This window comes from Streptomyces griseiscabiei, assembly GCF_020010925.1.
Classification (GTDB): domain Bacteria; phylum Actinomycetota; class Actinomycetes; order Streptomycetales; family Streptomycetaceae; genus Streptomyces; species Streptomyces griseiscabiei.
Window position 1 is genome coordinate 1 of record NZ_JAGJBZ010000007.1, and the last position, 47,953, is coordinate 47,953.

The following is a 47,953-nucleotide window of genomic DNA, read 5'->3' on the forward strand; positions in this document are numbered from 1 at the left end:
ACGGCCGAGAGGCGCGCCCGCGGGCCCGGGGGCCAGGACGCCGGCCAACCACCCCGCCCCGGCCCGAACCCCCGACAGCTTGCAAATCAGACCAACCCTGCTCACGCCCCACACCCCCACCACACGGCATCATGACCGCCATGACCGAGGCAGGCACCGTCACCGTCACCGCCCGCGTGGCGTTCGGCACCAAGGAAGTTCTCAAGGGGCTCAAGCCCTTGTTCAAGGCCGAGCGGGACCGAGCTCGGAAGCTGCGCAGCTCGCCGGAGTGGAGCGCCGTTGGCCTCCCCGGCCGGGAAGCCGCGGCAAAGCGGGCCCAGTGGGCGATGTACAAGGCGCACCTGCGCGAGCGCGGCGAGCTGGTGGACACCTTGGACGTCCTGGTGACGAACGGCGTGCGTGCCGAGCTGGCCGATCGAGGCTGGGATCACGAGTGGCCACCGGTGCCGCAGCAGGCGCTGAACATGGGCCGTTGGCCCGGTTCGCGGGATGGCGCGTGGCCGGAGGGGGTGACGGTACGTCTGCCCTCGGGGCTGTACACCACGACGTTGTCGGCGTGCTGGCACACCAGCACTGAGGCGATCGAGAAGCTGCGGGACTGGCGCGACAAGTACCCCGACGCGATGCCCACGCGGCAGTTCCGGTCCCAGGCTGAGGATGAGGCCCTGGATGAGTACAACCGGCTCGCAGATCAGGTGACAACGACCGGCGCGATCTGGCGGGCAGCCGTCACGCGCGGGATCGAGTCGGAGCCCACCATCCAAGAACGGATTGCAAACTAAAAACGTGCTGCTCAGAGCCTATTTCGGTGGTTGCGTAGCGGGGGTTTTGGTGGCTACCGTCGTCGGTCATCAGCGGCGGCGGGGCGTCGTCGCGCGGCGACGAAGGGCGTGGTGCACGGTGGGTCAGGCGGGCGAACTCGGGGACGGCCAGGAGCAGCAGCACGACGCAGCCGCGGGGGTGCCGGCCGTGTCCGAGGGACAGCAGCGGGGACCGGATCCGGGGAACTCGCCGGTGTCGTACCAGTGGTGGGGCGAAGTGCCGTGGATGCTGGCGTCGAAGTCGCAGCTGGCGCGGGCGGATCTGCCGCGTGAGCCTGGCGGGCCGGTGCGTGGCTGGGTGACGGGGCGGGACTTCCGCGGCCGCGAGATGGACATCGAGCTGTACTCGGTCGGGGAGTCGGTGCCGACGAAGGCGACGGGCGGGCAGCTGGCCGCCGCCGACCGGCGCCGTACGTCCACGGTGCGGGTGTGCTCGGACTGCGGCGCGAACTGCCAGCAGCCGCTGGCCGAGCGGCGGGGCCGGTACCTTTGCGCGATGTGCGCGAAGCTGGCGCGCATCGTCGACTTCCAGATCGAGCTGCGCGAGCGCCGGGAGGAACTGACCGAGTGGGCACGTCGGTTGCTGGCTGATCCGGCGTTGGCGGTGGTGTGGGTCGACGTCCTGGCGGCCGAGCCCACGCCGTCCGGTCGGCGCCGGCCTCCGCTGGCGGCCCGTGTCCACGCCGTCGACGGAGACGGCCGCCTCCTGGTCGACGTCCTCGTACGGCTCGCCGGGCCCCGCACCAAGGGCGCACCGGCCGAGGCGGTCCCGCCGGAGGAGGGCGCCAAGGCCCTCCAGGCGGCCCTGGAGGGCCGCAGGCGCATCACCTGGACGTGGGGAGAGCTGGACGTGGTGACGGAGCGTCTGGCGGCTCTGGGACACCCTGTGCGGCTCGGTTCGGCCGTCCCGACCGGCCCGGTCGTAGAACTCAACGTCCATCGGTGGAACACCTACCGCCGGAACTGGTCTGGCCAGGTGCGCGATCGCGTCGCGCAGTGGCGCGGCGAGCTGAACCCGGCCACCGGGGATCTCCGGATGCCGTGGGCACCCGGCACGGCTGATCGGCTGTTGCTCTGCCTGCAGCGCATGAGCGCCGACGCCGATGCGGGGCGGCCCGGACGCAGCCGTCGGGCCCGGCGGGAGGACGACGGCGCGGCGCCCAACGGCGCGTACGAGGTGCGGATCGCGGTGACCGGACCGGCCGAGGCTGCCGAGCGCCTTGCCGACTCCCTGACCGCCGTCGGCGTGGCCGCGCCCGGATCGGTGACCGGGCCGGTGCCCTCCCGCGAAGTCCCCGGCACGGTGGTGACGTACCTGGCGGGGAACCCGGCCGCATCGCTCCCCGAGGCGCGCGGGTGACACGCCCTGATGGACCCAGGACCCAGCTCCTCCATCAAGAGCCGCGGCCTGGGAAAACGGCGGACCCAGGACCCAGGTTGGCGGGAGGATGCTGGGTCCTGGGTCCGCGCCCGGCGGTGACACAGATCAGCTGATCAGTGACACAGATCGGTTCCCCGCCTGGGAAAACCCGGTGTCGATGACACAGATGACACAGTTGGCGGGACCGGCTCCGAGTCGGGGTCGCCATCACACGCCCGCGCGCGGGGCCGGCCGCCGCGTCCGTCTCCCGCAGGCCTCGCAAACCGTGGCTGTCACGCTGTCGCGCGCCATCGGAGAAGGGGCCGTTTTCGGGGTTCCAGACGGCGTTTGCGCAGTTCAGGGCTGTCACGCCGGGGAGCGTGACAGGGGGCGTGACACCCCAGCGTGACAAGGGGCGTGACAGGCCGCTGGCGGCCGCCGCTTCCTGGGTGCAGTGTCCACGGCAGCGTGGGCCCTTCTCCGCTCCCGCCGTGGCGACTTGACCAGCGTAGCGGCACTAAATTGAGCGGCTGGATCGACACGACCATCTGGTCAGGGGGCAAGGCCATGGATGCCGAGGGCAGGTACGACGCGCAGCACCCGCACGACCGGGTGCCGGAGCCGCCTGCACAGCCGCCGGCCGTGCCGACGTCCCGAATACCGGAGCCGCCGACGTACGCGCCGGGCTCGGTGCCGGGCTCCGAGGGAGCGGCGTTCCTCGCGTGGCTGCGGGCGCCGCGGCCCGAAGCCGGGCCGGGGATCTGGCGGTTGGGGCACAAGCCCCGCCCGAAGGAGGAGCCGGAGCGGGTGCCCGGGCGCCAGCTGGTGATCGGTGCGCTGCTGGCCCTGCTGGTGGCGTGGATGGTCTGGTCGCTTCTGTACAACGGCTATCTGGGCTGGTGGTGGTTCCTCCCGCTGGAGTTGGTGACACCCGACTCATGGCGGCACGGGCAGGCCGGGCCGGTGGCCACGGTGGTGACGTACTACGGCTACTACGCCCTGGTCGGCGGTGGGCTGTTGTTCGCCGCAGGAAAGATCGGGCGGTGGGGCGAGGTGTGGCGGCGGTACATCGGCCCGCGCTTCAAGCCGGCCGAGGCCGAGCTCCCGCCGCCGCCTCCGGGTGAGGATCCTGCCGAGTGGCCGCAGCTGCGGGCCGCCGGGGCGGGGGCGGCCGCCGACCGGCTCGCGGCCGATGCTCGTGCCGGGCTGATGCGCGACGTCGACCACGCCCGGATCATGCGGGCCTGGCAGTCCGTACGCTCCGGCCGTCATCCGCTCCCGTCGTTCAGCGCTGCCGTCCTCGAGGCAGGGGCGGCGGCGTGTGCGCACCCGTCCGGGGTGCGGGATCTGCCCGCCCGGTCCGCGCGGCACGATCTGCTGGCTCACCAGGTGCGGCTGGGCACGGCGGTCGACGATCCGAAGAACCCGTACGCGTACCGGTCGGCCGGGCTGGCGGTCGGCCCGGAGGTGCTGGGCACCTCGCTGCTGGCCGTCGGCCCGTCCGGGTCGGGCAAGACTCAGCTGGTGGTCCGCCCGATCACGGAGGCGCTGTGTCTGCAGGCCCTCGCGGGGCGGGCCGCGGTGGTGGTCGTCGGCGCGGCCGGGGCGATGCTGGGAGGCGGCGAGCAGTACGACGTCGTGATCCGGATCGGCGACCCCTCCTCCGCGTACGACCTGGATCTGTACGGCGGCACAACCGATCCGGATGAGGCGGCCGCCGTGCTCGCTGAGGCCCTGGTCGGCGATCTCGTCAGCGAGCAGGCAGGCGGGGACAGCCGGAGGGCGGCGACGGCGCTTGCCCAGTTGCTCGGTCCGTTCCGTGCGGTCCACGACCGGTTCCCCTCGGTTGCGGAGCTGCGGCAGCTCCTGGACGGCGCGCCCGCGCAGATCGAGAAGCTGCGCCGGTCGCTGGAGGAGTCGGGCCAGGAGGCGATGCTGCGCGAACTCGATGCCCGCGAACGGCAGTCCGCCGCGTCGGGTGATGCCGGGTCGGTGCTCGCCGACCGGATCGCGCTGCTGGACCGGCCTGCCTTCGCTTCCTTCTTCGACACCACGGGCGAGGGCCGGCCGTTCTCGCTGCGGGCCCTCGATCACCCGGTGCGGGTGCGGATCGATCTGCCCGACCGGGGGCATGCCGACGCGTCCCGGGTCCTGGCCCGGCTGCTGCTGGCGCAGTTCACGGCGAGTGTGGTGCACCGCGAGGACCGCTCGCTGTTCGCCTGCCTGGTCCTCGATGACGCCGCCCGTGCCATCACCACGGAGGCGGTGCGGGGCGTGCAGCGCCTGCGGTCGGCGAACGCGGGTGTGGTGCTCGTGCTGCGCGCCCTCGATGAGGTGCCGGCGGCGCTGCGGGGGTCGCTGCTGGGGGCGGTCGGCTGCCGGGTGGCGCTGTCGGGTCTCACCGCATGGGACGGGCAGCAGTTCGCCGAAGTGTGGGGCAAGGAGTGGATCGAGGCGCGCGACGTCACCGACCGGCAGATCATTGCCGAGACGGCCGGGGGCAAGGCGTGGCATCTGCTGCGGCAGGCGATCAGCGGGAAGGCGCCGACGCAGCGCGCGGTGACGGTACGGCAGGTCGAACGGGAGCGGTGGTCGCCCTCCGAGCTCGCGCACGCGGTGCCGCCCGGGCACGCGGTGATCTCGCTGTCGTCCGTCGACGGCGGGCACACCTCGCCCCTTCTGGTGAATCTGCGCGGCTGACCGCGCGGCGGCTGGACGACGCGATCGGGCCCCGGAAGCCTGTGCCTTCCGGGGCCCGTCGTGTGGGTGCTGCCTGGGTTACTTGTCGTCCTTGGGCTTCGGCTTCGGGGTGCGGTTGCCGTGGGCGCCGATGCCTCCGGTGGCCGGGTTCGACGGCCGAGGGGTGCCGTTGCGCGAGGTGCCGTTGACGCTGCCGCCGCGGTCGCCGTGAGTGGAGATGCCGCGCTGGACGCCGACCGCCGCGTTGGGCGCGCCGCCGGTAACCGCTCGGGTCGCGCCGCCGGCGGTACGGGCCACCTTCCGGGCGACTTGGATGCTGTCGCCGAACCCGGGGAACTTGAAGATCAGATATGCGGCGGCACCGAGCGCGGCAGCGGAGATGCCCAGGCCGGTGACGACGGGGCCCTGCTCACCGGTGTTCTCCAGGGCGGCCGCCAGGCCCAGGATGATCACCACGATCGGTTCGATCAGGATCAGGCCGACCATGAGCGCGGCCCAGCGGCGTATGTGACCCCACAGGTCCTTGTCGACCAGGCCGGAGTAGACGACGACTCCCAGCAGGGCGCCGGCGTACAGGCTCATGGCCCGCAGGACCAGCAGCAGCCATATCGCGCCGCACAGCGCGATCGTCAGCAGCGAGGCGGCGATCTGGATGATAGGGCCGCCGCCGATCTTGCCGTCCTTGAGGGCGGTGCCGAGGGAGGCGAACACGCCGCCGGGCTCGCCTCCGAGGGCGGAGACCAAGACGTCGGTGACTCCGCTGACCGCGTTGACGAGGGTGTAGAGGATGAGCGGGGTGAAGGCGGCGGCGCCGACCGCGATCCACAGCAGGCCGATCGCCTCCGAGAAGGCGGTGGTCATCGGCACCCCGCGTACGGCGCGCTTGGCGACGGCCAGCAGCCACAGGATCAGGACCAGGATCGTGGAGGCGGCGAAGACGACCGCGTACTGCTGCAGGAAGCCCTGGTTGGTGAAGTCCACGGCGTTGCGGTCGGTGATGGCCGTGCCGAGGTGCCGGGCCGTCCAGTCCGCGGCTTCCGCGACCTTCTGCGCGAGCTGGTGCAGCGGGTCGAGGCTGTTGAGCGCGTCGCTGCCGCCGCCGCTGTTCTTGCTGCCGTCCTTGCAGTATTCGCCGGCGGCTCCGGCGACCGTGTCGCACGGCCCATCAGCGAACAGCATCGGCCCCTCGCTCCTGATCGTGAAGTGGGTGGTGCGGCACGGGAGTTCCCCCCTTGGTGGTGACGGTCAGTGCAGCGTACGGCGGGCTTGGCGCAGCTGGGTAACGGCGGTGGTCGTGTACTGGCCAGCCTGGTTCAGCGCGGTCACGGTCTGGTCGGTGGGCGGTCCGGACCGGTTCAGATGTCCGTACGCGGCGGCGAGTTGCTGCAGGACGGTGGCGGCCGCGGTGTGGAGCCGGGTGAGGTCGTCGACGCCCTGGCGGACGAACTGGGGGTGGCTCCACTCGGCCCGGCCGGCCTGCACGTCGCGGACAAGCCGCTCGAGGGCGTCGGCGGCGACGCGGGCGTGCATAGATGGGTTTTGAGCGGTCATCGGCCCTCTCCCCGGGGGTGGCAAATCGACGTGTCCGACGTGTCATTGCAGGTCACGGCCTGCCGGTGGCCTGGCGGCGGCGGACAGGCCGCCAGGTCGTACGGCAGGCTGGCCGTGGTGCGGGACGCGCTGCGGACAGGCCATGGCAGGACACTGACACGCCGGGGCCAGGTCACGACAGGGCGCCTTTGATGTCGGCCAGCCGGTAGGCAGTCGGCCGGCCGGGGCCATCGAGCCGCACGGTGGGGATGTCCAGCTTCTCCTTCTTCAGCCGGGACTTGAGGGTGCGGCCGATCATGGCGAGCCGGTCATCGCGGCCTTCCCAGCGTCCCCAGACGGCCGGGTCGGCGGCGACCAGGCCGTCGGCAAGCTGCGCGACGGTCAAGGCCTCGGGATCACTGTGCGTGGCGAAGATGTCGAACAGCAGGCGGACGGTCTCCGGCAGCGCGGCCGTCGCCGTGGCCGTGCCCGCGGCCGTCTCCAGGCGGGGCAGGCCGGCGGCGATCCGGTCGCGGGTGCGGCGATCGGCCTCGGCCGAGGGCAGCGGTGTGACGTACCGAAGGATGGGTTCGCGGTGCCGGGGGGTCATGGCGTAGAAGCGTCCGGCGTCGGCGGGGAAGCCGGGCTCGGGGGAGGGCACCAGCAGGTGCGGCAGCCAGCCGCGGGAAACGGCGTCCGCGCGGCCGACCACGATCGGGACGTCGGCGGCCCGGCAGGGCAGCATGATCCGGATGTTGAAGGCGTCGGCGATCGCGTCGGACAGCACGTCGCTGGTGGCGTCCTGAGTGACCAGCACGATGGAGATCAGGGCCTCGCGCCCGGTACGCAGCAGGTCGACCGCGAGTGCCTTGCCGCGCTTGGACAGCTTCGGGAACTCATCGAGTACGGCGATGATGGCCGGCCCGTCCGGTGTGGGCTGCCAGCTGTCCTGGGTGGGCGGCATGGAGGCGATGCGGGTCTTGGCCCGTTCCAGCAAGGCCTCCAGGACGTCCTCGGCCTCCTGCGGCGTGCGGGCGGTCATGACGGCGGCCGGGGCGATGGCCTTGAGCCCGCGCTTGACGGGGTCGACGTCGACGATGACCGCGTCGTGGCAGGCAGTGACGTACTCAGCGATCGCCTGCACCATCGCGGTCTTGCCGCCGCCGGTGTCCGCCACGATGATCACGTGCTGCCCCGCCAGGACGACCGGGGTCGTCTCGCCCTCGAGGGAGATGCCGAGGCTGACCTGGTTGCGGATGCTGCACGACAGCGGCGCCCGCTCCGGGTACGGCGGCGGGTCGGCGAACGGATCGCGGGTGAGGATCTGCAAGGTGACCAGTGCGGCGTCGTTCGGGTCGGCGGGCTGCGCCATCACCCGCGACTCGCCCACCCGCAGCGTCTTGGCCAGCTGCTTGAGGACGCTCACCACTTCGCCGGATTCGATGACCAGCGGCACCTTCCAGCCGTAGACGGTCTCCTCCGGGATCAGCACCTCGGAGACCTTGACCTTCGCCGCCTCCTTCTTCAGCGCGAGCCGTACCGCTTCCCGCGCCTGGCGCGGGTTGTTGCCGGCCTCGCGGATCGGGAACGGCTCCGGGTCGTCGTCCTCGAGCTCGGTGTGGGCGGGTGCCGTCGACGGGACGAACAGCAGCTTGGGCACCGGCGGGCGGCGCCGGGTGGGGTTACGGCCCTGCGCGAAGGCCACGATCAGGAAGACGGCGATGGTGGCCGCGGTGACCGCGAGGCCGACGGTTATGGAGATCCACCACAGCAGCGCCCACAGGAGCGGCAGGGCGAGGAACCAGGCGAAGGCGGCTCGGTGGCGGGTGCGGGCGACCTGGCCGTAGCCGATCTGCAGCATCGAGTCGGTGACTTCGAGGTGCTTGAACTCCTCCTGGCCGATGCGCATCTGCAGCTGCGCCCACTGCATCATCCGGTAGCTGATGATCGGGGAGGCCCCGTATCCGCCGCCGTAGTAGCCGCCGCCACCGCGGCCGCCGCCGCGCCGCATCATCTGCATGCGCTGCATCTGCATGTAGGTCTGCTGCCGCTGCTGGTCCTTCAGCAGCTTGATGTTGGACTGGACTTCAGCGTTGGCCCGCTGTCGCATCGCCCGCCACATGCGGTACTGATCGTTGAGGATCTTGTGCGCGACATGCGTGTCCGTCAGATCCTCGGCACGCCACCAGCGGCCCCACTCGGCACGCAGGTGGCGCACCCCATCGCTGAAGGTGCCGGCCATGGTTCCCCGTCTCCCCGTGCTCAGATCGTGTTGATCAGGATGTCGCCGATGGTGTTGCCGGAGGTGCGGATCAGACCGAGCGCCATCCCGATCAGCCCGGCGCTCGCCCCGAGGAACACGCCGACCGCCGCGCCGCGCAGCAGCGGCTCCTTGAGGTCGTACCTGCCGGACTTGATCAGACCGAGGTACAGGGCGAGCAGGCACAGGCCGGCGATCGCACCGCCGACGGCGACCTTCTCCCCGCCAGTCACAGGGCCGTGTGCTCCGGCCTTGGCGACCGCCCCGGTGGCACCCTCCAGGGCGTAGGTGCCGATCCCGTCGCCGAACGCGGCGGCCGCGCCGCCCATCACGCCGAACAGGCCGCCTCCGAGGAACAGCAGAGCCGCCAGGGCCACCCCCGCGAAGAAGTGCATCTTCGGTGTCGGGTCACCGCCGCGCCAGCGGCCGATTTGGTAGAAGAGCAGGACCAGGCCCAGCGCGACCGCGCCGATGCCGCCGGCGGCGGCTCCCGTGGTGTTCATGACTCACGCTCCTGTGAGGAAGTGCAGTGCCGCGCGCCCGATGACGCGGACGACGGCGATGACGAAACTCCAGATGGCCACGGCGACGATCAGGCGCAGCACGTAGCCGATGTAGGGGGTGGTCCACGCCTTGCCGGTCAGGCGGATCAGCCCCGTGACCAGCCAGCTGACTAGGTCGCTGAAGGCCGAGGCGAGCCAGCTGCCGATCGGCAGCACCATGAGCAGGCCCAGGAGCAGGACGAACAGGAGGACGGCTCCGAGCGGGGCGAAGATGCCGTCCTCGGCCACGAAGTTGGTCATCCGGTCCACAGCGGTCTGGCTGCGCCAGGTCACCAGCAGCGCGATGAACAGGGCCGGGATGTTGTACTTCAGGCGCAGCCAGCGCAGATCCAGCCCGCGTTTGGCGGCCGCGGCGTGCGGGTCGGGCAGGCGCGAGGCGATCGCGTCGCCGATGTAGCTGCCGATCTCGGTCGCGGCGGCGATGCCGTCCTGGCCATGGGTGGCCCAGGTGTCGCGCCACTCCTCCCGCACGTCCGAGCTGCGCCACCACTCCTGCCCGGCCGCGCCGTCCCCGGCGTCCTGGCCGTGATCGCCGCTCGGCTGGACTGGCGCGTCCGGCCCCGGCCCGGCAGCGGGCTCGGAGCGCGGCGCGGGAACCTCCGTGGGCGGTGCAGGCCTGCGCCACCACTCGCCTTCCGGGCCGTCGGTGAAGGGGCCGTCGGACAGCTCGGGTTGGGCTGGCGGGCGCTGCATGGGCACCTCGGGGGGCAGCGGCTGGCTCACCGCTGCCGGGTCGGGTGCGCCAGCTATCTCCCCGTCGTCGCTCATGCCGCGCCCCCGGGTGCGGGCAACACGGTGCGGGTCTGGCTGTGCGTATGACGGCGCGCGCCGTCGACGACGATGTCCGTCATCCAGCCGGATCCTTCCTGCAGGTGGGGGTCTGCGGCGGGGCCTCGCTCGAGCGATCCGGCCACCGCGGCTCGATCACGTGTAGCAATCTACGCTCCACGCCCCGTGAGAACACAGGGGCTTCTTCTGCAACTCGCCGCCCCCACCAGCACATTCACCACAGATCAGCATCAAAGGCACGGTCAGCGGCGCCAGCCGAACAGGCCGTCGCGGCGACGTTCACGTTCACCTTCGGCCTGGGCTTCGGCACGTTCCCGTTCCTCCTGTTCGAGGCGGGCGCGGTGGGTGCGGCAGGGGAAGCACTCGCCGACGCCGGGCACCAGGCCGGCCTCCGGGTCCGGGTAGACGTCGTTGCCGCAGGACGGGCACGCCCACTTCGAGGCCTCCTTTACACGGCGTTCCTCCTCCCACTCCTGGCGGCGGGCGTCTTCCTCGGCCTGGCGGGCCGCGCGGCGCTGTTCGTCCCGCAGGTGGTAGGCGCGGTAGTCGTCGGGGTTGTCCAGCGCCTGGTCCAGCGTTTCGAGCGCGTCGTGGCCGTAGCGCCACCACACGGGCCCTCGGGGGCCTTTGTCGGCCAGGAGCGCCAGGGTGGTGGCGAGCACCGGCACGGTGCCGGCGTAGTCGCGGTAGCCGTCCCGCGCGCCATCGGGGCCGGTGTAGTCGGTGTGCCACTGGCCCCGCCAGTGTTCCTGGGACAGGCGGCCGACTTCCCGGATGCGCTCCTGCATGATGCGCGGCCCGACCGGCTTGGTGAACACGATCGCGACGGGCGGGAAGCCGCCGCGGCCGGAGTCCTCCCACAGCGTCGACCACAGCGGCACGTCGCGGCCGCGGTGGTCCTTCGTCGCGCGCTGGAAGAACCGCCGGTAGCGGGCGATCTTGTCGGCGACTTGGGCGGGCGGCTCGGTGTGGTTGTCGACTTCGACGAACAGCACCGGCACGCCGTCCTCGGGTGCGGTCAGGACTGCGTCCGCGCGCAGGCTGCCCCGGCCGGGCGCGGTGAACGTCCCCACGACGGGCAGCGCGACCTCGGTGGTCCAGCCGCGCAGCTTGCCCAGGCCCGGCGGGCGGGCGACGGCCTGCCGCACCGACTGCGCGGGGACGGTCGGCTGCGCGCGGCCGACCGGCTTGGTGGGCAGTGGCTCGGACTGGCGGAACGCGTCGATCGTGTCGGTCACCTTCAGCGCGTGCGCGGCGCCGGCCTTCGCCGCGTCCCTCGCGGTGCCGCCCATGTCGCGCAGCGGGCGGTCCAGTTCGGTCGCGGCCGCGGCGAGGCCGGCCGTGGTGAGGTTCCACAGCTGTTCCGTCACCGGCTGCCCCGACTTGCCCGGGCGGCTGGTCGACCCGACCGACTCCACCAGGCCCGCGCCCCTGAGGTCCTTGCACGCGTTGCGGACCGTCTGCACATCCGCCGTCCCGGGCACCACCAGCTGGCGCAGCTGCGAGACCGTGGCCACCTTCACCACGCCCAACGCCAGCAGCACCAGGCTGCGCACCCGCGCCGTCGACCCGTACGGCCACCGCCGCGTCCCGCCCACGTCCGATCCCCTCCCGCTCCTTCGTCCCGCCGCACGACGCGCGGCGCGCCCGCCCGGCGCGCGCAGCGCCGGCAGCCACCCCGGGGCCGGGGCGGGCACCTGGGCCCCCAGCGACCCCGAGACGACCAACTCCACCACCCCTCACTGACATCAAGGTGGGAGTAGAAGGGGTGTCGAAGTGCTGGTCAGGCCCGAATTCACGCGCTGAGCTGCACGAACGCAGCTGTACGAACCCATGATCACTGTAGGGGGGAGTGTAGGGGGCCCTGTAGGGCGATCTGTAGGGGAAATCACTCCCGCCCGCCCGGCTGCGCAGCATCTCGCTGCACAACTGCTGCCCGATGCGCACCGGATGCAGCATCTTCCCCGTCAGCTGCTGCCTGCCAGCAGCGCCTGCAGCACAGCGGCTGACTGGCGATCGGCCCTGCTGCCCCGGGGGCGGGGGTTCGGCTTGCCCAGCATGTCATCGCAGGTCCCGGCCTGCCCAGGGCCTGGCGGCGGCGGACAGGCCGTCACGTCGTACAACAGGCTGCGGCAGGCCGAGGTCACGCTGATGACAGGTCGGCCAGCGGGCTTGCCCAGGCAAAAGCCCACGTGAGCAAGCCCGGACAAGGGTTTTGGACAAGGGGGTCGGACAAGCCTCTGGCCTGCATGGTCGGGGCCGTGGTCGGGACTGTGGTCGGGCCGGGAAGGCGCGCGGGGCGCCCGCCGCCCGAACGGGCAGTCGCGCGTAATCGAACGATCCGACTCGAATCCGAGTGGTCCCGGAGCCGAACGCGCGCGGTGAGCGCACCCGCTGGGGGTGCGCTCACCGTGTGGTCTGGTCTGTGGTTGGGGTCTTCAGGCTGCGGACAGGTGGCAGCCGGCTGCCGCGACGAGTTCGTCGGTCTTGGCGATGGCGTGCTCCCGGCGGGCTGCGAGTCCGGTCTCCCCCGACTCCCAACCCCCGCGCAGGGCGTAGGTCGCGCGGGCGGCAGCCTGTGCGGCGTCCGCCACGGCGGGCATGAGCAGCTGCACACGCAACAGCGGAACGGTGAGGGCGGACCGGGTGCGGTGGCTCTCAGCCCTGGCCTCCGTCCAGTCCTGGTGACGCAGGCGCAGGTCCTCGCGCACCCACATCGCGCGGCGGTGGTCGGCCAGCGCGGCGGCCAGGTCCGCGACGGCGGCCAGGGCCTCGCTGCTGCGGGCGGACTCCATTTCGGCCCGGCGGGCGGCCCGCTGGCTGTAGTGCTGGAGTGCACCGGTCAGGAGCGATCCGGCGAGGGTGCCCAGGACAGCAACGATGGCGGTGAACATCAGGAGTCCTCCTGCGGGTTGGTGGGGCGGCGCTTCCGGCAACTCTCACTATGCCGTCTTTTTATAGGCCTTACAAGAGTAGGCCTACAAAAAGACGGCACTACTTGGGGTGTTTGCTCGCCCGAGACCGCTCGCCTGCAAAGACGCGGCCACGCACCGAGGCCGGTCCCGGGCGGCTGGAATCGCCAGGGACCGGCCGTTCGAGGGGGTTACGTCGTCGGCGTCCAGCCGCGCACCTCGAGGTGGGTGATCTGCGCGCCGGGGGCGAGACGGCCGGTCTCCACCATCCAGTCGCGTACCGCGGCGGCGACGTCGCCGCCGTGCGCGTCGACCTTCTCCTGCCACTCCCGGGCGTCGAACCCGGCCTCACCCAGGCCGGGGCCGGCGCTGTTGCCGTACGCGCGTTCCTCGGTGCTGTCGCGCCGCTGCACGACGTTGCGCCGCACGCCCGGGGAGTCGGTGCGCCGACCGGAGTCGATCAGGAAGTCCCGCTTCTTGGCGCGGACGGTGAAGGCGATGCGGCCGCCAGCACCGGCGGTGTTCTCCACCACCGGCCGCAGCCGGGAGGCGCCGGAGGCGATGTGCTGCTTGGCGGCCCGGGCCATGCTGGAACGGCCGGGGGTGGCGATGACGTCCTTGGCGCGCACCCGGGCCTTCCTCCCGGCCTTGGTCTGCCGGCGGTGGATGTGCGGCTGCGCGACGGCCTTGAGCTCCTGGACGTTCATGGCGGCACCCACTTGCATCTCCTGGACGGCGTACCGCAGCCCGTCCACGAAGGCGGCGCCCTTGCCCTTGGTGAAGAACTGGCTCACCAGGGACGGGTCGCGGCCGATGATGTCGGCCACGTCCCGCTTGGTGTATCCGGCGTCCAGCAGCTGCTGGGTGAGCCGGGCCGCCTCGTTCATCTGCGGCGGCTGCCCGCCGCCGGTTCCCCGGCGCCTGCGCGGTGTCACGCCGCCTCCTCAAGGTCGTCGCAGTCGTGGTGGGAGTAGGGGGCGGTGTCGTCGTCGAACAGGTCGTCACCGCTCGCTCCGCAGCCGTGGCAGTGCCATTCGGCGTGCCAGGTCACCGCGCCGTCCCGGCCGCAGTCGTGATCGGACGACGCAGTCGCTTCGTCGTCCCACATCTGCTCGCCGGTCGCGCCGCAGGCCGCGTGTTCCCACTGGCCGCCCCACTGGATGTCAGCGCTCATCGTCCAGCCTCCTGGTCCTCACGAACTGGGCACGGCCGAGGGCCTGGTGGGAGAGCAGTTCCTCCTCCGTGCGCGGGCCGGTGAACGGGCCGGTCATCCGGCCCTTCTTGAGGTAGTCGCCGGGCTGCCCGTGGTACGGCCAGTCGACGTCGGCGGTGGTGTAGATGGCGTCGGTGCGGAACGCGACGACCGAGCCGGGCGGCAGGTGCAGCGCGCCGACGAACACGTTGTCCTCGCGCATCTTCGTCGACAGCAGCGCGGCCCTCGCCCCCGACCACACGCCGGCCGCCCACTCGGGGTGGGCGTACGGGTCGCGGGAGAACCCGCCGTGCCGCTGCCAGGTGATGGTCTGCCCGTCGGTGCCGATGATCTGCGCTCCGGCGGGGATCTCGTGCTCGCGGCCGACCGGCACCGAGCTGGTGGTGAGGCGCGGGCGCTGCGCGAAGCCGCCGATGCCGTACAGCAGGATCGAGCGGACCGCGCGGGAGGCGAGGTGGGCGGCAAGGCGCTGCCGTTCGTCGCCGTGGACGGCGGCGAGGGCCTGGAGGGACGACCAGGCGTCCTTCAGCTTCGTCGACCACTCCCGCAGCGGGGTGCCCGACTCCCACAGCAGACCGTCCAGGATCTCGATCCGCCACGGCGCGATCGGGTTGCGCAGCGCGAGGTTCACCTCCGCTCCCCCGGCCCAGGTCACGAACGTCTGCCCGGGCTCGGCCGGGTAGTACCAGGCGCGGTCGCCGGCAGCCGGGGCGGGGAGGATGCCGACGTGGTTCCAGCCGTCGGGCACGGTGACCCGGATCTGCCAGTGGCTGGGGGCGAACAGGGCGTTCGTCTGCTCCTTCTCCGACATGGCGGCGAAGGCCTGCGCCGTGATGCGGCGCGGGGCGCCGACCCCGGAGGCCCAGGTGTGCTTGGCGTAGGCGAAGGTCCGGTCGTACTCCACCAGTTGGGGCAGCTTCTCCGGGACGCGGGGCGGGACGATCAGCTCGGTGCGTCCCTGCCCGGCGGTGGCGTGCAGCAGGCCGCGGATCTCCTCCGACATGACCGGGTAGCCCTCGGACCACCGGGAGCCGGTCTTGCCGGAGATGGTGCGCGACCACAGGTCACGGCCGGTCTGCGAGGGGGCGCCCATCAGCACCACGTCCGACCAGTGGTGGCGCAGCTGCTTCCACAGCAGCACGAACGCGTCGCGCACCGTGGCGGGGTCGGCGTCGCCGGGGTCGAACCACTCGCCCACGCTGCGGATTTCGGCGTGCTGGTCGCCGCGCTGCCACCGTCCGACGGGGTTGCGGGGGTGGACCAGGTGGCCGGCCAAGCGGTCCTTGCCGCGCGAGGACTCCACCTGCCAGCCGGGGACCGGCGCGTTGAGCCAGGCGGCGACGGCGTCGCGCAGGAACGGGTAGCGGTCGGCGTCGCGGTGCCACGGGTCGCCGGCCGTGATGTAGATCCGCTCCACGCTGTCCGGAACGGTGGCGTAGACGGCGGTGAGGATCTCGGCCGCGCTCGCGGTGCCGAGGTCCACGCGCACGACCTGGTCGCGGTGGACCAGGACGCCGGTGTTGGTGTCCAGGAACGCCATCTGGCGCGGCTGCTGGGTGAAGTTGGGCCGCTTCGAGACGAGGTTCGGCGTCGGGGTGCACCAGGCGTCGCCCGGCTCCCCGGCCGGGATCGACGGCAGCTCCCGGCCCTGCACCCCGGCGGCCGGGGCGGCGGGGACGGGCTGCGCCTGGTCGTGCGCGGCGGCCGGTTCCTCGAGGGCGGGCGCGGCGTCGCCGGGGACGTCCTCGCTGCCGGGCTCGGAGACCGGGGCGGGCTGCGGGGTCTGCGCCTCCTGGTCGCCCGCAGCGTCGTGCAGCTGGTCGGCGCGGTCGTCTTCAGCGGCCGCGGGCTCCTGTGGGCGGCGCAGGTCGGGGGCGAGCGTGCCAACCGGCCCGGGCGCCGGGACCGGGGCGGCGGCCGCGGCCTGGCCGTCGGCGTCGGCCGGCCTCGGCTCCGGCTGCTTCGGTCCCAGGTGCGGGACCAGGGCGACGACGTCGACGACGCTCAGCCCGGCGGCCGGGGCGATCCGGTCGGCCTTCGCCTTCTCGTACGCTCCGAGCGCGACGATCCGCTTGTCGCGGTCCGCCTCCAGCTGCGCCAGTTCCTTACGGACGGCCTTGATCTCGTCACGCACGCCGCGCAGCCCGGCGAGGCCGGCGGTGAATTCCTTGGTGTCCATCGCGTCGTCCTCTCAGCTCACGTCTGGGCCATGTCGGCGAACATCGAAAAGTGCAAAATCGAGGCGACCGTGATGGTCGCCGTCGGGCCGTTGCGGTTCTTCGCGAAGATCAGGTCGGCTTCGCCGGAGCGGGGAGACTCCTTCTCGTAGGCATCCTCGCGGTGCAGCAGGATGACCATGTCCGCGTCCTGCTCGATCGCGCCGGACTCCCGCAGGTCGGACATCACCGGCTTCTTGTCCTGGCGCTGTTCCGGGCCGCGGTTGAGCTGGGAGAGCACCACGACCGGGATCTTGAGCTCCTTCGCCATGAGCTTCACCTGCCGCGCCATGTCGGAGACTTCGACCTGCCGCGACTCCGTCTTGCGGCCGGTGCTCATCAGCTGGAGGTAGTCGATGACGACCAGGTCCAGGCCGCTCCGCTGCTGGAGGCGCCGGCACTTGGCCTTGATCTCCATGACTGTCGTGTTCGGCGAGACGTCCATGTAGAGCGGCGCTTCGGTGATCCTCGGGGCGACCCGGGCGATGCGCTCCCAGTCGTCCTGCGTGGTGGTGCCGCTGGTGAGATGGTGCAGGCCGACGCGTGCCTCGGCCGACAGCATCCGGTTCATCAGCTCCTCTTCGCTCATCTCCAGGGAGAAGAACGCCGCCGGACGGCCGTGCTTGATCGCGCAGGCCCGGGCGAAGTCGAGTGCGAGCGTCGACTTGCCCATCGCAGGCCGAGCCGCGACGACGATCATCTGGCCGGGCTTGAGGCCGTTGGTGAGCGAGTCGATGTCGGTGAAGCCGGTCGGAACGCCCATGGTGAGGCCGTTCTTCTGCCGGTCGTCCAGCTTGTCGATGTGTGCCTCAAGCCGGTTGCCGACCCGAACGGTGGCGGATTCGTCCCGGACGCCCACGGCGTTGTGCAGCTCGGCTCCGGCGGCGTCGACGATCTCGTCGACCTCGCGGTCGGCGTCGTATCCCATCTGCGTGATCCGGGTGCCGGCCTCCACCAGGCGGCGCAGCCGCGCCCGGTCGTGGACGATGTCCGCGTAGTGCGCCGCGTTCGCCGCGGTCGGCACCATCTGGACCAGGGTGTGCAGGTAGGACGCGCCGCCGATCTTGTTGATCTCGCCGCGCTTGGTCAGCTCGGCCGCCACCGTGATCGGGTCGGCCGGCTCGCCCTCGCCGTAGAGGCCGACGATCGCGTGGAAGACCGTCTCGTGGGCGGGCTTGTAGAAGTCGTGGCCCTTCAGCAGCTCGACGACCTCGCCGATCGCGTCCTTGCTCAGCAGCATCCCGCCAAGGACCGCCTGTTCGGCATCGAGGTCCTGCGGCGGAATGCGCTGGAAAGCGCGCGGATCCTCGGTCTCGCCGTCATCGAACGGCGGTGCGGGGCTCGGTACGGTGGTACTCATCGGTCTCCATTTCCGGGTGCATCGGATCGGGGATCGGCGGGTCGCCTCTCGCTACAGAGGCGACCCGCAGTCGTATGCGGCGGCGGTCAGGTCCCCGCCGCCGGGTTGTTCTGTTCCAGGGCTTCCAGCGCGGCCAGCGCCTCGGCCCGCTTCCGCTCGAACTCGGCCTCCGAGGCCTGCGCCGCGGCTTCCCGGCCGGCCCGCGTCCGCGTCTTGGCACGGGCGGTCTTCCCGCCAGCGCCTCGGCCGGCGATGCCACGCAGGATCTGCGCCTTCGCCTCCTCGGCCGCGCGCACGTGCTCGGGATCCGGCTCGCTGGCCACGGGCTGCGGATCGACGTCCAAGTCCGGCACCGACCGGCACGGCACGCACGTCGCACGTTCCCGGCCGGGGTGGTGCGGGCACGGATCGGCAACCGGCCCGGCCTGGCGGGCGGCGGCGCGGCGGAACCGGGGCAGGTCCTCGATCCGGCTCTTGAGCGTCGCCGGGAAGTTGCGGATCCCGCCCGGGTTCTGCGTCAGCTGCACCAGCAGCTGGGGGCCGATCTCCCAGCCCTGCTCTGAGATCACCTCGGCAAGCAGCGGCGAGAGGTCGCGCACGGTCTTCCGACCGCAGGCCCACCGGTCGGGCAGGTCCGAGAGGAACTCCGCAGCGGACGCGATCAGCGCGGGGTCGATCTGCTGCGCAGCGCGCCCCTCCTCCCCCTCCGTCTGTGACGGGTGTGACGCAGAGGCGCCCGTGTGGGGGCTGGGGGAGGAGGTTTCCACCTCCTCCGGGGGGGGTGTGGGGGGGGTGAAACCGAAACCGAGGTTTCCACGGTTTCGGCTCTGACCAGGCGAAACCGTGGAATTCCGAGATCCGGGAATCCACGGTTCCGCGTTCGAAACCGAGGTTTCCACGGTTTCGCTCTGACCAGCCGAAACGCCGTTTTCCACGGTTCCGGAACCGCTCTGAGCGTTCGAACCCGTGGAAACCTCGGTTTCGGCCCTGACCTGCAACGACGCTGCGGCGCCCTGGTTGACGTACTGCTCGTTGTTCGCCGGGTTGCGGTAGACCTCCACCATCCACTCCGGCCGCCCGGTGGCGGGGTTGTAGACCGGGGCGTGCTTGACGTGGCCGGCCTTCTTCAGCCGCTTGAAGATCGCGGCGAGACGGGTCTCGCCCATCTTCCAGCCGCTCGCCTGGAACTCCCGGACCAGATCCTTCATCGTCGAAGGCAGCCCCGGATCCCGCAGCAGCAGCCGGATCAGCACGCCGTAGTCCTCCGGCTGCAAGATCGGCGAATGCGCCACCGCCCGAGAGACGATGACCTCCTCCGGCGGCTCCCACGCCCGCCGAACCCGGCTGCCGCTGAACTCCCCACCCAGCTCGCTCATCGGCCCACCTCAACGAGCTGGAGGCGCGGCAGGGCAGCAGGCCAGGAAGCGGCGGCGGGCTCGGATGAGGACGCGCGCGCGAAGAGCAGCGCGAGGTCACCCCGGCCTGGAAGAATGCGAGACAGCGAAGTGCGGGTCATGCCCGCCAGCCTGGAACGATTCGCCTGTGGATAGAGTGCGGCCGCAGCGGCGAACGGACGCCGGACGGCGGGCATCGAGATATAGGTGCTCACACCCTTACCAGGTGTGAATTCGGCGGACCGTGTGACAGTCCGAACCGAAAAAGTTGGAGCGAACGCGTCAGGCGGGCCCGGGGGCTGACCTGCGCGATTGAGCGGGAATGACACGTACGGTCCCTAAAAGTAGGGAGCCGTGGATCAGCTGATCAACGTGACGCGGGCCACGCAATGCCAACTCGTTGTGGGCATCAGGGGTTCCGCGCCTCTATTCTGTTGGGTAGGTGACCGACGGGCCCCTGTGTCCAGGCACCCAGCGCGGTCACCGCGCTGACCACGACTCCGGCTTGGCAAGGCTGGGGAGTCGCTCAAGATGGCCGTTCCTGTTCGCGCAGGGCGGCCATCGGCGTTTCTACGGGGGAAGTCCAAGATTCGTGCACAGCATGGAGCAGCGGCGGGGCTGGGCCCTCAACCTCTCACGCACCATGTGCGTCACCTCCGTTGGCTTCCCCGGACACCGGGTACTCGGACCATCACACTCTGCCAGACCGTGCCGCCGAAGGGGGGCACGGGGCCTGGCATGTCGTAAACGGATCAAGGAAGCCCCTGGTTCCGTTGGGACTGGAAGGCTATTCCGTGGCGTCCGCGCGTTCGGCGAGGTCAAGAAGTTCTCGCGAAGCACCGCGGCCGCTAAGGAGGATGAGCTCATGAATGGCCTTCCGCCCGGCGACGTGCGACCGGACCATCTCGGGGGCCAGCTCTTCAGCGCGCAGCAAGGCGTCCAGCGCCTCACCGACCTGACGGCGCTGAACGTAGGCCCGGCCGAGGTCCATGAGTAGCCGGGCCTGCCGCTCGCTCGACAAGCCCGTGGCGTCGATCGCCTCCCCGATGTCGATGGCTTCGCCGGCGTCGCCCAGCTCGACGGCGATCGCGACGGCCCAGAGCTCAACGTTGGTGGGTCCGAACTCGAGGTGGTAGTCGTTGCGGTCCTCTCCAAGGGCTTGGGCAACGGCCCGGGCCTCATTGATCTCAGCTCTGGCCTCCGGGCGTCGGCTGCCGCGTGAGTGGATCAGAGCCAGGACGAGGTGGAGCGCCCCCATGATCGAGCGCTCTTCAGGGCTCGCCGGGCGGTTCTGCAGGTGGGCTTTGAGTGTTTGGAGCGCGGTGCGCGCCGCGTGCTCAGCCTGATCGAGACGCTTGAGCCGGACGAAGGCGTGTGCGAGGCGGAAGATCCCGGCACACACCTCCAAGGGCTGACCGGACTCCTCAGCCGCCCGAATCGATCGATCCGCGGCTACCCAGGCCGCATCCGCTTCGTCCTGCCGTACGAAGCTCGCTGCCAGCGCCTGGTAGGTCCTGGCCAGCAGGTGCAGGACTTCCGGGCGTCTGTCGTTGTCGACCGCCCTCGAGGTGCGTTCCAGAACGGGGATCACCTGCTGGAGTTCCGCGCTGAGGTCGGCGAACTGCGATGAGTGGGCCAACTCCCAGACGTGGTCCACCTGCGCGACCAGTTCGTCCAGCGAGGGGACGGCGACATCCCCGCCGCCCGCTGGCGGCAGCAGGGCATCCAGCGCGGGATGCCCTGAGATCAGCACGCGGGCCCCGTCCAGGTCGTTCACCTCGGAGTCCGTAGCCACCTCTTCCGCCTCGGCCGAGGGGACGGATGGCTCTAGCCGCTGCATCGAGACACCAAGGGCGTCGGCGAGGTCCCGCAGGACGTCCAGCCGCTGTACGACCAGGACGCCGCGTTCGACCTGCGAGACCCAGCTGGCAGTCTTGTTGATCCGGGCAGCCAAGTCCTGCTGGGTGTATCCCTTGGCCTTCCGCAGCTCAGCGACTCGCCGGCCAAAGGCCCGCTGCTGATCTTCCGTCATGGTCTTCTCCTACGCCGGGCGCTTGCCGGCGACTTCGTCAAGGAACGTCACCTCGGTGCTCGCGAGGTACTGCCCGCGTTCGGTCAGGAACCGCTTCACATGGGGCTGTTCCTCATGGGCGGCGAAGGCGTCCCGGTCCGCGTAGAGCTCGTAGAACACGCGGACGTGCGGTTCGTCGACCGGCACGTGGCTGACGTACACGAGCGTGCCGGGCTCCTTGGACTGGATGCCCTGCAGCGTCTCCTCCACGAGACCATCGAAGGACGCAGCGGCAGCTGCGTCTCGCGCGGTGAAGCGAACCACCAGGCCGTACGGCATGAGTCGTCCTCCCTGTTGTTGGCGCACCTACCTTCTCACACCCACAAACGATCTGTGAATCGCAGCAGGGATTGACTCGCAAAAATTCTGCGAGTAGCTTCGGAGTCAGTTGCTCCCCGGCCCAAAAGGGGCTGGAGGAGACGGCTATTCGGTGCGCCCAAAAAGCCCCGAAAAAGGCACGAAAACGGCCCCCCGGGTGGTCTTGGCAGAGACCCGGGGAGCCGCGCACAGGCCGTCTGACTCTGAAGGAGAACGACCCGTGAACACCATCTTCGCAGCCGAGCGTCGGACCGAACAGCGCGCACAGAACGCGAGTTCGGCGGTCCTCGGTGCGTCCCTGCTGGCCGCCGCGTACGAGCGTCACGCCGCCGCCCTGGTGGACTACGTCAACGGCGCCCTGGTGGCCGGCGACTGGCACCGGGCCGAGGACGTGGCCTCCGAGGTGTGGCTGAGCATCACCGAGAACATCGACCGCGTCGACGCCCGCGTCCTCGAGCTGAGCTGGCTGCAGATGATCGCCCGTTCGGTCGTACGTGACACCAAGGACTCCGGCCTCGAGGTGCTGGTCGCCTTCACCGGTGAGGAGCTGGCGCTCGCCGTCACCACGGCCGACGGCGAGACGGCCCCCGAGCCGGTCCAGGAGTCCGGTGCCCAGACCGAGTTCCGCGTCGGGCACGGCAGCCCCGTCAAGTGGTCGACCGCGGACTTCGAGTCCTACGAGAACTTCGGCTCCGTCGACAGCATCCCGCTCCCGTTCGTCGACACCACGGCGTCCGTGACCGAGCTCCCGGCCGCCACGGCCGGCGAGGGGGTGCAGGCGGCATGACCGTCACCACCAACCCCAACCTCTCCCGCATCCGGACGCAGACGCTGGTGACCGCCTGGATCTTCACGGGCCTGGTCCTGGCCGGGTTCGCCTGGCTGCTGGGTCTGCAGACCAGCTGGTGGCAGCGCGTCATACTCGCGCTCCCCGTCGTCCTTCTCGCCGTCCTGGACGTGCGCGGCGTCGACGCCCTGGTCGACGTCCGGGTGAACCTCACCCGCGCCCTCGCCGACCTCGACTGGCTTCAGGTCCCGCTCGCGGTGGCTGGCGTCGCCTGGCTGATCGGGCTGACCCCCGGCGTCTCGACGCGCATCACCCTCGTTCTCGTGATCGCCCTTGTCGTGGCCCTGTTCCGCATCGCCCCGTCCGCGCCGGCACCGACTGGAGGTTCCCGCTGATGAAGACCTACAACACCGGCGTCAACCCCTCCACCGGCCTTGAGCACAGGCTGGCCTGCGACCTGGAAGAGGCCCTGACCGACCTGGGTGCGGTCCTCGGTGCCGCGCTGGTCGCCCTCGACAGTCCCGAGGTCGCGATCGCGCAGCTGACCGGTCTGCTCGCCCTGGCGAAGAAGACGGCCAAGGAGCGCGACATCGAGCTGGCCCCGCACTGGCGGATGGCCGACGTGCTGCTGGCCGCCAAGACCACCACCACGACCCCCGCCGATGACACTCCGGCTGGAGGCACCAAGTGAGCGTCACCGACTACCGCCAGGCGCAGCGCGAGGACCGCGCGGCCGAGCGTGCCCAGGACCGTGAGGACCGGCGTGCTGCCGAGGAAGCGCGGTTGGAGCGGGAGCGCCTGGCCCAGGATGCGCGGCTTGAAGAGCGGCGCCTGGCCCAGGAGGCCGAGGACCGCCGCCGCGAGCAGGACCGGCTGGACAAGCAGGCCGAGGCCGAGCGGCAGCGTGCGGCCCAGGAGCTCGCGGCGAAGCAGAAGCGTGAGCGTGAGGAGGCCGACCGAGTCGCGAAGGCGGCGGCGGACAAGGAGCGCAAGCGCGAGAAGGCGCGGAAGGCCAAGGAGCGGCGGGACCGCTGGACCGGGCGGGCGAAGGCCGCGCCGGGCTGGGTTTCGGAGCACCTGGACCTGGCGGCCGCGCTGGCCGTGATGGCGTGCAGCATCGTGCCCGCCCTGGTCTCGCAGGCGTCGTCGCTGCGGGACACCGGGATCATCGAGTCGATGGGCTGGCTGGGTGGACTCCTGGTCGTCCTGCTGCCGGTGATGCTGGAGTGCTCGGCCTGGGCTGCGACGGCCGGTGAGGCGAAGGCCATGAAGGCCAAGCGGAGCCCGTGGCCGTACCGGATCGCGGTCTACGGTTTCGCCGGTCTCGCCGCGTGGGTGAACTACCTGCACGGCCGGAACGTCGGCGGCGAGCACTACGGCGTGCTGCTCGGCTCGGTCCTCGCCGCGTCGTCGGTCGTGCCGATCGCGGTGTGGCAGCTGGTTCAGGTCGGGCGGCACCGCGAGTTCAAGGAGGAGATGCGCGCGGCGCGGCAGGAGCGCCGGGACGCGAAGGCGACGAAGAAGTCGCGCGAGAAGGAACTGCCGCAGGTGTGGGCAACGGCCCGTCGGCTGCGGGCGATTGCCGGGCACACGAAGCTGTCGCTCGAGGACGCGTGGCAGGCCGCGTGGGCGGTCCACGAGGGCGCCGGTGACGGCGCGGTCTCGGACGAACTCCTGGCGATGCTGTCGGCTGACATGATCGGTCTGCGGGTCGACGCTGAGGAGCGGCTGGCGGTCGTCCTGGGAGAGCTGCGGCAGGCCCGCGAACGTCGGATCGCGGCGTCTGGTGCGGCTTCCGCCGCAACCGCTGAGGCTGTCCGTGACGGGTCCGCGAACGGTTCCGCGAAGGGGGGTACAACCCCCTCCACACGGTCCGTCGAAGAGGTCTCCACGGGCCTCGTGGACGCTTTCGGTAAGCCCCTGTTGCGGACGGTATATCCGCAGATCACCCCGTCCGTCCCCCCGTCCGCGCGCACCCCTGAAACCGCGCCCGCGCGGACCCGCGAAACCACGCGCCCGCGCCCGCGTAAGGAACCCCGCAGGTCCCCCGTGCGGAAGCTGTCGACGGGTGCGAAAAAGGCCGCTGCGGAGACCGCGAAGCAGGCGTCGGCGGACGAAAACCTGGCGATCGAGACGTGGATCGCGGAAGAGCTCCGGGCGGGCCGCGAACCGAACGCGCGGGCCGTCGCGGAAGAGACCGAGCGGCGCCGCAAGGAGGTCAACAAGAAGGCGACCGCACCGGGCAAGACGTGGTGCTACGACCGCATCGCGGCCGTCCGGAAGCTCCCCGGCCTGCACGTGGTCAGCGACCAGCGGACTGCGTGATGGCGCCGAAGCCCAGCGACCGGTTCAACGACCCGGACGGCGAGAAGTTCGGCATCCCGACCTGGCCCTGGCGGCTGGGTCCGGATCCGAGCGAACTCGCCACGGTGCGCCAGCTCAAGGCCCGGGGCCTGCGGCCCCGGAAGCCGGGCACACCGGACGGCCAACTCGGCTGGCTCCGGGGAGGCGAGGACCACTTCGCCCCGCTGTACCGGGTTGACGAGGCCAAGCCGAAGCGGCCGATGACCGAGGCGATGTGGGCGTCCATCTGGAAGGCCTGCGCGGCCCGCCGGGTCTGCCCCGAGTGCAAGACCGAGAAGGACTATCAGATCCCCCGGCGCCACGGTGCCTGCAACGACTGCTACTTCGGCGGCTACGCGGCCGCCGCCTGAACTCCCCCGACAACTCAAGACGCGAGACGGGGCCGCCGGCCCCTCAACCGACCAAAGCGATTGGCCAGCTCCCCGTCTCGCGCCGCCCCTGACCGAGAGGCACACACAGCATGTCCGAGAACCCTCAGCACGTCACCAGCGGCCTGGACCGCCGCCTGGTGCGCGCCGCGGCCGAGGCGGTCGTGAGCACGCAGTTCGGGTCCACCTCGATGATCCAGCGCACGCTGCGGGTCAACTTCGCCGCCGCCAGTCAGCTGATGAACGTGCTGGAGGTCATGGGGGTCGTCGGCCCCTCGCAGGGCAGCCGGGCCCGCGACGTCCTGGTCCGCGACGTCGACGACCTGGTGGACGTCTTCGCCACCACCGGTCACGTCGTGGACGCGCTGGAGGTGACGGGAGTCGCTGACACGGCCGAGGTGATCACGCTCCCCACCCAGGCCACCGTCGGCGCCGACCGGTCGGACTGGCTGGACAGCATCCTGGCCGAAGACTTCACGGTGACCGAGGACACGGCGCCGGCCGTTGACCTCTCCAAGCCGGACACGGCCACCTCCCCCGCCGCGCCGATCGAGGCGACCCGGGTCATCAAGGCCGCCGACTGGGAGATCGGGGAGGACCCGGAGGGCGACCGGCCGTGGATCGACCCGCGGCTGAAGACCCCCGAGGGCCGCGCCGCGCGCCGCGCCTGGCGCAGGCGGCAGCGCCGCCGCACCGCACGCAAGTGGGTCGCCCGCCAGAGCACCCCTCACGGAGTGATGCAGCGCGCGGTCCGCGGCGAGCGCCGGGCCCGGACCTGGGTCAAGGGCATCGAGGGCCTCAAGGCCGAGGCCGACCTCACCCTGGCGCTGACCATGACCAAGGCGGCCAACAAGTCCGCCCTCAAGGCCAAGATCGCGATCCTGGACCGCAAGGCCAAGCAGACCGAGGCACAGCAGGCCCAGCAGAAGGCCGGCCAGGCCGTCGCCGTCGCGGTCGCCGCGAAGAAGAAGGCGCAGCAGAAGGTCGCGGCCCGCGCCGCCGGCGTCTACGGCTCGGTCGCCGCCGCCGACCTCACCGCGCTCGGCTTCGAGGGCATGTGGGGACTTCTCGGGGCCCTGATGCTCAACGTCGGTGTCGCCTCCTGGTTCGGCCGCGACGTCGAACTCACCGAGGAGCAGCTGGAGAAGATCGAGCAGATCGAGGCGGGCGTCCCGCAGCGGTTCGACGCCGCCATGACGCCGCGGATGTTCGAGCAGATGATGCGCCAGGCCCTGACCGAGGACCTGAAGGTCCCCATCGCCGCCCTGCGCGTCGACCCGCAGCCGTGGGGCTTCGAGGTCCAGGTGTGGGTGGACCGCACCACCCCGGAGCGGATCTCCACGCAGCTGAGCCTGCTCGAGGGCTGCCTGCCCGGCGTCCGTACCAACAGCATCCTGCTGCAGCAGTCCGCCGCCGCGCGCAACGAGTGCGTCATCCGGGTTCCCGGCAAGAACCCGTGGCAGGCCGTCCCCGAACTCCCCACCCGCGCCCCGCAGTCGATCGCGACCAAGGACATCCACGACGCGCAGATCGGCGCCGACATGTCCGGCCGGCCGCTGGCTCTGCCGATGTGCCGTACCAACGTCAACGTCGTCGGCAAGTCCAGGTCCGGCAAGTCCAACATCCTGGCCGCGATCCTCGACGCCCTCACCGCCACCGAGGACCAGATCATCATCGGCATCGACCTGGGCAGCGCCGGATCCGGATTCGGCGGACTGGTCAACGGCATGCACGTGGTCGCGACCAACTGCGCGGACGCCGCCGACGTCCTGCAGTGGGCGCTGGACATCGGCAAGGGCCGCCCTGCCCTGTTCAGCAAGCTCGGCATGGGAAAGAACTGGCAGACGTCCCGCGAACGCCCCGGCATCAAAATCGTGGTGGACGAATTCCCGGCCCTGGTCCGCGAAAGCCGCAAGGGTTACTACGACCCCGAGACCAAGCGGATGGTCAGCTGGGACCTGGACGGCAAGCTCGCCGAACTGGCCATCACCTCCGCCAAGTCCGACGTCACGATCATCATTGCCGGACAGGGCGTCACCAAGGAGAAGGTCAAGGACAACACCTGGCTGACCGAACTGCCGGTGCAGGTCCTGGGTGCCTGCGACAAGGACGACGTCGTGCAGATCCTCGGTGGTGGCGCGATGGATGAGGGCTGGCGCCCGGACCGGCTCGTGCCCGCGATGGGCGACCAGATCAACGACGCCTCCGTGGTGTACGTGATGGCGGGCGCCGCCTACTGCGAGCCGATCCCCTACCGCGCCTGCTACGCCTCCGAGGACGAACTGCTGAACCGCGGCACCGAGCGCGGCAAGGCCGGCCTGGTCGACATCGATGACGAGTCCGCACGGTTCAGCGAGATCACGCTGCAGGAGCTGATGGAGAACAGCGCCGCCGCGCTGTTCCACGGCGTGGACGCGGACGACCAGGAGACCGGCGTTCCGCAGCTGATCGCCACCATCAGGGAGATCTTCGCCGACGCCGCGGACTCCTCCGGCAAGGAGCCCGCCGGGTTCTCGCGGGAGGAGCTGGCCGACGCGCTCGGCCAGGTCGACCCGTCGCGGTGGGGCCTCGAGCGGTTCGACGGCGAGACGGACGACGAGCGGATCGCCGCCCGCGTCGACGAGCTGCACAAGGCGATCAACGCCGTGCTCGCCCCGAGCGGCCAGACGTGGGCGCTGGAGAAGTACCGCAAGGACAAGCCCCGCGGCTACCGCCTGAAGGACCTCAAGGTGATCACCGGAGAGACCCCCGAAGGTTCCTGATCACGACCGGAACCCGGATGGAACCGCAGGTCAGCGAGGTGGAACCGGCCCGGAACCGGGCCGGAACCCCCTCCCCCGACCGGAACCGGTTCCGCCTCGAGACCCCGGTTCCAACCGGGTTCCACCCCGCTGACCTGCACTTCCACCCGGTTCCACCCCGGTTCCAGCCCTAAATGATCACCAGGAGCCCGACATGGCAGTCGACCCGATGCGGTTCCCCCACCCGGCCGCCGGCTACCACCACATCGCCTGCGAGCGCCGCTTCATGTGGATCGAGCAGGACCCGGCTTTTTCGCTGCGCGACAAGTGGATCCAGCACCCCGTCGTCTGCCCCGAGTGCGCCGCCGACACCGGGCTGATCCTGGCGTATGACGAGCACGGCGGCGACCAGGTCGTCCAGGTGCTGTGCCCGAACGGCCACGAGTGGCCCGAACTCTTCGTGGACCCGCAGTACCTCGTGACCTACTCCGCGATGCGCTTCTACGCCGACCCGAACCCCGCTCTGCTGTGGATCGTCGACGCCGGGTTCGGCGAGGAACCCCCGCCGCCCATCGACGACCACGTGGAGCAGCTCGTCAAGGGCTACAAGGAGGTCGCCAAGTACGCGGCACGCAAGGGCAGGACCCGCGTCAAGCGGGCCGTGCGCAAGCCGCTGCGCAAGGCGAAGAAGAAGGCGCTGAACGTGGCGTTCTCCCCGGTCGCGGCCACGCTGCGCGCCGCCTGGATCCTCCAGTCCGGCGGCGTCCCGCAGGCAGCGCCGAAGCGCCCGGGCAAGCCGTCCCGGCCGGAGGAGGGCATGAAGATCCCCTCCGTCGCCGCCTACCGCAAGGCGTACGGCATGCCCGCCCCGAAGCGCGGCCCGAAGTGCCTGGTGTGCGAGGACAGCGGCCGCATCCCCGGCACCGCGATCGGCTGCACCGAGTGCGCCGGCCCCGCGGCCGCCGTGATGGCCGCAGCCGAGCGCCGTGCCGAACGCGCCCGCCAGGGCAAGGACACCGGCCGACGGACCCGGGGCACGAGCAACGGCGTCGTCGTCGGCCGCGGCGAGAAGGTCACAGGCCCCGTCCAGGCGGCGACCGGCAGCCGCAAGGGCCCGGCCAAGAGCGCCGCCAAGGCCACCCGAGAGACCGCCGACGCCGTCGTCCAGGGCGTCAGGGACTCCGGTGCGGTCGTCAACACCGGCGTCCAGAACATCGCCGGGGGCCGGATCACCGGCGTCGTCCAGGTCGTCGGCGACGGCCAGCAGATCAACGCGCAGACCGGTAAGGGGATTGGCCCCGGCCGGCCGCTGACGGCGAAGGAGGCCGCCGCCGTACGCGGCGCGGTCGACGCCGCGGCCCGCGCCGCCCGTGAGGCCGGCCCCGGGACGTCCTCCTCCATCCAGGTCACCGGCAAGAACAACTCGATCATCAACAGCACCGTCAACGGCGATGCCGTCCACATGGTGCAGACGAACACAACCGACAACGACTGAGGAGGAGTTCGGGTGAGCGTCCGACTCGCTGCCTTCTGCGACACCGACGGCTGTCTCGCCGTGTTCGCACCCGAGCCCGGCACCGGCCGGGGCGGACTCGTCACGACCGCCGTGCGCCTGGGCTGGAGGTCGACCAGCTTCAACACCGGCCCCGAGACCTGCCCGGCCTGCGTCACCGGCCGGGGCCCGGTCCTCGAGCGCGGCGAGTGCCCGGTGTGCATGGGATCGACCGTCGACCTGCCCGCTGGCGCGACCTGCCACTACTGCCGCCACGTGGAGCCGCACCCCGACGAAGACGAGACCCCCTGACCTTCCGGCACCTCGCCCCGGTGCCCTGACCAGCAACAACCCAATTAGTGCCGACAAAAATACGGCCTACTCTTGATAGGCCGACAAAAAGACGGCATAGTTGGGGGTGTTCCACCGACCAACCTCTTCGACTTCGGGAGAACTCGATGGCCCGCTTCACCCTGACCCCCGGCCCGATCGACGTCGACGTCTTCGGCTGGGAGCTCAAGGGCCTCGACGCCTACCTCACCGAATGCCACGAGACGTTCAGCGACTCCCCGGAGCGCGACTTGGCGCTGGCCAAGCGCTGGGCCAACGAGGTCATCGGAAGCCGCCACGTGTGGCGCGAGGTCGTCGAACAGCGCGGCAGCACGGAGTTCGTCCACTACGAGGCCGGCCGTTACGAGGACACGGACAACGACGGGGACTGACCACCCGACAGGAGGCCCATGGCCAGGACCTTTCACTGGACCGCTCAGGTCAGTGACGGCAAGCACCACGACGGCGAATGCGCCGGCACCGTCACCGCCAACTCCGAGGCCGAAGCCCGGACGGCGATCGCCGACTGGGTGAGTGCCGAAGGAGCCCGCAAGGGCAGCCGCCGCCCCTGGACCGCAACCAACATCCAGCTCAGCTGACCAACAAGGAGAAATCTTGAGCACGCAGAAGATGCACACCGCCGCCGCCGGTCCGATCGAGCTGGACCTGTCGGTCTCTAACGGCGCGATCAACGTGCACGTCAACCCGAAGGCCGTCCACGCCACGGTCACGGTGCACACCGCCGCCACCGAGGGCCCGGTCGCCGACGCGGTCAACGACACGAAGTTCACCGAGAACGGCAACAAGCTCACCGTCTCCGTCCCCGACGACCTGGCGGGCGGCGGCTTCTCCAGCACCACGGTCCAGATCGGCGGGAGCACCTTCAGCTTCAACGGCGGGATCGTCAACACCGGCAGCATGACCGGCGTGACGATCAGCGACGGGGACGTCTGGGTCGGCGGCCGCCAGGTCGTGGCCGGCGGCAGGGTCGTTGCCGAGGCGGGCACCGCCGTGGGCGGTGGGACCGGCACGATCACGGTCGACGTCGTCCTGCCCGCTCGGTCCTCGCTGGCCGTGACCACCAAGAACGCTGAGACGACCGTGCGCGGCGACCTCGAGGCGATCCGCTTCGACGCCCGCAACGGCTCTCTGCAGGCAGCGGGCGTCAAGGTCCTGGAGGCCGAGACCCACAACGGTTCCGTCCTGGTCGACCGGGTCGACGACGAGCTGGAGGCGAGCACGCACAACGGCTCCATCACCGTCGGTGCCTACAACGGCCGCCGCGGCTCCGCCCGTACACACAACGGCGATGTGACGATCAGTGCCACCCCGGCCTCCTCCGGCAGGCTCGCCGCCCGCACCCACAACGGCAACATCCGGGTGCGCGGCGCCAGCCACCTGGACCTGAAGACGTCCACGCACAACGGCCGCGTCTGGTAGCTCCGCCCCGGGACGGCCGCCTCCGGCTACCAACCTCGCCGGCCGTCCCGGGCCTCCCATCCCGCTCCTGAACGGAGCAGGGGGCAGCCCCATCGTCCCTCATCCGAGACGGAGCACGTGATGACCACCGAGAAGAAGCCCACCGAAGACACGATCGCCGCCGCCAAGAAGCGCCTGGTGGCCGCGAAGAAGCAGCGGGAGAAGGACCGGGAAGCGGCCGACCGCAAGTTCTGGCAGGCCGTCGCGGCCGAGATCGACGCCGGCAACTGCCGCCAGGTCGACGCCGTCGACGCACTCGACTTCAACCGCGACTACATCCGCCGCAACCTCAAGCAGCTCGCAGAAGGCAGCTGACCCAACCGCCCGGGGCGGCCGTCCACGGCCAAGCGACCGACCGCCCCGAGCTCCCCGAACTCCCAGCAGGAGAAACGGAGACCACCATCATGCGTGGTGCCAGCCTCAAGCCCAACCACCGCCGGATCGCCCGCGCCCTCGGCCGTATCGCCCTCAACGCCATCACGGCGGGCGGCGTGCTCACCGCCTCCCTCACCACCGGCGTGTGGATCGCGCACAACCCCGAGCAGTTCAACGTCAGCGGCGACACGCTCACCGTGTACAGCATCGCCGGCGCGATCCTCGCGCTGATGGCGGCCGACAGCATCCTCGGCCAGCTGTTCCAGCCGCTGTGGGACCGCCTGGAGGACGACGACCTGGCGGCCGACGTCCTCGAGTACCTCGCCGACAACCACGCGCACGCCTTGGCCATCAGCCGCGCCGTCGGCACCACCGCAGGCGACATCTTCCCCGTCCTCGCAGAGCTCGAGGCCGCCGGCGAGATCACCTCCTACTGGGCCGAGCCCTCCGAGGCGTCCAAGCTGCGCCGCCGCCTGTACGCCCTCGCCCCGCAGGCCTGAGAGGAGACGGGAATGGCTCTCCGCAAGCCGGTCCCGCCGGGGCAGTGCATCCAGTGCTGGACGCACGCCTACGACCCGGACATCCACCGCGCCCTCGCCCCCAAAGAGGACTGCCAGCCGTGCCTGAGCCACATGGGCGGCAAGTGCCCCCCTCAGATGATCGTGCCGAAGCCCAAGTCGAGTTGGTGGTGACGAACCGCAGGCAGGCCTGACGGATCGCCGTGCTGCCCCGGCCGCGAAGGCTGGCCGGGGTGGTGCGGCGGACCGGAAAGTCCGGACCGGCGAGAGCACAGCACGAAGGAGGTGGACGCCATGGCGCGGTGGGAAATCTCGATTCCCCTGGTCAACGACGACGGGCAGCGGTTGGGCGTCCAGTGGTTCAACTACAACGCCGATTACACCGTCGCCCGCGACCAGGCGCTGATCGACGTCCACACCGAGGACGCGATCCGGCACCGCCACGGAGCCGCCGTCGACGTCACCGGACTCAAGATCCGGGCCTGGTGGCCCAGCTCCATCTGAGTCCGCCCCGGGGCGGCCGCCATCCCGGCCAAGGAAAAGCCGACCGCCCCGGGCCCTGTCCCATCCCGAAATCGGAACGAGGAGAACACCACGATGACACGGGCCGCGAAGTTCACCGTCAGCTACGCCCTGCTGCGCGCCGCCGCCGACGTCGCCGACCACTGGGTCCAGTCCGACTACTGCGCGCAGGCCAAGGGCGCCACCGACAAGGCCCCGGTCACCTACAAGAACGAGAAGACCGAGACCGAGACGACCGTCGGCACCAACGGAGGCCGGCGGGCCTGCGCCTGGCACTGCGTCACCTACACCGCCACCCAGGGCCTGGTCCTCGTTGCCGGATCCCGCGCCGTCGGCATCCGCCTCAACCCGGCCGCGGTCGCCGGCGCCCTCGCGCTGAGCGGGATCACTCACTACATCGCCGACCGCCGCGTCCCGAACGGCGTCCTGCACCGCATCGCCAAGGCGACCGGCAAGGAGCGCTTCTTCAAGCTCGCCGACTTTGGCATGAACGGCTCCTACTGCCTGGACCAGGCCTGGCACCACGGAGCCGAGACCGTCGCTGCGCTCATCGCCGCCGCGAAGTAGGACCACGGCCGCAGGCCACCCTCCCCACCAGGCGGGCCACGCTGAACAGGAGAACCCCGTGCACGACGACCAGCAGAACAGCACCCGGCCCGCCTTCGGCCCGCGCATGAGCGACGAAGAGGCCGCCAAGGTAGCCCAGGAGATCATCGCCGGAGCGCTCCGGGAGGAGGGCCGCGTGCCGACCACCACGCGGTTCCACGACCCCACGCCCGTCCCGACGGTCGGCAACGCTGCGCCCGTGGCGCAGAAGGACGGCGGCCGTCCGCCGATGAGCCAGGCCGCGACGGACATCAGCGGCGTCATGCTCGCGGGCAGTGTCGCCTCCGTGCCCATCGGCGGCGTGACCTGCCTGGTCCTCTACACCCTCGGCCACGTCGACACCGTGAACCTGGCCATCGGCGCCGGCGCCCCGGTCGCGTTCCTGCTCGCCGTCGGTGCGGTCCTGCGCCGCCTGGCGGGCGTGCGCACCGAGCACCACCACCACTACGACGGCCCGGTCGTCCAGGACCACAGCGTCACCAACACGACCACGACGAAGGGCCTGATCGCCCGCACCAGGAACGACCTGCAGCGATAGCCCCTGGCCCTGGCCGAACCGATGAAGTCTTGGGAGTACCGAGATGCTGCTGTACCGCTACCCCGACAGTCCCCTGACGTGGAGCTTTTGGGACGCCGCCCGCGACTATGACCAGTTGCGGGAGCTGATGGCCCGCTTCTTCCAGGGAAGCCTGCGCGTCTACAAGCGTGGTGGCCCGGAAGAGGAGACCTTCGGGCAGGTCATGGCCAGCTGCGTCCGGGCGGGGTACCTGCCGACGGAGGCAGCTGTGAGCCGGGAGGGTACGACCAGCGACGGCCGCCGATACCGGTTCTACGCGATGACCGAAGGCGTCATCACCAGCAGGGACGTTCTTGAGCGGCTGCTGGCCGCCGCCGCCCTCGATGGCCTTACCACCGTCGTCCACCACCGCGACCAGCCCGGCCCGGTCAATGGCATCGACATCGGCCCCTCCACCTTCGCTCCCACCCTGGGACACCACGTCACCTTGCAGCGCCTGGCTCGCCGTGAGAACCGCCTCGGTGCCCCGAAGTTCGCCGCAGCGCTCACCGACCTGTGGCAGGTCACTGTCGTCGCCGACGACACACGACTGCTGTGGAAGGCCCTGGACGCTTTCAGCGGCCGCTCACCCCGCAACTGACGTTCCCGACTTCTCCCGCAACACCCACGCACGACTCGACTGAAGGGAACCGCACATGACCAACCCGCCTACACCGTCCGACACCGCGTACGACGGCGCCCCCGACCTGACCACGGAGAAGGACGCGCTGGTCGTCCTGGCCGCCTCGCTGACCGGCGAGCGCCGCACCGCCCGCGCGCTGCGCGAGCTGGTGCTGCGCAAGGCCGCGTTCCTGGACCGCGCCGCCCTCACGCTCCGGGACAGCGGGCACGCCGCCGGCCTCGCCGATGCCGCCGCCGTCGAACTGCGCACCCACGACCGGGCGTTCGGCGGCCGGATCGGCCGGACCCCGCCGCACGCCATCGAGTTCGCCGACGGCCGCTCCCGCGACTACGTCCGCCAGGAGTACCGCGAGTGGGCGGCCGGCCGGACCGTCCCGTACGACCAGTGCAACCACACCGACAACTGCCCCACCACCGAGTGCGCCTACGGCGAGGGCTACTGGGACAGGCCCGAGGACCAGGACCCGCAGATGCGGCCCGCCTCCGACAGCGACACCGCGCTTGACGAGCTGCTGCACACGGCGGACGTCGCCGTCCTCGAGGCGGTCCAGACCCGCCTCGGCATCAGCGCCGGGAACGCGGCCACCACCCCGGACAGCAGCGTCAGCGGCGAGCCGCCGATCGAGCACGGCCGCAGCAACACCTGAGAGAACACGTCCCCGGGGCGGCCGCCAAGGCCTAGGAAACCGTCGGCCACCCCGGGTCACCGATCCCGCACGAGACGAGACGGAGCACCCATGATGTCTCATTCCCCAACCCTTCACACCCCTGCCCTGGTCGCCGCGATCATGCGGAGCATCGGCCAGCGCCGCCGCCCCACCCTCCCCTCCGTCAGCCGGGGCTTCATCTGCGCCCCCTGCCTGGTCACCTGGGCCGGTGAAGAGGCCGACTGCTGGAACTGCGGCAAGCCCGCCAGCTCCGAGTACGCCCGCCACAGCAAGGCCGTCGCCACGCTCCGGGCCTCCCTCGGCACGGCCCGCCAGAGCCGCCCCGCCATCCGCCGCACTCCCAAGAACACGACGGACGCCGCGATCGGCAGCGCCCTGCGCCAGGTGGAATCCGCCGTCGTCGTCGACACGAACAGCCTCGGCACGCTCCGCAAGGAGCTGTTCGCGCGGCTCGAGGCAGGTGCCTGATGAGCGACGCCCTCCCCCTCGACGTCATCCTCGGCCCCCACGAGGCAGCCCGCCTCCTGCGGCAGCTCGCCGCCGGCATCGTCCGCCAGGACCAGCTGCACCCCGACGTCGCGCTGCGCCTGGCCTGCGAGCGGGCCACCGACGGCGACCCGCTGATGCTCGCCGCCACCGGCCAGGTCTGGTCCGTGCGGCCGGACGTCGACCCCGACGCCGACGTCCCCGCCCGGCGCCTGACCATCCACGCCCGCCTCACCGCACCCCCGCGCGTCCTCGTCTCCGACGCGGACGACCGCGACAGCGAGGTCGACGAACTGCTGATCACCGCGCTCGAGCTGTACCAGCTCGACAGCTGGAAGCCGATCGACGCCCTGCTGGAAGGCGGCACCCAGTGAGCGCCGTCCGCCTCGCCCCGTACCCGCCGCTGACCGGCAGCGAGCCCTGCCGCCAGTCGGACGCCGACCCCGAGTGGTGGTTCTCCGACGACGCCGACGACCTGGCCGTCGCCCGCGGGCTGTGCCAGGGCTGCCCCGCCCGCGCCAAGTGCCTGGCCTGGGCCCTGGACAACCCGAAGTTCACCCAGCACGGCATCTGGGCCGCCACCGACCCCAAGCGGCGCACCCAACTGCGCCGCGAGTTCGCCATCGGACAGGAGACGAAGTCATGACCACCACCGACGCCTACACCCTCGCCGCGACCGAACTGCTCAAGGCCGGCACCCCGGTCGCCGACATCGCCGCGCAGACCGGCATGAGCCACGGCGAGATCGCCGCGCTCGCCGAAACCGAGGGACTCACCGCCACCCACGCCCGCCAGACGATGAAGGAGCTCCTGGAGGCGCTGGCCTGGGGAGAGAAGCACGACACCAAGAAGGCGCAGAACCTCGCCGCCCGGGCGCGCACCGCCCTCACCGAGCTGGTCCAACTGCGCAAGAGCGAGGCGCTGGTGGCCCAGGCCGAGGCCGAAGTCGGCGAACTCAAGCAGCAGCTGGCCCAGGCCGAGCAGAAGCTGCGCGCCGTCAAGACCGGCAAGCCCGTGGCCGTGGCCGTGGCCGCCACGACGACGGACGGCAAGGGCGAACGCGAGAAGATCCGCGCCTGGGCCCGCCGCAACGGCTACGAGGTGGCCGACCGCGGCGCCCTCACCCAGAAGGTCATGGACGCCTACGCCAACCGGGACCAGGTCCCCGAGCTGCGGGCCGCAGGCTAGCGATGGCCGCGTTACGCCGACTACGCGTCGCCGGACGGGAGCGGCTCACCGGTGAGGGCCGGGTCACCCTGACCCGCACCGGCGGGGCCGCCCCCGGCTGGGGTGCCTACGTCCTGCTCTACACCACGCGTCAGGTCGACCGGCGGCGGGAAGCCATCATCGCCGCCGCGCGGCCGAACGACACCGACCCGGCCTGGGGACTGCACGAACCTCGCCCCCACGGGCCGCAAGGTAACGAGACCCGCCCCCTGCGCGCGTGGGCCACCGCCGTCACTCCCCCGAAGGGCAAGGCCGAGTCTGTCGCCGCGTACAACGAGCGCCTGGCCCTTCACCTGCTGACCACCGGCTACTCGGCCCGCCTGGTCCTCTCCCCCACCTCCGTCGATCTCCCCGTCGCGCTGTGGGAGGTGGAAGTGGACGGGGCGGTCGACCTCCCCCCGGTCAAGGACCGCCAGCACGGATTCGCCGGCCACCACACCGTCCGCATCGGCCGCCTGATCTCCGTCACCTCCAAGGAGACGTAGCGGTGCGACACCGACCCGCCGTTGCACAGCCGTCGCCCGACCGAACCACCAACTACCGCAGGAGCGAATCCCCTTGAGCCTCACCCGCATCGAATGGGCCACCGACGTCTGGAACCCCGTTTCCGGATGCGATCGCGTTTCCGAGGGCTGCACGAACTGCTACGCCCTCTCCTTCGCCCGCCGCCACCGCGCCATGGGCACCCGCGGTTACGAGCGTGACGGCCGGCCCGAGACCAGCGGCCCGGGTTTCGGCGTCAGCCTCCACGACTGGGCCCTGCGCGAGCCCCTGCGCTGGCGCACCGCCAAGCGCGTCTTCGTCAACTCCATGAGCGACGCCTTCCACCCCGAGGTGCCCGACGAGTACCTCGCCGCCCTGTGGGCCGTCATGTACTGGACCGGCGCCGACGTGCGCGGCCAGTACGCCCACCGTCCCGTCCAGACCTACATCATCCTCACCAAGCGGCCCCCCAGGATGCGGGCGTGGCTGCGGAAGTGGGCCGACCGTGACACCCGCGTCGAACTGATTACCCGTGCCGCCGAACGCGGCTGGTGCGACCAGGAGGACGTCGACAACGCACCGTTCATGCCCGCCCGCCTCGCCTCCGTGTGGCTGGGGGTGTCGGTGGAGGACCAGGCCGCGGCCGACGCCCGGATCCCGCTGCTGCTGGAGACCCCCGCCGTCGTGCGGTTCGCCTCGGTGGAGCCGCTGCTGGGCCGGGTCGACCTGACCCGCTGGCTACGGCCGGCCATCGACTGCGGCTTCGCCAACCCCGACGACGGCTGCTGCAGCCACCCGGGCAACCTCACCCCCGAGTGCCACCGGTGGGTGCGCTGTCCCGTCGCTGCGAACGGCGCCTGGGAGGGCCTGGACTGGGTCATCGCCGGAGGCGAGAGCGGCCCCAAGGCCCGCCCCATGCACCCGTCCTGGGTGAGCGAGCTGCAGCTCGCCTGCCAGATCGCCGGCGTCCCGCTGTTCTTCAAGCAGTGGGGCCAGTGGGCGCCGTACGGCGAAGGCGAAGCCACCCCCGACGGCGTGCACGGCCCCGTCGCCCTGGTCGACCAGCAGGGCCGCACCCACAGCCCGAAGGCCGGCGCCCCGGCCCCGGCCGGGTCGGCGCGCATGGCCCGGTACGGCAAGAAGCGCGCGGGCAACGCCCTGAGCGGCGCGCACTTCGAGCAGCTGCCCGGCCACTACACCCCCCAGCCCACGGCCTGACCGCGTCCGCGCGTCACCACCCCGTCGAAGCGAAGGAGATCCCCGTGCGGGACGACACCACCACCGCCCTCAAACGACTGCGGTTCCGGATGCTGACCGCCGCGTACAGCAACAACGACTTCTGGACGCAGCGCACCGCGTTCATCACCGACCAGGCCGTGGCCGCGCTCGCCCGCCGCGAACCCACCACAGCCGAGGACGTCGCCAAGTTGCTGCTGAACCCCAGCCCCCTCCACGACACCGAGATCCTCGGTGCAGCCGTGGAGGCCGGCCTCGACACCACCGGCTGGGAGGAGCGCCGCGAGAAGAACCGCACCTACGCCCGCGAGGCCTCCGAACTGCCCGCGAAGTCCGACCCGGACACCGAGGCGCAGCGGCTGTGGGCGTCGCTCTACGACCACTACCCGCAGATCGCGGCCGCCCTGGCCACCTTCCTGCGCGCCATGCCGGACACCTGGCGCGAGGACCTGTTCACGATCAGCCCCTACTCCAGCCGCGGCCACCGCCGACACGGCGAGGCGCCCGGCCCGGAGACCGCGCCGTATGACGCGATGGACTGGGAGGACTGCCTGGCCTGCCTTGAGGCCCAGGACCAGTGCCGCTACCACCGTGGCGTTGGCGTCGGCATGGAGTACCAGTCCGACCTGATCAAGACGCTCCTGAGCGACCACGCGGCCATCGAGTACGTCCAGGAGCGGCACGCCGAACTGGATCGCCAGGCCCGGCCGGCGGACACCCAGGCCACCCCGGCCGCTGAGGGGGCCGGCAGCTGATGCGCATCACCGCCACGATCACGCCCGTCCACGGCAACAACACGGTCTGCCGCCACCCCCTGACCCCGGCCGGGAAGCCCAAGGACTCCCGCTCCGGCTGCACCGGCCGGTCCGGCTACATCGCCCGCTGCAGCGCCTGCACCTGGCGCCGCACCGGCAAGGCCATGACCGAGCTGGAGGAGCCGCGCGACGCGCACCTGCGCAGCCACATCCCCGCCCCCGTCCTGGCCACCGGCTGACACCCCAGACGCCCGGGGCGGCCGTCGACCACCAGATCCGGCCGCCCCGGCTGCACCCCGTCCAGCACGCCGATCCCAACCACCGTGGGAGAGACCACAGATGACCGAGCCCACCACCGACACCGCCGTCCCGGCCTGGCTCGCCGCCGCCGAAGCCGCCCACCAGGAACAGCACATCGACACCCTGGCCCAGGGACTGCTGCGCGCCCGGCGCCACGCCGACCTGATCAACGCCCGCCTCGCCGACCTCGGCATCGAGCCGATCGAAGCCGCCGGCGTCGACGACCACGGCCACCTCAAGCCCGCCCTGCTGACCCAGCCCGAGTTCGAGCCGTACGCCTACTACGAGGTGCGCGCGGCTTGGAGCGAGGACGACAAGGAAGTCGAGCTGCACACCGCGGACTGGGAGGACGACAACCCGAAGTTCGGCCGCGTGCGCCTGCTGCACTCGCTCGCCGACGTCGCCGCCGCCCGCCGCGAGTGGCCCAAGTTCCCCGCCCCCAGGCGCGACTACCGCCTCGAGGCGATCCGCGCGATGGACGGCCTCAACCCCGACCACCTCAACGACGCCGGCGCCGAAGCGATCGCGACCGCCATCCACGGCAACACCGCGGCGCTGCTGCACCTCGCCGACACCCTCGCCCGCACCAACACCACCGTCTGAAGGAGAACCCGCAGATGAACCTCACCATCGACCACAGCACGCTCGCCGCGGCCGTCGCCCTCGCCGCCCGCGCCCTGCCGACCCGCCCGCCCGTCCCGGTCCTGGCCGGCCTCAAGCTCACCGCCGCCGACGGCCAGCTGAACATCGCGGGCTACGACTACGACACGTCCACCGCCGCCAGCGCCGCCGCCGACCTGGCCGAGGACGGCAGCGTGCTGGTCTCCGGCCGCCTGCTGTCCGACATCACCCGCGCCCTCAAGCACGAGGTACGCCTGTCCACCGACGGCACCCGCCTCGTTGTCGAGTCCGGGTCCACCCGCTACACCCTCCACACCCTGCCGCTGGAGGAGTACCCGACCCTGCCCACCACCCCGGCCGCCTCCGGCGTCGTCTCCGGCAAGGAGTTCGCCGCCGCCGTCTCCCAGGTCGCCCGCGCCGCCGGCAACGACGACACCCTCCCCTCCCTCACCGGCGTCCAGATCACCGCCACCGGCGACAACATCACCCTGTCCGCCACAGACCGCTACCGCTTCGCCGTGCGCTCCCTGCCCTGGGAGCGGATGACGGACGGCCCCGCCGACGCCCGCGCCCTGATCCCGGCCAAGGTCCTCCAGGACATCGCTAAGCACCTCGCCGACGACCACCAGATCACCGTCGGACTCCCCGACACCCAGGGCACCTTCGGCCTCACCGGCGAGCACACCCACAGCACCGTCCGCGCCCTGGAAGGCGACCTGCCCAAGTACAAGAGCCTGTTCCCCACCGAGTTCAGCGCACAGGCGAGCGTGAACACCGCCGCGCTGGCCGACGCCGTCAAGCGCGTCGCCCTGGTCGCCACCGGCAACACCCCGGTCCGGCTCGGCTTCGAGCCCGGCACCCTCACCATCGAGGCCGGCACCAGCGACGACGCCCTCGCCGTCGACCGCATCGACACCGACCTCGACGGCGAGCCGATCAGCATCGCCTACAACCCCACCTACTTGCTGGACGGCCTGAACGCCATCGGCGCCGACGCCACCCAGTTCGGCTTCGTCACGTCCACCAAGCCCTCCCTGCTGCGCGGCAACGGCGAACCCGAGGACGCCCTGCGCTACCTCCTGATGCCTGTCCGCCTCGGCTGACCCTGCCCTGGGGCGGCCGCCATCCCGGCCAGGAAAAGCCGGCCGCCCCGGGCCCTGCCCCATCCCGAACCGCACACAGGAGCCCAAGAGCATGACCAACGCCCTGCAGACGGCACCGCCCGCGTCCCAGGAACCGGAAACCCCCGCCCACCCGCCGTACGACCCGATGCCCTCCATCCCCCGTCTGATCACCGAGCTCATGGCCGAGGACTTCTGGCACCGGTACGCCCGCGTCCGCGGCGACGCCGAATCCTTCGACGCCGACTACCTCAACGACCGCAAGCGCACTGCCCTGCTGCTGCGCGCCGTCATCGCCGACCTGGTCGCACTCGCCGACCCGACCAACGAACACGCCGCCGCCGACGCCGCCCTGGCCGCCAACGCCGTACGCAGCAACGGCTGGTACATGACGCTGCCCGCGCAGGCCGCACGCGAGTGGCTGCGCGAGCAGTACCGGGAGTGGGAGGAAAGCCCCGCCCCGCACCCGCCGAACTGCCCCGGCGGCTGCGGCGGAACCGGCGAGGTGCTGACGATCCTCACCTGGCAGGACGACGGCACACCCCTCCACCAGGAACCCGTCTGGTGCAACCGGGGCGAGCCGGAAGACCCGCACGGTTCCGACTGCGAGTGCCGCGGCACCGGCTACACCTACGACCGGCGCTACGGCGAGCGCAACCTCTGCCTGTCCTACCGCCCCCAGCCCGGCCAGGACACCCCCACACGCGTCGCCGACCCGGACGACCCCTGGGCCAACGAACCGCCGTTCTGAGCCCGCACAGGGGCGTTCCGCGGCCACGGAACGCCCCTGCCGCCGGAAGTCCCCACGACCCCGAGGCAGATGACCCCATGACCATCTACGTCGACGAAACCCAGGACTACACGCGGATCGCCAAGGCCCGCCGCCTGCGGCACACCCACTGGTGCCACCTGACGGCCGACACCCGCGACGAACTGCACGCCTTCGCCAAGCGCCTCGGCCTGCGCCGCACCTGGTTCCAGGACCACGGCATCCGCTGGCACTACGACATCACCCCGCCCAAGCGCGCCCGCGCCCTCCAGCTCGGTGCCGTCGAAATCGACCGGCACGGCCTGGCCGACATCATGGCCAAGCGCCGCACCGCCCGCCGCACCGTGCTGCTGACCCGCCCCGGCCACACCGAGCTGCGGTTCGGCCCGTACGACAGCCACGACCAGGCCGACGCCATCGCCGACGGGCTGCGCGCCCAACTGGACGACGCCGTCCACGTCGCCGGCACCACCATCACCGTCGTGCCGTACGACTACGCACTCCCCCACAGCGAGCCGTACGTCACCACCGAACCCAAGCAGCTCGCCTACGGCATGGACGCCGCCGAAGCCGACGCCAGCCAGGAGGCCGGCTTCCCCAACCTCTACGCCCGCCTGCAGGCCCAGCTCGGCTACGAACCCGCCCGCGACATCTGGCTGCAGGCGGCCGCCGCCTACGACTGGCTCCACCACGACCAACTCCCCTCCCGGGACTGACCGCCGCCCACCTGCACGACCACGCCCGGCGCCCCGCGCGCCGGGCGTACCGTGTTCCCAAGAGCCCCCCGAAGGAGGCGCCCCGCGATGACCGCGCAGCCGCTCGACTCCCCCGCCCCTCCTCCGTCGCCCGCCGCCGGCGCTCAGCTGCGCGCCCGCATCGCCGCATCGCCGCGCGCCGACCGCTGGCTGCCCGCCTGGGACCTGGAGTGGACGCAGGCCCTGGAGACCGCCCGCCAGACGCTCAGCCTGGACAAGGTGTACGAGACCATCGCCACCTGGACCCGCCGCCTCGACACCGCCCCCGTCGTCGACGCGTTCCTCGAGGGCGGATGCGACACCGCCGACGGCGTTCCGCTCGAGGACGTCCTCGGCCCCCGCCGGTGAGCGACCAGGCCTGGCCCGCACGGCTGTCCCCCACCGCCTCCCGCTACCTCGCCGCCCTCGAACCAGCCGTCCAGGAACTGGTCGGCGACATCCTCGACATCGCCTCCCGGGCCCCGCTCCACTGGCCCCAATGGGACACCTCCGACCCCGAAGGCACCGACCTGCGCGCGGCCGCCGTCGGCCAGCTCAGCCTCATCTACTGGATCAACCGCACAACCGAGCCGCCCCACCTGTACGTCCTCGACATCGTCTGGGCAGGCTGACGTCCTGCCCGCACCCCAACTCCCCAGAGAACGGATCATGAGCGCCGCACAACAAGACCCCGAGCCGTACTGCTGGTGGTGCGGCACGCGCCAGAGCCAGGGAGAGAAGGACCCGCGCTGGGTCCTGTGCCAGGGGCCGGGAACCACCATCTGCAGCGAATGCATCGACCTCGTCACGGCCATCGTCGAAGACGAGCGCCAGAAGCGCGCTCAAGAGGTGTGACCGCCACGGCCGGAACACGAAGCCGCCCCCGCCAGGGATGGCAGGGGCGGCTTCGTGTCGACCAGGCCGCGGTCAGTCCTCTGCGAGCAACTTGCCGAGGGTGCGCCGGTTCTCATCCGTCATGTGCTGGCGCAGCAGGCGGTTCAGCGCCTCCGGCGAATCCCACGGCAGCGTCAGCGCAGCCGGATCAGTCTTCGCTGCTGCGGGTGCCGCCTTCTTCTTCGGTGCCGCCTGCTTCTTGTCGGATGGCACCCGCTGGAGGGCTTCCCGGACGACCGAAGCCAGCGCCTCCTTGTCGACGCTCTGCCCCTTCGGCAGCACCTTCACGACGTCCTTGACGATGCCCCTCAACACCTCAGCGGTGACCGGCGCTTCGTCAGCCTCGGCAGTCGTCGTGTAGACGGCCGTAGCCGCCTCCACGTCGTAGCTCTCGGCTATCGGGACCAGCTCCCAGACCACGGACTGGCTCAGCTTTTTGGCTCGAGTTCGAGCCAAATCGTTCGATTCAGACGGCAGGGATTCGAACATGGCCTCAGCGATCGGCCACATGCGGATCAGCTTGTTGGCCTGCCCGCGGCCCATCCCCCACCGCTGCCAGCAGTAGTCGTCGAACGTGGCGTACTCGGCCCGGTACAGCCGCCCTTCCCTGATGATGCCCAGCGCCTTGCCAGCCGCCCAGAACGCGACCTTGAGGTTCTCGATCGCCACCTCACAGCGGAGGAAGACGTCCTCCTCCTCCGTGATCAGGACGGGCGTGCTCGCGATTGGACGCGACGGCGGCTCCGGCAGAGCGAGCGCCAGCTCGGTCGTCGTCTGCGGTCGCCGGTGCCCGCCTGCCCCGGCGCCCGGCTTCCCGGGCTCTACGCGGCGCCCCATTACAGCGCCTGCTCAACGCAGAGGGCGAGGCTCATGAAGTCCTCCCGTGCCCGCAAGGCGGTGCCCGACTCCTTGTACTCCACGACCGTCAGCCCGTTCTCGGCCGCATGCGCATGGATCTTGTACTTGCGGATCGGATCGGCCATGCGGGGATAGCCGCGCTCATCGATCCACTTCTTCACCGCGTCCAGCGCAGTGTCCCCGTCGCGCGGGTCGTGCAGGTTGATCACGACCAGGAACGGGATGCCCCGCGGCTTCAGAATCCGCTCGATCGTGAACTCGGCCGGCGCCCACGACAGCCACTCAGGAGTGATCGGCACGATCGCCAGATTCGCCAGCTCGAGAACCTCGCGCAAGGCGTCGGCCACCCGGCTCTCCCCAAGCGGGTCGTCTCCCCACGCCGCGTCAGGGTCGATCTCCATGAAGCCGGGGGTGTCGACCACGATGCGCTTGCGGTTCGGATCGTTCTTGTAGCCCGACAGCATGCCGACCTTGCCCCGCGTCACGAGGTAGTCGAACGGCAGCGCCTCCTCCGGGACGCGATCCGCCCACGACTCCAGGCTGCCCTGGGGGTCGATGCCGGCCGCGATGACGGCGGCCTCCTCGATGTCGTTCTGCATGACACTGCTGCGCCCGGCAACAGCCGCAAGGTTGACCGTTATCGTCGACTTCCCCGCGCCACCCTTCTGCTGGATGACGATGATGAACTTCGGGCCAGTGGCCGCTGCCGCCACGTCGGTGGCGGATTGCAGGGCAGGGGACAAGAGAGCCTCCGTCGCTTCCCCGTAGGTACTCGGATCCCGCACAGGATGCCAGATGCCGCGACCAGGGTTGTTACAACAAGCCGACGAATCACCCATGGGTGATCATCTGCGCCGATCTCTTCCCCTCCACGCTGACGGGAGCGCCCGCGTCTGGCCGTTCCTCCCCGCTGCGCAGGGCCACGTCAATATGTCCGTTCCTCTCAGGTTCTCCTGTGAGGTGACACCTCTGTTTTCCCTGGTGATCGAGTCGCCCGGGAGCTGTGAGGATCTGGGAGGCTGGGAGTAAGGGACGTCATGGCGTCCTTCGCGGGAGGAGGCTCCCCATGCCCGACAAACGCCCCCGCGGCTACCAGCCGGACTGGCGGCCACGGCCGAACACGCGAGAGCTCCTGGCGGCCGTCGACGCCATCCTGAACCGCTACGCCGGGCACCTCCCGATCAGCATCCGACAGGCCTTCTACGCCGCCGTGTCCGACGGAGTGCTGCCCAAGACCGAGCGCGCGTACAAGCGCCTGGTCGAAGTCGTCGGCATGGGGCGCCGGTCCGGGAGGATCCCGTGGGAGGTGATCCGGGACGACTCAGGAGCCCGGGCCGAGTCACCGATCGCCTTCGCTGGCCTCCAAGCGTTCCGCGACGGACTACTCCGTGCTGCCGAGGCGTACCGGCGCGACCGCCAGGAGGGCCAGCCCATCCGGCTCGAACTCTGGTCGGAGGCCAGCGGGATGGTCCCGCAACTGGCGATCCTCGCCAGCCCGTACGGTGTCCCCGTCTACAGCGGCGGGGGCTTCAACTCGCTGCCCGGCAAGCACGATGCCGCACTGCGGGCAGCGCGCGATCCAAGGGGCCTTTGCATCCTGCACGTCGGGGACCTGGACCCGTCGGGCACCCATCTGCACCGCGCCCTGGCCGAGGACGTCGCCGCGTTCGCAGCCGCCCACGGCGGCCGTGTCGAACTCGTACGCGTCGCCGTCACCGAAGCCCAAGTCGAGCACTACGGGCTGCCCACGGCACCACCGAAGGCCACCGACCGCCGCTCGTTCACCGCCGCCGGCACCACACAGGCCGAGGCCCTCCCGCCCGACGTCCTCACCCAACTCGTGCGAGCCGCCATCGAGGAACGCCGTGACGCCGACGTCCACCAGGCCGTCCTGGACCAGGAGGCAGCCGAGCGCCAGCAGCTGCTGGACGAACTGGGGGAGTAGCACCCGGCCGCGCCGACCTCGGCCCGTGTCCACAGGAGAACCCGACCAGGCTTGGCCCCATGTCCCGCAAACAGCAGTTCACCTGCAGCCCTCACCACGACCTCGCCCAAGTCGACAAGGAGGCCTGCGCCCGGCTCATGCCGCGAAGCACGCAGGAACAGATGGCGTTCCTACTCATGAAGTACCAAGGGAACTCCGGGGCCGTGGCGGCCATGCTGCATGTCAGCCAGCGCACCGTGGAGCGACACGCGAAGGGGAAGAATCTCCTGCCTCCAGGCAAGGATCTGCGGGCACGGCTGCGCGAGTGGACGCTTGATGCCCTCTGCCCCGTGCGTCTTGAGGCGGCCGCCGCAGAGGAGGCACGGCGGGCACGTCGGGGACGAAGGCGTGCACGGGAGGACGACTGACCGCGGCTCGGCCCGGCTCGCGCCTGCCACGGCATCTCCCGCCCGACTCGAGGCAGAGCCTGTGCATAGGTGCTCTGTCCGTCAGCATCCGCATCGGTGAGACTCAGCCGATGGACGCAGGGATAGCCGCCGTGCTTGGAGCGGCAGTTGGAGCAGTCGGAACCGGGTTAGCCGCTCTGGCCAGTGGATGGCTAGGAGCCCGCAACGTGCAGCAGCAGATCGTTGCGCAGTTCATCCAGGCAGATCACCAACGGCGCTTCGAGCACACCCGAGAACGCCGAGAACCCCGCAGCCAGGCGTACGCCGAACTCATCGCTCAGACCCAGTCCGTCGGCACTCTGATCAGCTCGATGCACCACTCCCAGAGCTACACCCAGGACGATGTCCGCGCCGCGCTGGAGGAGATCATCAAGGTGCTCCGGGCCCGCGCTCGCGTGATGGTCGAAGGGCCCGGCGACGTTGCGGACAGCACCGAGGACATCGTCGGCACGATCACGGCCTGCCGCCACCGGCTGATGGCGCTGGCCTCCATACCCGGAGCTCCCCCGGAGCTCCAAGCAATGCCCCGCGAAGAGCTGATCGAGCAGTGCGGCGACGGGCTTGGAACACTGGAAGAGGCCCTTGAGACGTTCGTGGAAGCCGCCCGGCAGGCCCTGGACGCCGATGGCGTGAACCACCACTCGGATTCCCTCCTTCGCGCCGTCCAAGCCAGCGCCCTGGGATGACAGCTCTGGCCCCTGGGAGTGGGGGACGTGGCCGGCCGTCGCGGCCTCGAGCGATCGTGGAGGCCTTCGTCGCCGGAGGCGCCGGCGCTCATCGCCGTCGGCCGGTAGTCAGCGATCCGTGCCGCCCCTGGCCAGTGCGTGCGTGGATTCCAGGTGCGTTGCGAGACGTTCTGCCTCTGTTGCCGTCAGGACGAACCGGGTGGTGTCGACACCCCGGTCTTGCCGGTCGATGGGAAGCAGATCTTCTGCGGCGGGCAGTGCCTGAAGTGCGAGGCGCTGCGAGTGGCCGAGCGCGAGCAACGCGTAGCCGTCGTCCTGCTGCTCGATGTAGTGATCGATGCTGAACAGGGCGAGGCTGGCTGCGAGTCGCGTACAGGAACTGGCGAGTGTGTTCGTCGTCACGGCAAGGACAACGACAGCGGACGAAGTCTGACACC

The 47,953-nt window shown here is 71.0% G+C and carries 57 protein-coding genes; 40 read left to right on the forward strand and 17 right to left on the reverse strand.

Annotation, left to right across the window (positions count from 1 at the left end; genetic code table 11):
* The first annotated feature begins 140 nt into the window (after positions 1-140).
* From J8M51_RS45730 to J8M51_RS45740, 3 genes are all read left to right on the forward strand, one after another.
* Positions 141-782: a hypothetical protein gene (locus tag J8M51_RS45730; protein WP_086756361.1), complete on the forward strand. Its 642-nt coding sequence runs from the start codon at positions 141-143 to the stop codon at positions 780-782.
* A 49-nt stretch (positions 783-831) separates the two neighbouring features.
* Positions 832-2,181: a hypothetical protein gene (locus J8M51_RS45735; RefSeq protein WP_143673207.1), complete on the forward strand. Its 1,350-nt coding sequence runs from the start codon at positions 832-834 to the stop codon at positions 2,179-2,181.
* Positions 2,182-2,748: 567 nt separating this feature from the next.
* A complete protein-coding gene (locus J8M51_RS45740; protein WP_179202184.1) occupies positions 2,749-4,881 on the forward strand; it encodes an ATP-binding protein in 2,133 nt (710 codons plus the stop codon).
* Between the two features lie 78 nt (positions 4,882-4,959).
* On the opposite strand, the gene J8M51_RS45745 is transcribed toward J8M51_RS45740, so the two are convergent.
* The 14 genes from J8M51_RS45745 to J8M51_RS45810 all read right to left on the reverse strand — a co-directional run bounded on the left by J8M51_RS45745 (position 4,960) and on the right by J8M51_RS45810 (position 21,468).
* Positions 4,960-6,060 carry a hypothetical protein gene (locus J8M51_RS45745; protein ID WP_086756357.1) on the reverse strand — a complete coding sequence of 367 codons (1,101 nt, stop codon included), beginning with the start codon at positions 6,058-6,060 and terminating at the stop codon, positions 4,960-4,962.
* 66 nt (positions 6,061-6,126) lie between these two features.
* Positions 6,127-6,432 carry a hypothetical protein gene (locus tag J8M51_RS45750; protein ID WP_247247602.1) on the reverse strand — a complete coding sequence of 102 codons (306 nt, stop codon included), beginning with the start codon at positions 6,430-6,432 and terminating at the stop codon, positions 6,127-6,129.
* A 172-nt stretch (positions 6,433-6,604) separates the two neighbouring features.
* Positions 6,605-8,653 (reverse strand): type IV secretory system conjugative DNA transfer family protein, encoded by a 2,049-nt coding sequence (locus tag J8M51_RS45755; protein WP_086756354.1) that lies wholly within the window; start codon positions 8,651-8,653, stop codon positions 6,605-6,607.
* A 20-nt stretch (positions 8,654-8,673) separates the two neighbouring features.
* On the reverse strand, positions 8,674-9,174 hold the full coding sequence (locus J8M51_RS45760; RefSeq protein WP_086756352.1) for a hypothetical protein: 501 nt from the start codon (positions 9,172-9,174) through the stop codon (positions 8,674-8,676).
* A gap of 3 nt (positions 9,175-9,177) precedes the next feature.
* Entirely contained in the window at positions 9,178-10,002 is an 825-nt protein-coding gene (locus tag J8M51_RS45765) for a hypothetical protein (protein WP_143673206.1), read from the reverse strand.
* 263 nt (positions 10,003-10,265) lie between these two features.
* Positions 10,266-11,621, reverse strand: coding sequence for a replication-relaxation family protein (locus J8M51_RS45770; RefSeq protein WP_179203127.1), 1,356 nt, complete (start codon positions 11,619-11,621; stop codon positions 10,266-10,268).
* Positions 11,622-12,461: 840 nt separating this feature from the next.
* Positions 12,462-12,917, reverse strand: a complete 456-nt coding sequence (locus J8M51_RS45775) for a hypothetical protein (protein WP_086756345.1) — start codon at positions 12,915-12,917, stop codon at positions 12,462-12,464.
* A 209-nt stretch (positions 12,918-13,126) separates the two neighbouring features.
* On the reverse strand, positions 13,127-13,870 hold the full coding sequence (locus J8M51_RS45780) for a hypothetical protein (protein WP_086756343.1): 744 nt from the start codon (positions 13,868-13,870) through the stop codon (positions 13,127-13,129).
* Complete coding sequence (locus tag J8M51_RS45785; protein WP_086756341.1) at positions 13,867-14,109, reverse strand: hypothetical protein; 243 nt, start codon at positions 14,107-14,109, stop codon at positions 13,867-13,869. Before J8M51_RS45785 ends, J8M51_RS45780 begins: the two co-directional genes overlap by 4 nt.
* Positions 14,099-16,327, reverse strand: a complete 2,229-nt coding sequence (locus J8M51_RS45790; RefSeq protein WP_086756339.1) for a Mucin-19 — start codon at positions 16,325-16,327, stop codon at positions 14,099-14,101. Before J8M51_RS45790 ends, J8M51_RS45785 begins: the two co-directional genes overlap by 11 nt.
* Positions 16,328-16,344: 17 nt before the next feature.
* Positions 16,345-17,724 (reverse strand): replicative DNA helicase, encoded by a 1,380-nt coding sequence (gene dnaB, locus J8M51_RS45795; protein WP_086756337.1) that lies wholly within the window; start codon positions 17,722-17,724, stop codon positions 16,345-16,347.
* A gap of 86 nt (positions 17,725-17,810) precedes the next feature.
* Positions 17,811-19,100, reverse strand: a complete 1,290-nt coding sequence (locus J8M51_RS45800; RefSeq protein WP_086798140.1) for a hypothetical protein — start codon at positions 19,098-19,100, stop codon at positions 17,811-17,813.
* An 805-nt stretch (positions 19,101-19,905) separates the two neighbouring features.
* Positions 19,906-21,150, reverse strand: a complete 1,245-nt coding sequence (locus tag J8M51_RS45805; protein ID WP_247247610.1) for a helix-turn-helix domain-containing protein — start codon at positions 21,148-21,150, stop codon at positions 19,906-19,908.
* Positions 21,151-21,159: 9 nt separating this feature from the next.
* Entirely contained in the window at positions 21,160-21,468 is a 309-nt protein-coding gene (locus J8M51_RS45810) for a putative quinol monooxygenase (RefSeq protein WP_086798143.1), read from the reverse strand.
* Between the two features lie 259 nt (positions 21,469-21,727).
* Here J8M51_RS45810 and J8M51_RS45815 point away from each other — a divergent pair, with 259 nt between their 5' ends.
* From J8M51_RS45815 to J8M51_RS45980, 34 genes are all read left to right on the forward strand, one after another.
* Positions 21,728-22,294, forward strand: a complete 567-nt coding sequence (locus tag J8M51_RS45815; protein ID WP_086798145.1) for a sigma factor — start codon at positions 21,728-21,730, stop codon at positions 22,292-22,294.
* Positions 22,291-22,689 (forward strand): hypothetical protein, encoded by a 399-nt coding sequence (locus tag J8M51_RS45820; protein ID WP_267300200.1) that lies wholly within the window; start codon positions 22,291-22,293, stop codon positions 22,687-22,689. Before J8M51_RS45815 ends, J8M51_RS45820 begins: the two co-directional genes overlap by 4 nt.
* Entirely contained in the window at positions 22,689-22,985 is a 297-nt protein-coding gene (locus tag J8M51_RS45825) for a hypothetical protein (RefSeq protein ID WP_086798149.1), read from the forward strand. Before J8M51_RS45820 ends, J8M51_RS45825 begins: the two co-directional genes overlap by 1 nt.
* Positions 22,982-24,619: a coiled-coil domain-containing protein gene (locus tag J8M51_RS45830; protein ID WP_210595535.1), complete on the forward strand. Its 1,638-nt coding sequence runs from the start codon at positions 22,982-22,984 to the stop codon at positions 24,617-24,619. The genes J8M51_RS45825 and J8M51_RS45830 overlap by 4 nt, the downstream gene beginning before the upstream one ends.
* A complete protein-coding gene (locus tag J8M51_RS45835; RefSeq protein WP_086752171.1) occupies positions 24,619-25,008 on the forward strand; it encodes an RRQRL motif-containing zinc-binding protein in 390 nt (129 codons plus the stop codon). The genes J8M51_RS45830 and J8M51_RS45835 overlap by 1 nt, the downstream gene beginning before the upstream one ends.
* Before the next feature lie 110 nt (positions 25,009-25,118).
* On the forward strand, positions 25,119-27,788 hold the full coding sequence (locus tag J8M51_RS46210) for a DNA translocase FtsK (RefSeq protein ID WP_317853015.1): 2,670 nt from the start codon (positions 25,119-25,121) through the stop codon (positions 27,786-27,788).
* 193 nt (positions 27,789-27,981) lie between these two features.
* Positions 27,982-29,262: a hypothetical protein gene (locus J8M51_RS45845; RefSeq protein WP_086752173.1), complete on the forward strand. Its 1,281-nt coding sequence runs from the start codon at positions 27,982-27,984 to the stop codon at positions 29,260-29,262.
* 12 nt (positions 29,263-29,274) lie between these two features.
* Positions 29,275-29,571: a hypothetical protein gene (locus J8M51_RS45850; RefSeq protein ID WP_086752175.1), complete on the forward strand. Its 297-nt coding sequence runs from the start codon at positions 29,275-29,277 to the stop codon at positions 29,569-29,571.
* Positions 29,572-29,717: 146 nt separating this feature from the next.
* Positions 29,718-29,981, forward strand: a complete 264-nt coding sequence (locus tag J8M51_RS45855) for a hypothetical protein (protein WP_086752177.1) — start codon at positions 29,718-29,720, stop codon at positions 29,979-29,981.
* A gap of 18 nt (positions 29,982-29,999) precedes the next feature.
* Positions 30,000-30,188, forward strand: coding sequence for a hypothetical protein (locus J8M51_RS45860; protein ID WP_086752179.1), 189 nt, complete (start codon positions 30,000-30,002; stop codon positions 30,186-30,188).
* A gap of 16 nt (positions 30,189-30,204) precedes the next feature.
* The gene (locus J8M51_RS45865; RefSeq protein WP_086752181.1) at positions 30,205-31,029 is read left to right on the forward strand and encodes a DUF4097 family beta strand repeat-containing protein; all 825 of its coding nucleotides are present in this window, start codon (positions 30,205-30,207) and stop codon (positions 31,027-31,029) included.
* A 120-nt stretch (positions 31,030-31,149) separates the two neighbouring features.
* Positions 31,150-31,383 (forward strand): hypothetical protein, encoded by a 234-nt coding sequence (locus J8M51_RS45870; protein WP_086752183.1) that lies wholly within the window; start codon positions 31,150-31,152, stop codon positions 31,381-31,383.
* An 89-nt stretch (positions 31,384-31,472) separates the two neighbouring features.
* Positions 31,473-31,943, forward strand: coding sequence for a helix-turn-helix transcriptional regulator (locus J8M51_RS45875; RefSeq protein ID WP_086752185.1), 471 nt, complete (start codon positions 31,473-31,475; stop codon positions 31,941-31,943).
* Between the two features lie 12 nt (positions 31,944-31,955).
* Positions 31,956-32,135, forward strand: coding sequence for a hypothetical protein (locus J8M51_RS45880; RefSeq protein ID WP_086752187.1), 180 nt, complete (start codon positions 31,956-31,958; stop codon positions 32,133-32,135).
* Positions 32,136-32,255: 120 nt separating this feature from the next.
* Positions 32,256-32,465, forward strand: coding sequence for a hypothetical protein (locus J8M51_RS45885; RefSeq protein ID WP_086752189.1), 210 nt, complete (start codon positions 32,256-32,258; stop codon positions 32,463-32,465).
* A 93-nt stretch (positions 32,466-32,558) separates the two neighbouring features.
* A complete protein-coding gene (locus J8M51_RS45890) occupies positions 32,559-33,050 on the forward strand; it encodes a hypothetical protein (protein WP_086752191.1) in 492 nt (163 codons plus the stop codon).
* A gap of 58 nt (positions 33,051-33,108) precedes the next feature.
* Positions 33,109-33,627, forward strand: coding sequence for a hypothetical protein (locus tag J8M51_RS45895; RefSeq protein ID WP_086752193.1), 519 nt, complete (start codon positions 33,109-33,111; stop codon positions 33,625-33,627).
* A gap of 43 nt (positions 33,628-33,670) precedes the next feature.
* Positions 33,671-34,246 carry a DUF6919 domain-containing protein gene (locus J8M51_RS45900; RefSeq protein WP_086752195.1) on the forward strand — a complete coding sequence of 192 codons (576 nt, stop codon included), beginning with the start codon at positions 33,671-33,673 and terminating at the stop codon, positions 34,244-34,246.
* A 55-nt stretch (positions 34,247-34,301) separates the two neighbouring features.
* Entirely contained in the window at positions 34,302-34,934 is a 633-nt protein-coding gene (locus J8M51_RS45905; protein WP_086752197.1) for a hypothetical protein, read from the forward strand.
* Between the two features lie 90 nt (positions 34,935-35,024).
* Positions 35,025-35,423, forward strand: a complete 399-nt coding sequence (locus J8M51_RS45910) for a hypothetical protein (RefSeq protein ID WP_107468889.1) — start codon at positions 35,025-35,027, stop codon at positions 35,421-35,423.
* A complete protein-coding gene (locus tag J8M51_RS45915; protein ID WP_107468890.1) occupies positions 35,423-35,815 on the forward strand; it encodes a hypothetical protein in 393 nt (130 codons plus the stop codon). The genes J8M51_RS45910 and J8M51_RS45915 overlap by 1 nt, the downstream gene beginning before the upstream one ends.
* Positions 35,812-36,087, forward strand: a complete 276-nt coding sequence (locus J8M51_RS45920; RefSeq protein WP_179202872.1) for a WhiB family transcriptional regulator — start codon at positions 35,812-35,814, stop codon at positions 36,085-36,087. The genes J8M51_RS45915 and J8M51_RS45920 overlap by 4 nt, the downstream gene beginning before the upstream one ends.
* Entirely contained in the window at positions 36,084-36,629 is a 546-nt protein-coding gene (locus J8M51_RS45925; protein ID WP_086752199.1) for an Lsr2 family DNA-binding protein, read from the forward strand. The genes J8M51_RS45920 and J8M51_RS45925 overlap by 4 nt, the downstream gene beginning before the upstream one ends.
* 2 nt (positions 36,630-36,631) lie before the next feature.
* Positions 36,632-37,153, forward strand: coding sequence for a hypothetical protein (locus J8M51_RS45930; protein WP_086752201.1), 522 nt, complete (start codon positions 36,632-36,634; stop codon positions 37,151-37,153).
* A 73-nt stretch (positions 37,154-37,226) separates the two neighbouring features.
* A complete protein-coding gene (locus J8M51_RS45935) occupies positions 37,227-38,369 on the forward strand; it encodes a DUF5131 family protein (RefSeq protein ID WP_086752203.1) in 1,143 nt (380 codons plus the stop codon).
* A gap of 44 nt (positions 38,370-38,413) precedes the next feature.
* On the forward strand, positions 38,414-39,142 hold the full coding sequence (locus tag J8M51_RS45940) for a hypothetical protein (protein WP_086752205.1): 729 nt from the start codon (positions 38,414-38,416) through the stop codon (positions 39,140-39,142).
* Positions 39,142-39,381 carry a hypothetical protein gene (locus J8M51_RS45945; protein WP_086752207.1) on the forward strand — a complete coding sequence of 80 codons (240 nt, stop codon included), beginning with the start codon at positions 39,142-39,144 and terminating at the stop codon, positions 39,379-39,381. Before J8M51_RS45940 ends, J8M51_RS45945 begins: the two co-directional genes overlap by 1 nt.
* Positions 39,382-39,481: 100 nt before the next feature.
* Positions 39,482-40,045, forward strand: a complete 564-nt coding sequence (locus J8M51_RS45950; protein WP_247247613.1) for a hypothetical protein — start codon at positions 39,482-39,484, stop codon at positions 40,043-40,045.
* A 14-nt stretch (positions 40,046-40,059) separates the two neighbouring features.
* The gene (gene dnaN / locus J8M51_RS45955) at positions 40,060-41,166 is read left to right on the forward strand and encodes a DNA polymerase III subunit beta (RefSeq protein WP_247247614.1); all 1,107 of its coding nucleotides are present in this window, start codon (positions 40,060-40,062) and stop codon (positions 41,164-41,166) included.
* A gap of 91 nt (positions 41,167-41,257) precedes the next feature.
* Positions 41,258-41,935: a hypothetical protein gene (locus J8M51_RS45960; RefSeq protein ID WP_247247615.1), complete on the forward strand. Its 678-nt coding sequence runs from the start codon at positions 41,258-41,260 to the stop codon at positions 41,933-41,935.
* Positions 41,936-42,012: 77 nt separating this feature from the next.
* Positions 42,013-42,669: a DUF4031 domain-containing protein gene (locus tag J8M51_RS45965; protein ID WP_086756081.1), complete on the forward strand. Its 657-nt coding sequence runs from the start codon at positions 42,013-42,015 to the stop codon at positions 42,667-42,669.
* A gap of 87 nt (positions 42,670-42,756) precedes the next feature.
* Positions 42,757-43,056 carry a DUF6247 family protein gene (locus J8M51_RS45970; RefSeq protein WP_086756080.1) on the forward strand — a complete coding sequence of 100 codons (300 nt, stop codon included), beginning with the start codon at positions 42,757-42,759 and terminating at the stop codon, positions 43,054-43,056.
* On the forward strand, positions 43,053-43,319 hold the full coding sequence (locus J8M51_RS45975; protein WP_086756078.1) for a hypothetical protein: 267 nt from the start codon (positions 43,053-43,055) through the stop codon (positions 43,317-43,319). The genes J8M51_RS45970 and J8M51_RS45975 overlap by 4 nt, the downstream gene beginning before the upstream one ends.
* 37 nt (positions 43,320-43,356) lie before the next feature.
* Positions 43,357-43,542: a ClpX C4-type zinc finger protein gene (locus tag J8M51_RS45980; protein ID WP_086756076.1), complete on the forward strand. Its 186-nt coding sequence runs from the start codon at positions 43,357-43,359 to the stop codon at positions 43,540-43,542.
* Positions 43,543-43,614: 72 nt separating this feature from the next.
* On the opposite strand, the gene J8M51_RS45985 is transcribed toward J8M51_RS45980, so the two are convergent.
* Both J8M51_RS45985 and J8M51_RS45990 read right to left on the reverse strand, forming a co-directional pair.
* Positions 43,615-44,418, reverse strand: coding sequence for a hypothetical protein (locus J8M51_RS45985; protein ID WP_086756075.1), 804 nt, complete (start codon positions 44,416-44,418; stop codon positions 43,615-43,617).
* On the reverse strand, positions 44,418-45,182 hold the full coding sequence (locus J8M51_RS45990; protein WP_237276998.1) for a ParA family protein: 765 nt from the start codon (positions 45,180-45,182) through the stop codon (positions 44,418-44,420). Before J8M51_RS45990 ends, J8M51_RS45985 begins: the two co-directional genes overlap by 1 nt.
* A 323-nt stretch (positions 45,183-45,505) precedes the next feature.
* Between J8M51_RS45990 and J8M51_RS45995 the strand changes: the two genes are divergently transcribed.
* The 3 genes from J8M51_RS45995 to J8M51_RS46005 all read left to right on the forward strand — a co-directional run bounded on the left by J8M51_RS45995 (position 45,506) and on the right by J8M51_RS46005 (position 47,516).
* On the forward strand, positions 45,506-46,384 hold the full coding sequence (locus J8M51_RS45995) for a hypothetical protein (RefSeq protein ID WP_086756073.1): 879 nt from the start codon (positions 45,506-45,508) through the stop codon (positions 46,382-46,384).
* 59 nt (positions 46,385-46,443) lie between these two features.
* Positions 46,444-46,791 (forward strand): hypothetical protein, encoded by a 348-nt coding sequence (locus tag J8M51_RS46000; RefSeq protein ID WP_107473728.1) that lies wholly within the window; start codon positions 46,444-46,446, stop codon positions 46,789-46,791.
* A gap of 206 nt (positions 46,792-46,997) precedes the next feature.
* On the forward strand, positions 46,998-47,516 hold the full coding sequence (locus J8M51_RS46005; RefSeq protein WP_086756071.1) for a hypothetical protein: 519 nt from the start codon (positions 46,998-47,000) through the stop codon (positions 47,514-47,516).
* Between the two features lie 108 nt (positions 47,517-47,624).
* On the opposite strand, the gene J8M51_RS46010 is transcribed toward J8M51_RS46005, so the two are convergent.
* Positions 47,625-47,953 (reverse strand): hypothetical protein (locus J8M51_RS46010; RefSeq protein WP_267300201.1); only part of this gene is annotated, 329 nt, incomplete at its 5' end.

Excerpts from the sequence above, each read along its gene's own strand:
- J8M51_RS45730 (WP_086756361.1), top strand. The coding sequence starts at position 141 with ATGACCGAGGCAGGCACCGTCACCGTCACCGCCCGCGTGGCGTTCGGC.
- J8M51_RS45740 (WP_179202184.1), top strand. The coding sequence starts at position 2,749 with ATGGATGCCGAGGGCAGGTACGACGCGCAGCACCCGCACGACCGGGTG.
- J8M51_RS45745 (WP_086756357.1), bottom strand. The coding sequence starts at position 6,060 with ATGCTGTTCGCTGATGGGCCGTGCGACACGGTCGCCGGAGCCGCCGGC.
- J8M51_RS45750 (WP_247247602.1), bottom strand. The coding sequence starts at position 6,432 with ATGACCGCTCAAAACCCATCTATGCACGCCCGCGTCGCCGCCGACGCC.
- J8M51_RS45755 (WP_086756354.1), bottom strand. The coding sequence starts at position 8,653 with ATGGCCGGCACCTTCAGCGATGGGGTGCGCCACCTGCGTGCCGAGTGG.
- J8M51_RS45760 (WP_086756352.1), bottom strand. The coding sequence starts at position 9,174 with ATGAACACCACGGGAGCCGCCGCCGGCGGCATCGGCGCGGTCGCGCTG.
- J8M51_RS45765 (WP_143673206.1), bottom strand. The coding sequence starts at position 10,002 with ATGAGCGACGACGGGGAGATAGCTGGCGCACCCGACCCGGCAGCGGTG.
- J8M51_RS45775 (WP_086756345.1), bottom strand. The coding sequence starts at position 12,917 with ATGTTCACCGCCATCGTTGCTGTCCTGGGCACCCTCGCCGGATCGCTC.
- J8M51_RS45785 (WP_086756341.1), bottom strand. The coding sequence starts at position 14,109 with ATGAGCGCTGACATCCAGTGGGGCGGCCAGTGGGAACACGCGGCCTGC.
- J8M51_RS45790 (WP_086756339.1), bottom strand. The coding sequence starts at position 16,327 with ATGGACACCAAGGAATTCACCGCCGGCCTCGCCGGGCTGCGCGGCGTG.
- dnaB (WP_086756337.1), bottom strand. The coding sequence starts at position 17,724 with ATGAGTACCACCGTACCGAGCCCCGCACCGCCGTTCGATGACGGCGAG.
- J8M51_RS45800 (WP_086798140.1), bottom strand. The coding sequence starts at position 19,100 with ATGAGCGAGCTGGGTGGGGAGTTCAGCGGCAGCCGGGTTCGGCGGGCG.
- J8M51_RS45805 (WP_247247610.1), bottom strand. The coding sequence starts at position 21,150 with ATGACGGAAGATCAGCAGCGGGCCTTTGGCCGGCGAGTCGCTGAGCTG.
- J8M51_RS45810 (WP_086798143.1), bottom strand. The coding sequence starts at position 21,468 with ATGCCGTACGGCCTGGTGGTTCGCTTCACCGCGCGAGACGCAGCTGCC.
- J8M51_RS45820 (WP_267300200.1), top strand. The coding sequence starts at position 22,291 with ATGACCGTCACCACCAACCCCAACCTCTCCCGCATCCGGACGCAGACG.
- J8M51_RS45825 (WP_086798149.1), top strand. The coding sequence starts at position 22,689 with ATGAAGACCTACAACACCGGCGTCAACCCCTCCACCGGCCTTGAGCAC.
- J8M51_RS45835 (WP_086752171.1), top strand. The coding sequence starts at position 24,619 with ATGGCGCCGAAGCCCAGCGACCGGTTCAACGACCCGGACGGCGAGAAG.
- J8M51_RS46210 (WP_317853015.1), top strand. The coding sequence starts at position 25,119 with ATGTCCGAGAACCCTCAGCACGTCACCAGCGGCCTGGACCGCCGCCTG.
- J8M51_RS45845 (WP_086752173.1), top strand. The coding sequence starts at position 27,982 with ATGGCAGTCGACCCGATGCGGTTCCCCCACCCGGCCGCCGGCTACCAC.
- J8M51_RS45855 (WP_086752177.1), top strand. The coding sequence starts at position 29,718 with ATGGCCCGCTTCACCCTGACCCCCGGCCCGATCGACGTCGACGTCTTC.
- J8M51_RS45860 (WP_086752179.1), top strand. The coding sequence starts at position 30,000 with ATGGCCAGGACCTTTCACTGGACCGCTCAGGTCAGTGACGGCAAGCAC.
- J8M51_RS45870 (WP_086752183.1), top strand. The coding sequence starts at position 31,150 with ATGACCACCGAGAAGAAGCCCACCGAAGACACGATCGCCGCCGCCAAG.
- J8M51_RS45875 (WP_086752185.1), top strand. The coding sequence starts at position 31,473 with ATGCGTGGTGCCAGCCTCAAGCCCAACCACCGCCGGATCGCCCGCGCC.
- J8M51_RS45880 (WP_086752187.1), top strand. The coding sequence starts at position 31,956 with ATGGCTCTCCGCAAGCCGGTCCCGCCGGGGCAGTGCATCCAGTGCTGG.
- J8M51_RS45885 (WP_086752189.1), top strand. The coding sequence starts at position 32,256 with ATGGCGCGGTGGGAAATCTCGATTCCCCTGGTCAACGACGACGGGCAG.
- J8M51_RS45890 (WP_086752191.1), top strand. The coding sequence starts at position 32,559 with ATGACACGGGCCGCGAAGTTCACCGTCAGCTACGCCCTGCTGCGCGCC.
- J8M51_RS45900 (WP_086752195.1), top strand. The coding sequence starts at position 33,671 with ATGCTGCTGTACCGCTACCCCGACAGTCCCCTGACGTGGAGCTTTTGG.
- J8M51_RS45905 (WP_086752197.1), top strand. The coding sequence starts at position 34,302 with ATGACCAACCCGCCTACACCGTCCGACACCGCGTACGACGGCGCCCCC.
- J8M51_RS45910 (WP_107468889.1), top strand. The coding sequence starts at position 35,025 with ATGATGTCTCATTCCCCAACCCTTCACACCCCTGCCCTGGTCGCCGCG.
- J8M51_RS45915 (WP_107468890.1), top strand. The coding sequence starts at position 35,423 with ATGAGCGACGCCCTCCCCCTCGACGTCATCCTCGGCCCCCACGAGGCA.
- J8M51_RS45925 (WP_086752199.1), top strand. The coding sequence starts at position 36,084 with ATGACCACCACCGACGCCTACACCCTCGCCGCGACCGAACTGCTCAAG.
- J8M51_RS45930 (WP_086752201.1), top strand. The coding sequence starts at position 36,632 with ATGGCCGCGTTACGCCGACTACGCGTCGCCGGACGGGAGCGGCTCACC.
- J8M51_RS45945 (WP_086752207.1), top strand. The coding sequence starts at position 39,142 with ATGCGCATCACCGCCACGATCACGCCCGTCCACGGCAACAACACGGTC.
- J8M51_RS45950 (WP_247247613.1), top strand. The coding sequence starts at position 39,482 with ATGACCGAGCCCACCACCGACACCGCCGTCCCGGCCTGGCTCGCCGCC.
- dnaN (WP_247247614.1), top strand. The coding sequence starts at position 40,060 with ATGAACCTCACCATCGACCACAGCACGCTCGCCGCGGCCGTCGCCCTC.
- J8M51_RS45960 (WP_247247615.1), top strand. The coding sequence starts at position 41,258 with ATGACCAACGCCCTGCAGACGGCACCGCCCGCGTCCCAGGAACCGGAA.
- J8M51_RS45965 (WP_086756081.1), top strand. The coding sequence starts at position 42,013 with ATGACCATCTACGTCGACGAAACCCAGGACTACACGCGGATCGCCAAG.
- J8M51_RS45970 (WP_086756080.1), top strand. The coding sequence starts at position 42,757 with ATGACCGCGCAGCCGCTCGACTCCCCCGCCCCTCCTCCGTCGCCCGCC.
- J8M51_RS45980 (WP_086756076.1), top strand. The coding sequence starts at position 43,357 with ATGAGCGCCGCACAACAAGACCCCGAGCCGTACTGCTGGTGGTGCGGC.
- J8M51_RS45985 (WP_086756075.1), bottom strand. The coding sequence starts at position 44,418 with ATGGGGCGCCGCGTAGAGCCCGGGAAGCCGGGCGCCGGGGCAGGCGGG.
- J8M51_RS45995 (WP_086756073.1), top strand. The coding sequence starts at position 45,506 with ATGCCCGACAAACGCCCCCGCGGCTACCAGCCGGACTGGCGGCCACGG.
- J8M51_RS46000 (WP_107473728.1), top strand. The coding sequence starts at position 46,444 with ATGTCCCGCAAACAGCAGTTCACCTGCAGCCCTCACCACGACCTCGCC.